We start from the raw sequence: 57,671 nt of genomic DNA on the forward strand, positions 1-57,671 counted from the left end.
TTTGTTTTTCATGGTCCAGAGCAGAAAATGAGCAAACACAGTTGTCACGCGATCGATATGTACCGCGGAGAAGCAGCAACACATGCCTGACTCCATCCTCTATCGGCCACCGGCTCCCACGCCTTGCAAGCCACTTCGTGGTCTGCGTCTATTTCGCGTGTTCTGGGCACGCAACGTTTTAACGTTGATCCCCGGAGAATTCTTCAACAGCCCGATGGAGAGGATATATTTTACCAAGCGCCCCTGTTTCCTTGTCAACGCGCCTGATCTGGTCAACGAGGTTCTGGTTGAGAAACGACTGTCCTTTCCAAAATCCGATGTGATGGTGGATACGCTCAAGCCGGTGATTGGTGAGAGCACTATTCTTGTCAGTGGTCCCAAATGGGAAGAGCAGCGGGAAATGATTGCTCCGGTATTTTCCCATGTCAGCATTCGTGGTGCGTACAAGCATGTTCAAAGTGCCTGCACGCAGTTTCTGACTTTTCTGGATCAAATGTCACAACTCGGTAAGACCATCAGCTTGCGCGATGAAATGAACCGATTGACCGCTGATATCATCTTCCGCACTATCTTTTCGCATCCGGTTGACAATGACCGCGCACGCATGGTGTTTTCGCTGTCTTCACGTTACCAATCCATCACGACCACATGGGCGCGCAAAATGATTTTGCGCGGAACGCCAGACGCCCCCAAAACTCCTATGCCAAAGGAAGCGGAGCTTCTCCGCAATGAGTTGCGCCTCTTGCTGCGTGATCTGGTAGAGGAACATACCGCCAACCGGTTTGGCCAGCACGATGATATGTGCCAGAGGCTGCTTGATGCCCGGCACCCACAAACGGGCCAGCCCCTGAACAAGGAACAGCTGGTAGATCACATTGCAACTTTCTTTCTTGCTGGACATGAGACAACCTCGGCAATCCTCAACTGGGCCTTTTTCATTCTTTCCCAGCGGCCTGATTATTCGGAGCGCATCAGGAGAGAGACCGACAATGTCACCAATGGCGAGAACATCGAATACCGGCATATCTCCAAACTGAAATTCACACGGGATGTCTTCCGCGAAACCATGCGATTGTATCCACCAATCGCTTTCATGACCCGTATGGCAGAAGAGGACAGCACCATAGGCGGTCACAAGATTCCGCGTGGGGCTCTTATGATTATATCGCCATGGATCGTGCATCGGCACAGATCCTACTGGAACAATCCTGACCACTTTGACCCGGACCGGTTTGAACGCGCTGACGACCCCATGACCAGTGCTTTCATACCATTTGGTGTTGGCCCGCGCGTGTGTGCAGGCGCCAGTTTTGCAACTGTGCAGGCAATCGTCTTGCTGGCCCGTCTGACACGCTTTTACAGTTTCAAAGTTATGAAACCTGACGAGGTCTTTCCAGAATCCGGTGTCGCCTTGCGGGCGGGTTCAGAAATCAGGTGCAAACTCATAAAACGCCATCATATGGCACAATAGCAGGTCAAAACCTGCGAATAGCCCGAATCTATCGGGTGGCATCACCGCCAATTATATGCATCATTCCGTAAGGGTAAGAACTGGGAGGTTGGTATGCGCTGGATTGCTGGGTTGGTAATTATCATCGTCGGAGCTGCTGCGGGCTACTATTGGTACTCTCTGCCGCCGACCTATCCCGGCAAATACATCGTCACCGCTGACCGCGTCTTGACCATGGACCCGGACCTGCCACAGGTGCAGGCCGTGCTGGTTGATAACAACGAGATCATGGCCGTTGGAGATGTGCGGGAGTTGGAAGGCCTTGCCGACGTGGAGATCATACGCCTCAAAGGCACATTGATCCCGGGCTTGATTGAACCCCATACCCACCCGATTGCAGCTGCTCTGCTGGGCTCAGCCACGGACATCAGCGCCTATAAATACGACAACCGCATGCAAATCATGCAGGCCCTGCAGGATTCCGCCGATGAATTCAGCGTAACCCCGTGGGTACTGGCCTACGGTTGGGATCCGATTGCGATCAGAGACCTTTCTCCGCCAACACTGGCGGAGCTGGACGCCATTTCTCCTGATAAACCCATGCTCGTTCTGACCCAAATGATGCACGAGGCTTACGCCAATACCGCTGCGCTGAAAGAAGCTGGTGTTGACCCGCGCCGCGGCCCAATGCTGAGAGAGCTGGAAGAGATCAACCGTGTTGTCTCTGCCATTCCCGCCCCTTCGGATGAGGCGGTCGAGTTGCTGGTGCGCAAGACCTACACCGACTATGCCAAGGCCGGTTACACCACCATTGGCGTGACGGGGGCTGTGGGCCGCCATCCCAACCCTGTCGGTTTGTTGCAGCGTGTTGGTCTGGAAGACAATCCACCAGTGCGAACCTACGTTTATCTGACAGAGGATCAGCTTCCCAACTGGCGTTTTGGTGGGGATGACCGGTTCACCATCCTAGGTGCAAAGTTTTGGCTGGATGGGTCTCCGTTTACAGGCGGGGCCGCAACCCACGAACCCTATGAAGATTCTGAGTTGGTGCTCGAACGTCTAGGCCTGTCTACGGGTCACCGGGGTGACCTCAGCATGAGTGATGCTGACCTGTTGGAGAAACTCCGTGACGTACACAAACGCAGCGGTCAAGTGGCATTGCATGCGCAGGGAGAGCGCGCCATTGATCAGGCATTGATGGCGATTGCGGCCATTCAGGCCGAAGACCCGCGCGATGACATAGAGCACCGGCTGGAGCATAATGCGCTTATAACCAACGAGCAGATCCAAAGAGCAGCAGATCTGGGCGTGTCTCTTGGTTTCTTTGTCGATCACATCAGCCATTACGGCGATCAGCTGGAAAGCCTGTTCGGCAAAGAGCGGCTGGATCGCTATATGCCTGTGCGCGATGCAAAGGATGCAGGTGCTGTCATAACCTTCCACGGGGATCACCCTGCAACCCCCATGAACCCGATGGGCACTGTTGAGACTGCTATGTCCCGCACCTCCACCAGTGGCAGCACGGTAGTTGGCGTGGATCAAGCAGTTACGCTTGAAGAAGCGCTGCAGGCCATGACAGTCAACGCCGCGCGCCAGCTGGGGCAGGAGGATACGCTCGGAATGATTGCTGTTGGCATGAAGGCCGACTTTACTCTGCTCAACGGCAACCCTCAGGTTATGATGCCGCAGGGCTTGCGCCTGATCCGCCCCGCCATGACGATCCGCAACGGCCAACCCGTGGATACCCGCTTTGTCAGCTGGTTTGATCCGGAACTGGCCATCAAGGCCATCTGGAAAATGATGATGGGGGATGAAACCAAGCCAACCAGCACATAGGAAGCTCGCCGTTTAGCTATCCTCTGGTATCTGGCCCAGCCGAAACAAGCTGTCCACTCAGAGTTTCTGTCTCAACCAGTCGAGCGCCTTGGCAGCTGTCTCTGGCCACTGGTCCTCAAACTGAATGTAGTGGCAGGCCCCGTTGACTGCGAGGAAGTCCGAGTTTTCGTAGCGCTCAGCCATCAATCGCGCGGTGCTTGGCGTCACAGCCTTGTCCTCGGTTCCTGAAACGAAGAGCAAGGGGCACGAGACCTTGTTCGGGTCAATAAACGTGGTTTGGCGAACGTCATACATCCAGAAAACAAACTCAAAAAGCACCCGCCCGGATTCGGTACCGAGACGCGCATGGATGTCATGTTGTAAATTGAGTGCCAGTGTGTTGAACCCATACTTCGTCAGAAGCTCGAAATCCTGTTCCAGGGCATGCTCCCAAAATGCACCAGCCGAAATGAGCAGTTTGCCAAGTTCGCGCTCCCCGTCCGTCGTCGGCAAAATGCCGTTCACAATGCTGCTGTTGAGAAGAACTCCTGCTTTTACAGCGCCTTCAGCGGCCAGAAGCTGCGCGATAACCCCGCCGATCGAGTGCCCGACAACAACTGGCGCCTCGCCAATCTCTGCTAGCGCTTGTCGGGCATCCTCCACATAATCAGCGATGCTCACCCCGACAAGCTTGGCATCGCGTTCCGGTCCGGGTGGCAGGTCATGATGCCGATAGGTGAGGCTGTGACAGACATACCCGAAAGCCTCGAAGGACATGCGGACATTATCCATCACCCAGGCCGCAGCGTTGGTACCGGTCAAAAGCAGGACTGGAGGTAAAGAGCTATTTGGCATCTGAAGCTCCTAAAGAACGGGGTCCCAGACAGAGCCCCACCCTCATCGTTTTATCAGCTCAGGCTCAACGAAGTGTAAGCCCGGAACTCGCAATTTAACAGCAGCATGCCGCTGCAGAGAGCAACGGCAGCCAGATAATGTCGTCAGGGCTTTTTTGTCGCCCGCAAAACCTTCGCCACAACCTGTTCAGCAAACACTTCGTGGTTTGCGACTGCTGTGCCAATCCTCGCGTCTTTGACAATGACTTCTTTTGTCCGCGCATCAATAACCGTCACCATGCCCGACATGGAGGATGCACCTGTCCCGAAGAGGATGTCATAACCCATGTTTGAAATGAAGAAGCTCTGAATTTTGACGTCAACGTTGACCCGTCTCGGACCATGCAGGTCTTTCAACTTGTTTTTTAAGGCCTTCTTTGTGACCTTAACGATTATGTCTTTATCGTAGTCCACGCCCAGAACATTGTTCAGCCCTTCATATTTCCAATCGCCCGTCACGGTCACCTTTGAGACCTTTACCTGTGCTTCTTCAATGTCTTTCGTCGTAATGGTCGTTTGGCATGCTGCGAGTGTAAGCCCGAGCAGAGCGAGTACGGCTATGTTCCGCAGGTTCTTCAGTTTTTTTGTGAGGCTATATAAGTATTTGTTTTTCATTGAGTTATGACTTCATTACATCGAGGCAGATTTCGTAAGGAGCCATAGTGTCAGGAGAGGCTTGCGCCTGAGTGATTTCAGTCGCCTTTCAAAAGCACGATTTTCTGACAAGCTTTATGTTTTCTTTGGAGGTTCGCGCCTAAGCTTCATCCGTGAGGTGGGCTTTTTCGGGCCGCTCATCATCACGTCTTGTTTGCTGGTTTGAGGAGAGGGTTTTCTCTTTCGCAATCCGGTGCACTCCGGGGGGAATGCAAGAAACCCTGTCGGAAGGACGGTAGATGACACAAGGAATTGGCCTTGTCATGCAAGGCGGTGGAGCTCTTGGAGCCTATGAGGTTGGTGCGCTCACCCGCATTTATCAGGCGGGCTTTGAGCCGGAAATCATCACCGGCACCTCCATTGGTGCGCTAAATGCGGCTGTCATTGCGGCCCCAAAATTTGGCGACCCTATCGAGACCCTCCACGCCCTGTGGGAACACCTGAGCCACGCGCCCGGCTTCATATGGCATTCCAGCCAAAAGCTGCTGCGTGCCAGCATGGGCCACCCTCGCTTTTTCAAACTACATCCGCCGTCGTTCATGAGTGAAAATCGCCCCAGTATCTACGACATCACGCCAGCGCTTGAGACCATGGAAAAATTCATCGACTTTGAGCGCCTCAACAGCGAGGACGCCCCGCGGTTGGTGATCACAGCGACCAACGTTGCAACGGGGCAGATTGAGCGGTTCTCCAACCGGGATCACTACCTCACCTCCAGGCACATCATGGCCAGTGGGTCTTTGCCTCCGGGCTTTCCGCCCATTGAGCTGGACGGGCACTATTATTGGGATGGCGGGCTTTACGACAACACGCCAATCCGTTCACTCCTGCGTATTCTGGATGACTACCAGATCTCTCATATGCCGATCTTTCTGATTGAGCTGTTCTGCCCGGAAGGCATCATTCCCACCACGGTTGAAGAAGCGGTCTACCGCATGACGGAGCTGGTGTTTGAGGACAAGTTCTGGCTCATGCTGGATGGCGACAAGTGCGCCCAGCATTACTCTCATATGCTCTACGATCTGGACAAAATGGTGCCTGAGGATTCGCCCATCAGGGACTGTGAGCACTATCGCTCGCTCATGAAAATGCGTGCGATCTCTCACATCATCACCGTAAAGGCAGAGCACAATGCGCTCACAGGCGTGGTGGATTTTGAGCCCAAGAGCATCAACGAGCGCATCAAGACTGGATATCTGGCCGCGGATCAGGCGCTGATCAATTACGCTGACCGCATTGAAGCCATCATCTCGGCGACGCACGAAGGTCATATGACCGACAACACCCATTCAGAACACAAGCCGCACCCGGAAGGAAAGAGGTGCCAATGAGTGAGATTGACGAAAGCAAATATGACAGCGGCGCCTATGAGAACAAATGGTTCGAGACGTCTGACGGCATCAAGCTCAACTACAGGGTTTACGGCAATGGCACCTCCCAAAAACCCGCAATCATCGCATTGCCGGGTCTGACCCGGTGCGCCCGCGATCTGGACCCCATGGCTGTCCAACTCAGCAAGACCCACACCATCTACGCGTTGAACCTGCGTGGGCGGGATCTGTCGGACTACGACCCGGATTACAGCAATTACAACACCTCTGTTTACATCCGTGATACCTACGAGTTCTGGAAGTCCATTGATGAGCCCCCCGTGGTGTTGCTAGGTTCCTCACTCGGCGCCCTGCTTGCCATGCTGATGGTGGAGGATCACCCGGACATGCTGGCGGGCACCGTGCTTAACGACCTTGGGGCCACTATCGAGTTTGCTGGCATGTCGCGCATCTTCGGCTATGCGGGCCAGTTGCCGGACGAGAGCGAACTGACCGCCGTGGTCAGCACCATCAAGGAACACATAGGCAACCAGTTTGTGAACCTGCCGGAAGAGCAGTGGGAGCGCATGGCGCTGTCCATGTATGGCCGCAAAAATGGCAAATGGCACCACCGTTACGATGATAATCTCGGCGTAGCACTCACTGAAAACAAAGAGGACTTCCGTGACCTTTGGGAGGCGCACCAGCGTGCTGCGGACCTTGAACTTCCCGTCCTGTCCATTCGCGGAGAGCTGTCAGATGTCACATCTGCCGATACCATCCGCACCATGAAGAATATGGCCCCTCACATGCAATCGGTGGACGTCCCCAATCGCGGACATTGCCCTTTGTTGGATGAACCCCAATGCCTGGAGGCATTGGGGAGCTTCATGGCTCAATTCGAAAACCGTGCCTGAACCGTAAACGAGTGGAGACAAGCATGGCCCGCAAACATCTGGTTTTGTTGAACATGATCGGAGCGCTCGCTCTGGTCATGATCGATCAGACTGTACTGGGCATTATTCTGCCGTCTCTTCAGCGCACCTATGCCTTTGGTCCGGTACATCTGCAATGGGCAGTCAATGCCTATCTGATCGCGCTTGCCTCCATGTTGATGTGTGGTGGCTGGTTGGGCGATAAGTTCGGCTACTTCACCTCTCTTCGCATCGGTGTAGCCCTGTTTACAGCCGCCTCGCTCGCCTGTGCCTACGCTCCAACGGGGGACATCTTCATCACATCCCGTGTGTTTCAGGGGCTTGGTGCAGCACTGATGCAGCCCGCGGCAACGGCGCTCGTGTTTTCCGCATATCCGGCAGATGAAAGAGGCAAGGCTCTGGCCCACTATGTTGGTGCAGGCCTCGTCTTTATGGCAGCGGGGCCATTGGTGGGCGGCACGTTGGTACAGTTGTTCTCATGGCGGCTGGTGTTCTTGCTCAATGTGCCCATTGGCTCGGCCGTGTTGATCATGGCGTTTGCCATCGGAAAGGGCAGAACCTCCAGAGACACCGGCAGTTTTGATTTTCTTGGCGCGGCCTTTTTTGTCATGGCGCTTCTGGTTTTCACCGTTGCGGTTCAACGGTTTGGTGATTACCGCCTCACATTGGGAGAAGGGGTTGTTTCACTTGGGTTCGTGATCCTGATTTGTTACCTGTTGTTTGCTCGCAGAGACCGCGTGGCGCATCCGTTCATCCAGTTCTCGTTGTTCGAAAACAAGGTCTATCTGGGGTGCTGCCTGCTGCTCTTCTGCATTCCGTTTGGCTTGTTGGCGCAGGTGGTATTCGGCGCTGTTTTTCTGCAAAACGTCTTGAGCCTGACGCCCTTTCAGGCCGGTCTCTCCATGTTACCGGTGGTGCTGACAATCATCATATGCGCTCAGTTCGGGGGGCGTCTGGTGGGCAAAATCAATTTTCGCAATCTTGCAGTCTGCGGCAGTCTGGCCATGGGGGCTGGCTTCTTCATGCAGGCTCTGGTGATCCACTACAACAATCTCTGGCTGCTCTTTCCCGGCATGATGTTGATGGGGGCCGGACTGGGCTTTCTCATCAGCTCCGTTTCCACTGAAGCGCTTTCTCACGTCTCTCTGCTTGCCCGCGCCCGCGCCACTGCCTTGCTGCAAACCTGCCGGCAAGTTGGCGGTGTGTTTGGCATTGCCTGCGTGGGAGCTCTCATCAACTGGCGAGAAAAGACGATGATTTCTGCCGCCGCTGAGCTGATGGAGCCCAACGACAAAGACCGGGAACTGTTGCAGTTGCTGCTCTACAAGTTCATGGGTGATCAACCTGCTGCAGCCGCCTTGCTGCACGAGCGCTGGCCGCAATCGCTTTACATCCTCAAAGCAATCAGCAGCCGTGCACTTGCAGATGGGTTTTTCTTCAGCGCTTTAGTGTTGGCTGGTGCCGCTGTCATGTCCCTTTGGGCTTTCAAGGACCATACCCCAAGACAAAGACCACCAGCCTCAAAGACACCGGCATCGGAAAAGCCTGCAAACGATTAGTTAAGGTTCAACCGAAGCAATCCGGCGCAAGCACGGGTGCTTTAGCTCTGTGGTATTGCCAATGTCGCATCAATCTCAAACAGCATGCCGTCCAATGCCAAACGGTCAACCGGAATGAGCGTGCTGGCGGGAAGGTGTTTTCCAAAAAGCTTGCTGACCTAATCACTGATGGCATGCAACTTATCTTCACCATGACCAGCAACAAGAACTTGAATCTTGACCACATGCTCTGGTTTTCCTCCAGAGGCCGCAATCGCCTTACGCAGATTAGAGAAGGCAATTTCCGCTTGTTTGCCAACCGTTTTGCCCAAAACGTTCCCGTCTATGTCACCGCTGAATTGACCTGAAATATAAACCGTTTTTGCGTTTGAGGGGGCCACAACAACCTGCGTAAAGCCCCAAGGGCTGGTATCGACAATGGTGGATGGGTTGATGCGCTCCAAACCTTCTGCGTGTGCCATACCAGCAGCGGCAATCATCAAGGTTCCAAGGGATAAACTAGCAATTGTTTTCATGATCAGCTCATTCTGTTCTTTGACCGAAACATGTAAGGTTCCGGTTTCACAACAGGGCTTTTAAGTCCTCAAGTTAAGTTGAGGTCAACAGCTATTTCGGCTTTTCTGATGGGTCCGAGGTTGTATCTTTCGTAGCAAATTACAACCTGACGCATTGGTGCCATTTTGTTTGCTTAGAGGTTTGGCCAAAATTAACCGCCCAGACCAATCTCTCATTCATCTTCTTAGGCGTATGCTCTCAGGGAAACCGGAGCGATGCCCCGGCGATTTGCATAGACACCTTGGCACCACCTGATTTTAAAACGGCTTCTTGATGCATCTACGGATACTAACAGTTTTGGCGGGACTTCTGGCACTCAGCGGCTGCAATGAACCCACGCCCCTGCAGAAAACAGCCCCACAAGCGGATATAATTGCAAAGTTGGATGAACATGCAAAGGGCATCCAGCGCGGCAACCCGGACGCAAGCCTGAGCGTGGCGGTGGTCCGCGAGGGCAAGGTGGAGTTCATCCGTCTCTATGATAAATCAAGCCGAGGCAAAACAGTCATTGGCGCGCAAGAGCCTATTTTTGAAGCCGCGTCTCTCGGCAAACCGGTGTTCGCCTACCTGACGCTGAAACTGGTGGATTTGAATATCCTGTCGTTAGAGCGACCGCTTTATCAATACGCCCCGGATTTGTTTGATGGCTCAGACCCCCGACTGAAACGCATCACCGCCCGTATGCTGCTTTCGCATACTTCAGGCCTTGCCAACTTTGATGAGAAAGACCCGCTCAAGCTGCGCTTTGATCCGGGCACAGAGTTTACCTATTCCGGCTCCGGCTATGCCTTGTTGCAACAGGTGCTGGAACGGCGGACGGGGCTAAACCTTGAAACGCTGGCACGTATCCATGTGTTTGAGCCGCTTGGCATGTCGTCCACCAGCTATCTCTGGCAGCGGGCCTACGATTACCGCATCCGTTTTGGGTATGATGCAGAGGGAGACCGGATTACGGACAAGAGAAAGCCATCCATTGGTAATGCCGCATGGAGCCTGCACACCACGGCTGGAGACTACGCCCGCTTTCTGGTTGCAATGATGGATGAGGCCGCAGAACCTGAGCTGAAAGAGCGCATGCTGCAAACCCACAAGACCGTGACTGGCAAAATCGGCTGGTCTATGGGGTGGGGGCTTCAGGCCACCAAGCCGAACGGGTCCATCTGGCACTGGGGCAGCAATCCGGGTTATCGCTCTTATACGGTTGGCTATCCGCAAGAGGATATGGGGATCGTGGTGCTTTCCAATAATGAAAAGCTCTTTGAGAAGATCGAACCGCTTATTCTCAATACAATAGGAGGGACACTGCCCTCCTATCACTGGTTCTAGTTTACAGGATCACACCGTTTCCCGTGCATTGGCCAGGAACGGTGCAAGACGGTCCAACGCTTCATTAAGCTGCTCATCCGTCTGCGCAAAGCAGAGGCGGAACCAGCCCGGCTCACCAACAAGAAACGCATCCCCCGGGGCAAGACCTACCTTGGCTTCCTCAATCAACATACGGGCATAAGCAACGGAATCCGTCACGCCCTCCACCTTAAAGTAAGCATAAAACGCGCTTTCCGGCACAGGGCAGGTCACCCCTTCATGGGTGAGTAGGCCTGAGCACACCAGATCCCGCGCATGCTTATAGTTTTGCGCCATTTGAGTAACGAACTCTTCGCCTTGCTGAAGCGCGACCACAGCGGCCCGCTGAGAGAACGGTGGGGCGCTGGCAATGGAAAACTCAGCAATCTTCTCAACAACCGGTGTCAGGCTTGGCGGCAAAGTGAGCCAGCCCAGACGCCAGCCAGTCATGGCCCATGATTTGGAGAAGGAGTTGACCACAATCAGGCGATCTTCCGGCTCGGACACCTCAAGAAACGATGGTGCTGCCTTGCCGGAGTAAACGGTCCGAGCGTAAACCTCATCAGAGATCAACCATGTGCCGCGCTCGCGCAGAACCTCCATGATCCGCGCAATCTCAGGTCTGGTCAGCATAAAGCCCGTGGGGTTGGAAGGTGAGTTGAGCAACACCACCTTTGCTCCCTTGGCCGTTTCCAGAAAGGCCTCCACATCCAGCGACCATTTGCCGTCCTTCACCTCAAGTGAATGAGTGACCGTGCGGGCGCCTTGTAGTTTTGGGATGGAAAGCAGGTTTGGGAAAGCGGGGGTCAACGTGACAACCGTATCACCTTCTTCCAACACACACTGAAAGGCCAGATTGAGCGCGTTGCCGCCCGAGACCGTAACCGCAACGCGGCCGACCCCAATCGGCTTATTGTAAAGCTCACTCATATAACCCGAGATCGCTTCGCGCAGGTAAGGCCGCCCAAGCCCTTCAGCGTAAAACGTCTCTCCCGCAGACAAGGACCGTGCCGCCTCATCACAAATGAATTTTGGGGTAGGGATGTTAGGCTCCCCGAACCACAAAGAAATAAGGCCCTCAACGCTCATGGCCGCATTGGCCAGCTCCCGCGTGATAGATGGAGGAACCTGAATTGCGCGGCTTTCCAGCCCGTGTCTTGCTTCACTCGTCAATATGTTGCCCGTCCGCCCGAAAGGTCAAAAACTGCACCGCTGTTGAATGTACAGGCCGTGGAACTGAGCCACATCACAAGCTCAGCAGCTTCTTCCACCAGCCCCAATCTTTTCATCGGCGACTTATCAATCATAATCTGCACAAACTCAGGGGCCATCTGGTCCAGTATGTCTGTTTTGATGGCCGCCGGAGCGATACAGTTTACTCGTATATCAGTTTCTGCAAGTTCTTTTGCTAGAGATTTCGTCAACCCAATCACACCAGCTTTAGAGGCACTGTAGGCAGAGGCGTTCGGTGTGCCCTCTTTGCCCGCCAGCGAGGCCATGTTGATGATGCGCCCAAAACCCCTGTCCTTCATATGGGGCACGACCTGATGGCAAAGTTGGAAGGTTCCAAACAGGTTCACTTCCACCACCCGCGCCCACTCCTCTGGGTCATAGTCTGCCAATGGAACGGTTGAGCCCGCAAATCCCGCATTGTGGGAGAGGAAATCAATCTGCCCGCACTGCTCTAATGTTCTGGCAAAAGCAGCGGCAATCTGGTCCTGCTGGCTGATGTCCACCTGACAGAATACATGCGGAAAAGGCAGGTCCTCTGGAATATTGAGGTCCCAGATGACAACTTGTGCGCCAGCCTTGTGATAGTGCAGGGCAATCTCTGCGCCAATGCCTTTGGCACCACCGGTCACCACGGCAACCTTGCCGGAAAAATCATAGGAAATATTGGTCATATCAGCACTCAGCGGATGAAGTTCTTTACATAGTCGGCACCAAGGCCCACCTCTTCGAAGTGTTTGCGGCACATATCGATTTTGGTAAAAACATCCTCATAGCCAAGGTGATTGCCATAAGGGTCCACGTAGTACATGACACCGTTCACCTGAAAATAGGTGATCATCTCTTCAACATCATCAGGCACCACCAGTGTGTGCGTTTCACCGGGAGGCTCATAAACGTATCCGCCTTCTCGTGCTTCCCAGTCATGCTCCAGATAGTGCCAGCGGCCTTTTAAAACGAACCCATGCACCGCATTGGCATGCCGATGGCGGGAGAGTACGCCGGACTTGGTCACTTTTAGCAGGTTCATCCAGTAGCCCTGCGAGACATTGAGGCAGAGAGGGCGGAAGTAGACATTCTCCGCCTGCTTGACCCACATGCGGTCATCTTCTTGAGCGCGCGCATCGGGCACCACGATCTCAGGCAGGGCATCAGGTGGCATTGGGTGTTGATAGGGGATGCGAGGATTTTCGTCTTTTTCAACCAGCGGCATTGACAGATTCCTTGTTTGTCCATATTATGGACATTCATTCACTATATGAACAAAGCTATACGTATATCTCTTTATGTCAACGCTACAGTCCTGTGGCGGTGGAAAGGACACCTATGAAAGCGCCGGTGCAGGGCACGCAGAGTTTCTCGCGGACGATCCACCTGCTTGATCTGATCTCCCAATCAAAGGCACCGCCTTCTCTTGCCGAGTTGAAGGAAACCAGCGGCTTAACGAGGCCAACGCTCTATCGCTTACTTGCTTCTCTGGAGACAGAGGGACTGATCGAACAGCGCAGCGACCAACGCTATCAGCTGGGAGTGAGATTGGTCTCACTGGCCCGTAAAGCGTTGGCGGAAAACGACATCCGTAGGCTTGCAAAGGAGCAGCTGCTGCGCTTGCGGGATGAGACCGGAGAGACTGTGCACCTGGCAGTGCCCAGTCGGGACGAGCTGATTTACATCGACAAGATCGAGTGTGAGGAAGTGGTGCGCATGGCTTCCACCATTGGCACGCGCGTGCCCATGCATTCCAGCAGTGTGGGCAAAGCCTATCTGGGCGCAATGGTACCAGCCGAGGCCGAAGATCTCATTCGGCAGCTGGACATGGCCCAGATCACCAGCTTCACAAACACAGACCGCACCCTTCTTTCCACGATCACTCAGAAGGTGCGCGAAGATGGATATGTCTTTGATAATCAGGAAAACGAGGAGGGGGTCGTCTGTTACGGCGCCGCCATTTTGGATGACACGGGCAAACCGGCAGCTGCGATCAGCGTTTCCATTCCACTTTATCGGCACACCAAGCCAACAGAGCAGTATGTGACGCCACTGCTGACCTGCATTGCCAATATATCTCAGAGGCTTGGCTACCGGTCTTCTTAACGCTTATGCTGCATGGAAAGAGCCCGTGTAGTACTCGCACAGGGCGGCGGCATAGCACTACACGGGTCTTCTGACACCCGGAATTAGGGCTCCGGGCTCTCGGGAGGAGGCTGGTGAAGCAACAGGAGCGGCCACTGCTTCAACCTCTCACCACACACTGGGATGATGGCATTGACGGCATATCCTCTGAAAACCCATATTCAAGGAACATGCCCGGATCCATCCCAGGCGTATCAGGTCTCTCTCATCGCATGTGCGATCTGGTCCATCATTGGCTTGATCAGATAGGACAGAACAGACCGGTCTTCTGTCTTGATAAACGCCTCAACCGGCATGCCCGGAATAAGCGATTTGCCGTCCAAACGCTCCAGTTCCTCTTCAGGAATGGCCAGCTCTGCCAAATAATAGGTGCTGCCTGTGCGCGGGTCCTGCACCAGATCGGGCGAAATGGTTTTCAGCCGCGCCTTGAGTTCCGGTGTGGTGCGCTTGTCAAACGCAGGCAGGCGGATGGTTGCTTCCTGATTGGGGTTGATCTGATCCACATCCACCGGCTGCACTTTAGCTTCCACGATGAGCTGGTCTTCTTCCGGCACAATCTTCATCACCACTTCGCCGCCCATGATGACGCCGCCGATGGTGTGAATGGCCAGATCAAACACCTTGCCGGTTTGGGGTGCTCGGATTTCCGTCCGGCGAAGCTCATCCTGCGCTGCAATACGCCGCTCTTCGAGCTCAGAAATCTGGGCGCGGGTTTGTTGCAGTTGTTCCAGATTGTTGGACCGTAGTTCCTCATCTGATTGTATGATCATGACCCGGCGTTCGCTGATCGCCTCTCCAGAGCGGGCGATCTGGGCAATGATGCCGCCAAGCTCGCCTTCCAGCGAGCTGCGCTCACGCTGAAACGCCATGACACGGGACTCGGTCACCAGCTTCTTTTTGCGCAAAGACTCCAATCCACCCAGTTCGGTGTTGATCAGGTCTACTTCGTTCTGTTTTGCATCCCGCTGCAGCTCTAGGCCGTCGATCTGCTTTTCAAACTGACCGATCTGGGTTTCCAGCTGCTCTTTCTTACTCAGATGATTTTTCTGCCGCGCTTCCATCATGTTACGCTGGGTTTCTTCAATCATCATCAAATGCGCACGGTGCAAAGGAGATTTCGCCCGTTGCTTGAACGTAATCTCAGTGCGGCCCTGTATCTCAGAGGTCAGCCGGGATTCTTGCGCATAAAGCTCATCTAGCTGATTGGTCAGCACAGCCAGATTGGAGCGGGTGAGAGTATCATCCAACCGCAGGACAAGTTCTCCGGCCTTCACCGGATCGCCGTTCTTGACGAGGATCTGGTTGACGATACCGCCATCACGGTGCTGCACGCTCTTGGTGCTGGTTTCAACAACGATGGTTGCCGGAGCAACAACCGCGCCTGAAATTTCCGTCACAACTGTCCAGGTGCCTGCACCAAAGATGAGGAGTGCTGCCAGAGCGCCGCCCCATTTGAGATGGCGGGTGATGCTTGCGCCGATATCGTAGGAATTGTCGGTATTTCTAGCCATTTAACACCACCTCCTGCGGCTTGCGAAGCGGAGCTATCACCTGCTTCATGATCTTGTCTTTTGCACCAATGGCTTCCGCTTCACCCTCATTCATCACAAGAATCTGATCGACTGCCGACGTTGCTGCTGGACGGTGTGCCACCACAATGACGATGGAACCACGCTCACGCATGTCGTGGATGGCGTTGGTCAATGCTGCTTCGCCTTGCGCATCCAGATTGGAGTTTGGTTCATCCAACACAATCAGGAACGGGTTGCCATAAAGCGCACGCGCCAGTGCAATCCGCTGCCGCTGACCACCAGAAAGGCCGTTGCCAGTTGCACCGATGACGGTGTTGTAGCCTTCCGGCAAACTCACAATCAGATCGTGTACGTTGGCCATGCGGGCGGCTTCAATCAGCTTGTCGCTGTCTTCATCCGGCTTGAAACGCTGGATGTTCTCGGCAATGGTGCCATCAAAGAGCTGAATGTCCTGTGGCAGATAGCCAATGAAGTCACCACGATCCATCGCGCTCCACTGGTCCAGTTCCGCACCGTCAAAACGGATCGAGCCCTTCAGCGGATTGGTGATGCCGACCATCGCTCTCGTCAGCGTTGACTTCCCGGACCCCGAATGTCCAATGATGCCCAGACCATCGCCAGCTTTCAGTTCCAGAGAAACGTTTTTGACGAAGGCGTCTTTGGCCGCGATTGGTCCGCAGAACAAACCTTCGACTTTGAGCGATGCTTGCGGGAACGGAATGGACACCCGCTCTTTTGGCTTTGCTTGAGAGGCGAAGATTTCCTGAAGCCGCGAAATGCCAACTCTGGCGGCAACAAACCCACGCCAATTGACGATTGCCATCTCAACCGGAGCCAGCGCACGGGCCGTCATAATGGACGACGCGATCATAACGCCTGCTGAGACTTCCTGCTGAATGACCAGCCACGCCCCAAGGGCAAGAATACCGGATTGCAGCATAAACCGCAGGGTCTTGATCATGGTGGTGAAGATGTTTGACCGGTCGGATGCAGCCCGCTGACGACCAAGGAAGACATCATTGTTGTCCTCCCAACGATCACGCAAATGGTCGATCATGCCCATGGCCTCAATGCTCTCTGCATTGCGGCGGCACGCTTCAATCAATGTGGTCCGCTTGTTGGCTTCAACAGCTGTGTTTGCAGCCGGACGACGAGAGGACAACTCGTTAAGCGCAATCAAGGCACAGATGAACAATGCCCCAATGAGAGCCGTGGTGCCCAAAAGCGGATGAAACAGAAACACGATGCCCAAGTAGAGCGGCATCCATGGCATGTCGAAGATCGCGGAAGGACCGGAGCCGGAAAGGAACTGCCGGATGGAGTCCAGATCGCTGACAGGCCTGGAGCGTTCGCCCTCAGCGCCCATAACCAGCGGGACACGGGTCGAAGTTTCAAATGCCAGACCGGTGAGCTGCTCATCCACGTGTTGACCAACACGCAGCAACAGCCGGTTCCGCAGACCATCTAGAATTCCGTAGAAGATATAAAGCACAGCCACAAACAGGCTGAGAACAACAAGTGTTGGAACAGAGCTGCTGGACAAGACGCGATCATAGATCTGCAGCATGAACAAAGGGCCAGTCAGCATAAGCAGGTTGATTAACATGCTGATGCCACCAATGCCCCAAAACGCCCGATAAAGTTTACGAAAGGCGTTGGAAATATAGGATGTGTGCTCTTGTAACGACTTACCCAAAATACCCTCCAGCTTGTTGTTTTTATGCTGGGTTGGTTCGGGCGCCACACCCAAGCTCGTAGCGCCCAAACCGTTCTGATTACATCAACATGTCATCAGAACCGTAGTCTGCATTTCCTTCCAGCACTGGTGCATCTGCTGCAGCAACTTCCACAGCTTCAGATGCAGGGTTGAGGGCGTCATAAACGTCCTTAATACCTTCAGCGATGTTGGTGATGACGCTGACAACGGCCGTAACTGGGTTTGATGTGGCAACCCCCACGGCTATGTCCACAACAACGTCAACAATAGTGTCAACCACAGCTTCAAATACGCCTGCGATCTTCTGACCAAGCTCATGCTGACCAAATGCATCGGAGACGGTTTCAATCACTGCGCTAACAGCTTTGGTTACGACGTTTGCGATTGCTTTGAATGGATTCCACCAGCCCATGTCTTTATCCCTTTCAGACAAAAGTTAGATAAGTTTCACCGCTCCCGGAGCGCACTCCGAGGTACAGTGATGTTAAATTGTTGGTGTGATACCGCTGGCAGGAGGTCCTTCAGATGGCTACACGTCACGTGTTGGCTTCAAAGGGTCCCAATCCAAGTCGGATCTCTATTTCGGAGAAGTCCCTGGACGCACCTGAATACTGCTAATGCCGCATTCAGAATGCAAGTCTACACTACGAATATATGTCATAGCCTAGCCTCCCAGCTTCGCTAAATGCTCACAATGAGCATGCCTCATAGCGACAAACGTTTTGAGTAACGTTTAGTGTCACCCAACCAACTTCAGTTACCTGAAGTCCTAATCAAATCCCCTATGCATAACTTGCATTAATCTCATCATACCACTTTGAATACACATTGCGGATACGATGCAATCCGCCAGTTACACATCCCCGTTTTGGGAGGTGACCTGATCTGAGTTCAATATTTGGCCGTAATTGGGGCGGAAATGTGGCGAAGAAATTTATACTCTTAGATCTAGAATAAATGTTATCCAAATGTTTAGTGTAAATACAACTCTAGGTATTATTGAAATATCAGAATTTTTATACTTATGGTATATTAAATTTATCTTACATAAAAATTTATCGATAAAAATCACCTTACGTTTGAGTAAGTTACCCCATGTGACGTAATGCATGTCACACTCATGTGCGTGTCAACACAAAAAATATGAGGGTGACACTCATTTTATAGTGAAAATATATCACCAAGGTGCCGTTTAGGTCATATATTTACCTTAAAAGTGACCACACAACGGCAAATCAGGGCAATCAAAGTGGATAATAGTGTCAGTTGAAGAGGACAAATCCGGAAATTTAGAAATGAGGAATCCAGCGTCTGTGCGCACTTAATGGTTTAATCAAACTAAGCTGATGAACCTCTGATTGCTTACTCTAAGTAAATACCCCGACCTACTTTCGTAGATCGGGGTATCAAGAGATCGGCACTTACGGCAGGTGGTTCAGAGGCGCTAACCTCCGGGCCTGCTGCGAATGTTCTCAGGTAGCCATGTGGCGACCTCAGGGAACGCGATCAGAACGAAGACCATCGCAACCATGATCAGGAACATCGGGAATGCTGCGCGTGCGATGAAGCCCATCTGATAGTTTGTCATGCCTTGCAGCACGAACAGGTTAAACCCGATCGGCGGCGTGATCTGCGCCATCTCAACCACCACTACGATGAAGATACCAAACCAGATCAGGTCAATGCCGGCCTGACGGATCATTGGTTCCACCACAGCCATGGTCAGCACTACAGACGAAATCCCATCCAGGAACATGCCGAGGATCACGTAGAACACCAGCAGCACCATCAGCAGCTCAAAGCGGCTCAGTTCCAGCGTTGCAATCATGTCAGCCAGACCACGCGGCAGACCCGTAAAGCCCATGGAAAGCGACAGGAACGCAGCACCGGCAAGGATCAACGCAATCATGGAGGAGGTGTAGGTCGCCCCCATAAGACTGCTTGTGAAGCTCTTCCATGACAGCGAACCCTGCGAAGCGGCAAGGATCAGGCTTCCGATCACGCCAAAGGCTGCAGCTTCTGTCGCCGTTGCATAGCCAAGGTACATGGATCCAATCACAACAAGGATCAACAGGATCACGGGCAACAGGAAGCGGGTGTTCTTCACCTTCTCAGCAAAGCTCATCTCTGGTTCCGCTTTCGGATCCCACTTAGAGGAGACTTTGGAGGTGATGGCCACATACGCCATGAACATGCCAGCCAGCACGATGCCCGGCATAATGCCCGCAAAGAACAGCTTTGAGATACTCTCATTGATGGTCACACCATAGACGATCAGCGTCAGGGATGGCGGGATCATCAGACCCAGCGTTGCAGCCCCAGCCAACGTGCCAATGATCATCTTCTCCGGATAATCACGTTTACGCAGTTCGGGGATGGACATCTTACCAACGGTGGTCAGTGTCGCGGCAGACGAACCGGAAACTGCCGCGAAGACGGTACAGCCAACAATGTTGGTGTGAACCAGACCACCGGGAAGGCGGGCCATCCAGGGGGCAAGGCCGCGGAACATATCTTCCGACAATCGGGTTCGGTAGAGGATCTCACCCATCCAGATGAACAGCGGCAGCGCTGTCAGTGTCCAGGAGGAGGATGCCGACCAAATGGTCGTCAACATCACGTCGCCAACAGGGCGGGTGGTGAACAGTTCCATGCCAACCCATGCCACACCCATAAGTGCCAGACCGACCCAGACGCCGGTGCCAAGCAAGGTGAACATGACAAACAGGAACAGAATGATAATGCTTATATTTTCCATTGCTCTTATTCTCCGGCAACTGCTTCTTCAAGTTCAGGCGCAATACGGTGCTTGCCAGTGAATATGAGTTGAAGGAGGTGGTCTGTGAGAGCAATCGCAAGGATCAAGGCACCAAGGAACATAAATCCCTGTGGGATCCAAAGCGGTGTGCGGTCCTGTCCCTGACTGATGTCATTGAATTTGTGGGACCAGTAAACAAAACGGTAGGCGTAGTACACGAAGTACCAGATCGTGGCGGAGCCAATGGCAAAACACCAGATTTCCAGAATGCGCTGTGCTGTCTTGCCCAGCATTTGGTGCAGGATGGATACGCGAATATGGATGCCCTTGTTCAAGGCATTGGCAAATGCAAGGAAACTGGCGGCGGCCATGGCATAGCCTGCATATTCTGCGGCGCCCGGAAAGACCTCTCCCGTCCAACGTGCCAGCATCTGCACGACAATCAGTCCGAGGATGGCAATCAGACAAAGCGCGGAAAGAACTCCAGCTGTCTTGTAGATCCCATCCAGCCCTAAGCGCAGTGCGCGTGTCAGCTTCATTGTTCTCCCCCTCGAAAAAAGAAAAGCCGGAGTTCCATGAGGATCTCCGGCTTTTGCGTGCTTATTTCATTGCTTTGAACGCGCTGACAACAGCCTTGCCGTCGTCACCAGCAGCTTCAAGCCATTCTGCGGTCATGGTTGCACCAATTTCCTGCAGGTCAGCTTTCATCTGGTCACTACCCTTTTCAACCTTCATGCCGCCCTCACGCAGGCCATCAAGGGTGAAGTTTGTGTAGTCGATGGAACGCTTGAGGCCAGCTGCTTCTGCCGTTGCCGCACAGCCCTGAATGATGCCTTTGTTCTTTTCAGAAACACCAGACCACACATCAGAGTTTACGAGCATGTAGTTGCGTGGCAGCCATGCATCCACTTCGTAGAAGTAGTTGAGGCTTTCCCAAACTTTACGATCGTAACCAGTTGCACCGGAGGAGACCATGGAGTCAGCAACACCGGTTGCAAACGCCTGAGAGATTTCAGCTGCTTCAATGGAAACTGGCAGCATGCCTGTCAGCTCAGCAAGACGCGCAGTTGCGGTGTTGTAAGAGCGGAACTTGATGCCTTCCATGTCAGCAACAGAGTTGACTTCGTTTTTGAAGTACAGACCCTGTGGAGGCCATGGCACGGAATACAGCAGGGTCAGGTTCTGTTCGCCAAGAACTTTCTCAAGCGCTGGCTTTGCAGCAGTCCAAAGCTTTGCCGCATCATCAAAAGATGTTGCGAGGAATGGAACGGAATCCACACCGAACAGAGCATTTTCGTTCTGGTGACCGGAAAGCAGACGCTCACCGATTGGCACCTGACCGGTCTGAACTGCACGCTTGATGTCGCCGCCTTTAAACAGGGAGCCGCCCGGGTGAGTGGTTACTTCGATTTCACCGCCAGTGCCAGACGTAATACAAGCTGCAAATTCTGCTCCCGTTACAGAATGGAAGTTGGACCCTGAGTACGCCATTGGCAGGTCCCACTTTTCAGCAGAAGCGGCAGTTGCCCCCAACGCCATAGCGGAAACACTCAAGGTGACCAGTAGACTAGACTTCTTCATATGTACTCTCCTCCAAGAATAAATTAGTGATGCCCTCAATTAAATCTTTGCGGATCGTAAGGGCTTATATCGTTATTGGGGCGTTTACCGCTGATCAGATCAGAGACCAGCCGCCCGGTTTTTGGACCGCCCGTCAGGCCGATGTGGTGGTGCCCAAACGCTGCATAAACACCGTTTTTGCCCACTTCACCGATGAGGGGGAGACTGTCCGATGGTGCAGGGCGGAAGCCCAACCATTCCTCTTCGCTTGACGCTTCCAGATTTGGGAAGCTCTCGCGAACCTTTTTCCGTAATAGAGCCAGAGGTGCTTTGGAAGCTCCCGCTTCCAGCCCGCCAAACTCAACAACACCGGCACAACGCAATCCTTGTGCCATTGGTGTTGCCACGAACTTGCCGGAAGCCACCATAATTGGCTGGTTCGGCTGTTCGCTCGGGTTCTTGAATAAAATGTGGTAACCGCGCTCAGCTTCCAGCGGCACGTTGATGCCAAGCTTATTCATCAAAGGCTTGGACCAGACGCCCGTTGCCAGAACCGCACGATCACAGTCAAAACGTCCTTTATCAGTCATAACAGCTGAAATTGAGCCGCCCGACAGATCGAAATCCTTTACCTCAGCCTGCACAAACGTGCCGCCCATTTCCGTGAAGATCTGCACCAGATCCTGAACATACGCACCAGGGTCCTGAATGAACCCATGATCACGCATCAACGCCAGCAACTTGATGTTCTTGGCAAGGATCGGCTCCATCTCGTGAACGGCGTCGCCTTCAATCAGCTCCGGCACAAACCCGGCATTGCGGCGCAGTTCCCAGGTGTACGCGTCTGCGTCAAAAGCGGCTCTGTCGTTGTAGGCAAAGCTGTAGGTGCTTTCCTGAAGCCACTTTGCCGCGCTGGTACCGTCCACCAATGCATGATGCTGGTCCACGCTGTCACCAACAATCGGCGTCAGACCCTGCGCGATACGGCGGGTTTCTTTATCCGTTGCGTGTGACAGATAGCGCGCCAGCCAGCCAGCCAGTTTCGGCAGGTAGCTCCAACGCAAGAACAGCGGGAAGTTTGGATCCAGCAGAAGCTTTGGGCCTTTCATGATCAGGCCCGGCGCTGTAACTGGAGCCACGGAGCAGCTGGCCAGAACACACGCATTGCCAAAAGACGCGCCCATGCCGGGCTCACCTTTGTCGATAAGGGTCACATCATGACCCTCACGCTTCAACCATAAAGCTGCTGATACACCAACGATCCCTGCACCGATGACAACGACATTATTTTTATTCATGCAGCCCCCATAACCGCACTTTTGGAAATCGCGTAGTGTTCAACTTTTTCCAGATCCGGACGGCCTCCCAAGCCTGCCGTTTGCGGAACGATCACATCGCCGCCACTCGTTTCAAATGGCGTTTCCATAAGGTCTTCTACTAGGAAGTATTTTGCCTGATAAAACTCACAAGCTAAAGTGATTTCTGGCGTTGCAGCAATCATATGCGTTCCGGCAAGGTGGGCGAGGCCGGATTCAAACATGTCGCCACCGTAAGCGCTCATACCAGCGGTTGCAGCCATGCGAGCCACGGTTTGGGCTCGAGTCAAGCCTCCGGTCTTCATTATTTTGACTGAAACACCATCAGCTATCCCCATATTAATCGCAGTCAGCATATCCTCTGGCCCAAAGATGCTTTCATCTGCGAGAAGCGGCACATCGATGGAATTTCTGATAGTCGCCATAAGTTCCCGAAGGTTATGCGCAACTGGCTGTTCGATAAAATCTGGTTGAAAACTTGCGATGTCGCGAACGCACGCTAGGGCACTATCGTGGTGCAGACCCTGATTATAATCCACGCGAATGGAAAACTCAGGATAGCTCATGCGTAGGCGCTCCATACGCATCATATCAAACTCATGGCCTTTGAAGCCGGTTTTGAGCTTGATGATGCGCACGCCATCCTCTTTCAAACGCTCCATCAACGCCAGATCACGATCGAAATCAGGATCAGCAATAGAGCAGGAAAGAGGGATCGTATCCCGGCATTTGCCGCCCAGAAGTGCCCAGACAGGCAAATCAGAGATTCGGCCCTGCAGGTCGAGCAGTGCGGTTTCCAGAGCTGCTTTCGCCTCAGTGCAATGAGCGACCGCCTTTTGAGCGTCCTTCATGATGGTCGCCCGCTCACCAATGGTACGACCAACAACAAGCGGACGGATGTAGCGGTCAAGCGCAGCAAAGGTGGCCTCTGCTGATCCGGTAAACACGGACCACGGCGAGGCTTCCCCCCAACCGGTTTCGCCTCCCTCCGCCGTTAAGCGGAGGATGACAATATCAACGGCATGCTCAACAGAGCCGATGCCATGGTCGCGGCGGGCATTCACTGGCAACTGTACGTGCCAGACATCCATGCCGGTGATTTTCTGTTCAGCGTTCATGGCTCTTATCCCATCCACCGGCGTACAGGTGCATTACTTTCTTCAAGAGGCTGCGTCACAACATCAATCAGCGTCGGGCCGTCATGTTCAATCGCCTCTTTGAGCACACGTTCCAGATCATCCGGATTTTCAACGCGCCAGCTCTTCACGCCATAAGCAGCGGCAACAGCGGCTTGGTCGGTGCGGTTGAAGTCTACATTGTAGTAGCGCGCATCTGTGTCCGCATACTGGCTGGCTTTGATCCAGCCGTAGTTGGAGTTGGAGAACACAATGTAAGTGATTGGCGCGCGAGAGCGGCACACGGTTTCCAGCTCACCACAAGTGAAGCCGAAGGACCCATCACCCATCATAGCGACCACTTTGCTGCTTGGGCGGCCATACCATGCACCAAGCGCTGCGGAGAGCGAGTAGCCCAGTGCACCATGCGCACGGTTGGTGATGAAGTGACGACCAGACTGCGGCAACTGATAATACGCAGAGAAGTACGGGCAGGACGTGCCAGGATCAGAGATCACTGTGGCATCAACCGGCAACACCTTCATCATCGCATCAATCACACGCTCAGGACGGATTGGCGCTTCCCCGCTTTGAGCCAGTTTATTGAAGATCTCGAACTTACGTTTCTTGATGTCTGCAACTGCAGCTGCTCCACCAAAGGTGTCAGCACCTTGATAACGCTTGTCAAGAACTGCATTAACCTGCGCAAGAGACAGTTTGAGGTCACCAACAACGCCAACTTCAACTTCGTAATTCGCACCAATCACCATTGGGTCATTGTCGAAGTGAACGACCCGGGTCTTGGCAGATGGCGCTTCCCAGCGGGAGGTGGTGGTGGAGCCGGCACGTGCGCCCATAAAAACCACAAGGTCCGCATTCGCCATGGCTTCCCATGTCTCATCCGTTCCGCCATTGGACCCAACAACGCCCACACAGTTTGGATGGGTTTCCGCCAGTGAGCCCTGACCAGAGATGGAGGTTGCGACCGGAATATCGAGGCGAGTTGCCAGACGATCCAGCTCTTCCATAGCGCCGGCAATCACAACACCGCCACCACACACGATCAGTGGTTTCTTGGCAGAAAGGATTGCATCAACTGCAGCTTCGGCGGCACCTGGAGCAGGGGCCTGAGGGTAAGCCGGATACGATGTCAGTTGCTGATCTGCCCAGATGTCGGAGGCATCCACTGCATCATACTGAATGTCGTAGGGCAAGCCGAGGTGGGCAGCACCGGAGCGACCGGTTGTCATGGCACGGAACGCTTTGCGAACCATCCGCGGGATGTGATCAGCGCGCTTGATCACGGTATTCCACTTGGTCAGCGGACGCATCAGCGCTTCCTGATCCACTTCAGTCAGCGGGTACTTGCCGTAGGACCCAACGGAGATATCCGTCGTAATGCCAAGCACAGCATAAGAGCTCTCAGAGGCTTCAATCAAACCCGGCAAAATGTAAGTTGCGCCGCCACCGGACGGCCCCTCACACACACCCGGACGCCCGGTCACTCGTGAATACGCATCTGCCATATACGTGGCGCAGCGCTCATCACGGGTCAAAACGTGGGTCATCTTGTGATCAAGCTTATACATCGCGTCATAAAACGGCAGTGTTGTATCGCCGCAAAGACCGAAAATGTGCTGGACGCCCTGCGCCTCCAGCATTTTTACCATGGCTTCTGCACCATTCATCTTATTCGTCACAGTGTCACCTATCAGACCCGTCCCACCCGTTAAGCAGGCAATTTACTAAACCCGAAGAATGCAGAATCGATTGCACTCAAAATTGTATACAGCACAATATTCAATATTGAGCGCAGGTCAAATGGAATGTACAGTTCACCTATGACATGGTAAGTGCTGAGCCGATTTTTGGGGCCTGCAACAGCAGGATTGAGAGCGATTTTGGAATGACAAAAGCTGATAGCAACGTGGACCGCATCTACGAAAAACTACGGAAAATGGCCGCCGATTTTGAATTTAAGCCGGATGCCCGTATCAACGAGAGCGCATTATCCACAGAGTTGGGCGCAAGCCGCACACCCCTGCGCGAGGCATTGAATCGTCTCGTGGCAGAAGGCTTCCTCACATTCCAGAGTGGCCGCGGCTTCTTTTGCCGCCCTTTGAGCCCAAAGCTTATTCTCGACCTTTATGAAGCGCGTGTCGCCATTGAGACGGAGATTGTCCGCCTTGTTTGTCGCCGGGCCAGTGAGGAAGACCTTCAGGATCTTTTGGGGTTCCTGAAATCCACGGAGCCGGACTACGACAGCAGCGACGACCCGATGGAACTGTTGAGCATGGATGAGGCGTATCACATGCGCATCGCCGCTCTATCTCAAAGCAACGAGCTGGTTCGCATTCTGGAAAACCTGAATGATCGCGTGCGCTACATTCGTCTTGTCGACTTGAAATACCTGCGCGGCAAAACCCCCGTTTCCACGCAGGAGGAAGCCCAGCTTTCAGCGCACCGTGTAGTGCTGACCGCCCTGATCAACCGGGACGAAGACAAGGCTGTTTCCACCATGCGCCACCATATTGAACGTCGCCGTGATGAAGCAACAGAGGCAGTCCGCATCGCCTATTCGCAGCTCTACGTTCCGGCAGATTAATAGGAACACCAAAAGCAAAGCAGTTCGCAGGTCCCCAACACTTAAACTGCTTTGATCTCCCAATTTTATAGAAGAGGTTTTGAACTATGTCCGTTGAGTATGGAGGCAAGACCGTATTTGGTGCCTCAGTCGGTATTCTCATGCTGGAAACCAAATTCCCGCGTATTTACGGCGACATTGGCAATGCACAGACGTGGCCGTTTCCGGTGCATTACCGCGTGGTGCGCGGCGCAACTCCAAACAAAGTGGTTCGCAATGATCCACGTGAGCTGGTGGACCTGTTTATTGAAGCTGGCCGCGATCTGGTGCGCACTGGCTGCGATGGCATCACCACCAACTGCGGTTTTCTGGCACTCATTCAGGATGAGGTGAAGGAAGCACTTGGCGTGCCCGTTGCGACATCTTCTTTGATGCAGATCCCAAGCGTGCAGCAGCTTTTGCCGAAGAACAAGCGCGTGGGCGTCATCACCATTTCCAAAGAAACATTGACCAAAGAGCACCTGAAAGCGGCAGGCGCGCCGGAAGATACGGTGATTGTGGGCACAGATGGCCTGCGCAGCTTCACCCGTGAAGTGCTGGATGATTACGACGCCATCAATTTTACAGATGCGCGTCTGGACCTGTTGGACGCAGCTGCAGAGCTGGTGACCAAGAACGAAGGGATCGGCGCGATTGTGCTGGAATGCACTAATATGGTGCCCTATGCCAATGACATCCGCAAATTGACCGGATTGCCCGTCTATTCCATCTACACGTTCGTGAACTGGTTCCAATCTGGGCTGGTTCCGCGTAAGTTCCCGCTGGAACTGGATGACCCGCGTTTGAATTTAGCGACCTACGGAAATTAATTGATGTCGAAGCCAAGTCAGATTGAAGAGATAAACACCAACGGCCTCGTTTTGCTTGGCTGCGGAAAAATGGGTTCTGCCATGCTGAAGGGCTGGCTGGATGCAGGTGTTCTGCCTTCCAGCACCACAGTGATTGATCCTTATCCATCTGACTGGCTTAAGTCGCTGGAAGATCATGGCCTAAGCCTGAACAAGAAACTGCCAGCAAACCCAGCTGTTTGCATTCTTGCCGTGAAGCCACAAATGATGGGCGATGCTACGCCGCAGGTTGTCGCATTGGGCGGTGGCAGCACTGTGTTCATTTCCGTTGCAGCGGGTACAAACCTGACCACACTCCTATCTCTGGTGGGTGAGGGCAGTCCGATCATCCGTGCAATGCCAAACACACCGGCAGCCATCGGTCGTGGCATCACCGCACTCATTCCAAACAGCCATTGCGCTGAAGCTAATCTGGCTATGGCGCAGGAATTGCTCGCCGCTGTTGGCCAGACCGTCGTGTTGGAAAACGAGGGCCAGATGGATGCTGTGACTGCAGTTTCCGGCTCAGGTCCAGCCTATGTGTTCCACTTGATTGAGTGCCTCGCCAAAGCAGGTGCTGAGCAAGGGCTACCGGAAGAACTGGCGATGCAACTGGCCAAGGCCACTGTTGGCGGAGCAGGGCAACTGGCAGAAGATGTCAGCGACAGTCCATCCCAGTTGCGCATCAACGTGACGTCCCCAAATGGAACCACTGCTGCAGCGCTGGATGTGCTTATGAACGAAGACAACGGCATGCCGCCGCTTCTTTCCCGCGCCGTTGCTGCCGCCAAAAAGCGGAGTGAGGAGCTGGCGTAAGCTCTTCAGACATAGTGAGATCTGAAGCCCCGCGCTCCCAATGGAACGCGGGGTTTTCCTTTGCTCAAACACCCCAGCATGACTTTGGGCTTGACCGATCTTGATTATTATATAACCATAAGGTTATGCAACAATTGAACCAGTCATCCCAACCTGAAAATCTTGATGCCGTGTTTGCAGCACTGGCAGACCCGACCCGCCGCGCTATTCTCTCTCGCCTTGCCAATGGCGAGGCATCAGTCAATGAGTTGGCGGAACCGTTTTGCATGAGTCAGCCTGCTGTCTCAAAACATCTCAAGGTATTGGAACGGGCAGGATTGGTTGAGCGTGCCATAGACAAGCAACGCCGCCCGGCACGACTGAAAGCTGCGCCCATGCGTGAAGCGGTCCAATGGTTGGAAGAATTTAGCAAGTTCTGGTCATCCAGCTTCGATCAGCTGGATGATCTTCTGGAGGAATTGAAGAAATCCGAGAGTTGAGGAGGGAATTGGAATGAGCGAACTACCGACCTACGTACTGGAACGCACCTTTAACGCCCCACGCGAGCTGGTTTGGCGCACATGGACCGAGCCGGATCTTATCTCGCGCTGGTACGGTCCAAATGTGGAGAGCATCGTTCACCAGCTGGACGTCAAACAAGGTGGCCTTTGGCTTCATGAAATGAAGTGGGGCGACAATTCCAACTTCCAACGCGTTGAATATACAGAGGTCTCAAAACCCTCACGACTGGTTTGGCTGCATGCAACGTCTGACGCTGATTGGAATGTGATTGCCAGCCCAATGATGCAGGACTGGCCTCGCGTTTTGCTAACCACAGTTACGTTCGAACAAGACGGCGACCAAACCCAAATGCGCCTCACCTGGGTGCCACATGAGGCAACAGACGCCGAAATCGCCTGCTTCGAGGCTGCCATCGGCGGCATGAACCAAGGCTGGAACGCCGGCATGGCCCTCCTGGAAGAACTGCTCGCCGAGCTTCAGGCAAGTTTGACGACGTAGGGTGTGGTGGAGACCTCTCCTCAGCCCCGACCTCTCCCTTGGAGGCGGGGTTTTTTTTTGCGCGGATTGTCGCATTTTGCCCCACCGGCAGCAGCTTATGCGCAGAAATGTGCCCTATCGGAAATAATATAAGTATTTGCTCTCATTATATTTTTGCATATTACCGAGCGGAATAGTTCAAAATTTAATTTGTTATTAGTAAGTGCACCATACCCCTAAAACTAACAGTGGTATTCTTAGAAAATACCCGCAGCGGAAAATAAGAATAGTAACGGGGCACTTATGCACTTTTCCGGAATAAACCTGACCACCAAAATAGCTTCAGCCGTTTCATTTGCCATTGTTGTAACAATCGGTGTTCTTGTGCTGGCCGCAGACCTGTTACTCTGGGGGACGCTGAGCGATGAGGTGAACAAGCGTCACAATATCAATCTTCGCATCGCCGCTGCTCAGTTCCAGCAGGAACTCCCATCAGCAACCGTGAAGCTGGGTCACAATTCTAATGTTGCCAAGATCATCACAAATGAGCCTTTGAGTTTTTCGGATAACGACCTTGTTGACCAGATTGGGCATCTGACTGGCGAGACCGCAACTGTTTTTGTGTGGGATGACGCGACCCAGGATTACTGGCGCAAGACCACCAACATCAAAAACAACAGTGGCAAACGCGCTGTCGATACACCGCTCGGCAAGGCTGGCAGTGTTTATCCAATTATCAAGTCTGGCAAGACTTTCCGCGGCGAAGCCGACATCCTTGGTATGGCCTATTACACGCTGTACCAGCCAATCTTTGACAGCAACAATCGCGTGATTGGTATTCTATATGTGGGCGTTGAGAAATCCCACATTGAAGCGCAGGTTGACAACGTCACCTGGAACTTGCTTTACGCAGCCCTTGGACTGGGGCTTGTTCTTGTGCTGATGGCTTATTTCGGCTTCAAGCTCATGCTGAAACCTATCCCTGTAATGACGAAGGCCCTGCGTGATTTGTCCGAGAACAAGATGGACATCACAATTGCGTACTCCACCCGTACCGATGAGATCGGGGAGATGGCGCAAGCTATTGAAGTTCTGCGCCAGAACAACGTAGAGCGTATTCGCCTGCAAGAGCAAAGCGATGAGGAATCCGGTGCTCGTGAAGAGCGCCAGAGCCGCATCGAGAACCTACTGAGCCAGTTTGGCGCGGAAGTCACCCAAGCACTGCAGAGTGTAGATCAGCGTTCTGAGGAGATGGAACACACTGCCACCCGCCTGACCGGCATTGCAGAAGATTCCGCTCTGCGTTCCAACACCGCTCGTGATGCCTCTGAAGAAGCTTCTGCCAACGTGCAGACTGTTGCAACAGCTGCCGAAGAGTTGAGCGCTTCCATTGAAGAGATCAGCCGCCAGCTGGGAGAGACCAACCGCGTGGTCGGTGCCGCAACCAGTGGTGCAGAAGAAAGCAGCCAGAAGGTTCAGGCGCTTGACAGTGCAGCACAAAAGATCGGCGAAGTCGTCAACCTCATCCGCGATATCGCAGAGCAAACCAACCTGCTGGCGCTCAACGCAACCATTGAAGCAGCCCGTGCTGGTGAAATGGGTAAGGGCTTTGCGGTTGTAGCATCCGAGGTGAAGGAACTGGCAACCCAGACCTCCAAAGCCACTGAGGAAATCTCCGCTCAGATCTCCGGCATCCAGAACTCCTCCAAGGAGACCGTGGAAGCCATTGTCGGTATCAGCGACACCATGAGCGAAGTGAACAAACACGCCACCTCCATCGCCAATGCTGTTGAACAGCAGGGATCCGCGACAATGGAAATCAGCGAGAACGTTCAGATGGCAGCACAGGGCACCCGCAGCGCAGCACACAATGTGAGTGAAGTGTCTGTAAAAGTGACTGAGACGCAGGAAGCAGCCTCTCAAGTGCTTGACGCATCTCAAGCTGTTGCATCCAACGCAGCGCTCCTGCGCAAAACCATCAATTGCTTCATGGATGATATTCGCGCCGCTTAAACGCTATATCTCTTAGGAGAGCAAAGACCTCAGAAGGCCCTGTATTTCATTGGTGATACAGGGCCTTTTTTACATTCAAGCGAATTGATCATCGCCCGTTCACTCACCTGTTTCTACAAGTGAGGCACTGATAGACCAGCTGGAGCACACATGAAAAACCTTAGATCAAAAATCCAGTTACTGGCCTGTACCCTGCTTGCGAGCGTGAGCGTGTTGCTGACAACTGGTTCTTTCACTGCGGCTTTAGCGTCTGATCGGGATTTGATCCTCATCGCAGCACCATCCATTGCTGATACCTACGATGAACCCGAGTATGCAGCGCTGTTTCAGGACATCATAGACTTCGACATTGCCTACGCCAATGCTGTTTATGGAAATGATGAAGTGCGGATCGTTGTAGATGCACAGACACGGTCTTACTTCAAAGGCAAAGTGCCAGACGAGATCCTTCTCACCGACTATCTCCCTCACATTTGGGCTCGGGATTACACCGTCATCAATCCAAGCAAACCGGTTCAGTTCCGCTATACCCCTGTCACCTTTGAAGGAGATCAGGCGGTCGCAGATGAAATGCAGAATGGCTTCAACGCCTTTGCCAAAGCGAAGGGGCTGACATTTACTCACACCGGCTACATGTTGGATGGTGGTAATATTGTCGATAACCATGCAGGCCGGGTGATCACCACAACTCGCTTTTTAGAAGACAATGACTTGTCCTATGAAGACGGTAAGGCAGTTTTGGAGGAGCTGCTGAACGCCAAGGAAGTTGCGATCTTACCTCCCGATGAAGAGGTGATGGCCCACAGCGATGGCATGGTGATGTTTGCAGAAGAAAACACCATCATCCTCAATCGCTATGACGCCCCCATGAGGACCGAGATTACCGAGGAACTGGAGGCATCTTTTCCAGGCATCAAGATTGTTGAAGTGGACGCCATGTGGGATGAGGACGATCTGTCGAGCGCATGCGGGGTCAACGTGAATGCGGCTATGACCAGCAAGTACATCTACATGCCGCACTTTGGCGACCGAAACAGCGATGCTGTTTTAAAGACCATCCAAGCCAACACCAGTAAAACGGTTATTCCGGTCCCAGCCAACAAGGTGTGCAAGTTGGGCGGCTCCGTACGCTGTCTGACCCTTCAGCTGAAAGGCAAAGCAGCGCAGGCAATTCTGCGGAACTAAGCTCTAAAGCACTACATCTTATAGGAGGTGGAGTTGACGCTTGATAGCTGTGCCTGCTTGGAAGAGGATTTTCATGAGGCGCAGCGATCATCATGATTGTGCCCATCATCAAAGCTGCCACCAAGGTGCCGGAGCTAACTATGAGGCGATATCCGGTGATGCAACTTAATGGCCAGCTTTCTGAAGCTATTCAGGGCTGCTTTTCCTCACAATCACCAGCTGACCAGCGATTGGATGTCCTTGTTCCAGACGTAGGACCATTTCTGTTTGGTCGAGGAGTTCAAGATGGTTTTGCTTCAACAGGTTCTGAAGGTAGTCCTGCGAGTGGGCATAGCGACAGTACTTGCCCATGAGATAAGGTTTACCGGCGAACGCTTCTTCCGGTTGGGTCTCCGTTGAAAAGAGGAAGATACCGCCGGGTGTGATATTCTGAGCGATGTTCAAAAACATCTCGTCCAACGTCCCATTATACGGAATGACGTCCGTAGAGATCACAAGATCCCAGGGTTCATGCTGGCTTTGTTTCAAAAACCGAGTGATCTCGCCTTCATGCAAAACGTCGTAGATCTCTTTCTCTTTTGCTTTCTCAAGCATCTCCGCAGAAAGATCCAAACCGGTCTTGTGAGTAACCTGTTCTTTCAACACCTCACAGCAAAGGCCTGTTCCGCAACCAAGATCCAGCATGCGCTTGAAGGGTCCAACCTCAAGCGCAGTCATTCTCTCCTTAACTTTTTCAGGGAGGGCGTATTTCAGGCCTTCCAGTAGCCTTTTGTCAAAGGTCTCAGACATTTGGCCGAATAGCATCTGCACATGAGCCTCAGGCATACTGCTGGGTACATTGCCTTTGCCAATAGCTGCCAGATGAAGTGCAGCGCCAATACTATCTTCTGGATCATTGCGCAGAATGTCCTCAAAGGCCTCTGCGGCTTCATCATACTTGCCTGCAGCTTCCAAGTCTAAAGCGTTGTTAAGCTCAAAAAAACTGGAAAGAATATCTGCAACCGGATCAAACTGATTTTCGTCGTCAATACCATTTTTCATGACTACAGCTCTCTGGTTTTATTAGAGCGCAGTGAGCCATAAAACACTTAATTACCTATCCGCACAGTCCTGTTGATCTTTCGAAAACTGTAATCAGTACGCGAATGGCTGCGAAAGTTTCATGCGCTTGATCTCTCAAGGAAACAGGGCGATATCGCAATTTTAAAATGGAATTTAAAGAGGCTCTATGAGCCATGAGGAGGAGGGAATTAAAGGCGTCAGTCCACAGTACCGCGGACTGACGCTATATTTGCTTAGCCGAGGATTTTGCCAAGGCTCATGGCAACCATCTTGTCGCCGCCGATCTTGATCTTACCCATCATCACAGCTGTCATAGGGTTGACGGAACCATCCACCAAGCCTTTGAAGGTCTTCGCAGAGCAAGAGATTGTGCAATCAGCCTCTGCTTCTTCTGCGCGCGCGCCGTTCTCGTCGACAATGATGAAGCCCTCATCCTTGATGTTGAGCGCAATCGACTTTGACATATCGACGCCATCAAGCTTGCCGTTGATTCCGGATACGATCTTCTGGATGAATTCGGACATCTGTTCCTCTGGCTATTTTCTGTTTAGGGAGGGCAGGACCCTCCAAATTATTGCAGCTACCTAACCCTATTGCCCGCAAACTACAAGCGCCTCAATGGTCTAGTATAGGTTAACGCCTAAACCAATTCGTCATAGTGCCAGGCAATATGGTCCTGCATAAAGGACGCAATGCAATAGTAGCTGTGATCGTACCCACCATGCATGCGCAGGGTCAGATCAACGCCTTCATCGCGGCAAACCTTCTCAAAGACCCAAGGTTTCAGCTGCTCTTCCAGGAAGCCATCAGCAGAACCCTGATCGATCAGGATACGGCCTTTCCAGCCGCGGGACTTGACCAGTTCACAGGCATCATAATTTGCCCAGGTGGAACGGTCTTCACCGAGGTAACCAGAGAAGGCCTTCTCACCCCATGGGCAGTTAATTGGGTTCACAATCGGTGCAAACGCGGACACGCTTTTGAACAGGCCCGGATTTTTCAGCGCGAGGGTCAAGGCCCCATGACCACCCATGGAATGACCAGTCAGGCCCAGAGCGCTCAGGTCGATAGGGAAGTGTTCTTCCAAAATCTCCGGCAGCTCATGCGTGATGTATTCTTCCATGCGGTAGTGCTTGGCCCACGGCTCTTGTGTGGCGTTCAGGTAGAAGCCGGCGCTTTTGCCCATGTCCCAGCCATCATCATCCGCCACATCGTCGCCACGCGGAGATGTATCCGGTGCAACGATGATCATGCCCATCTCTGCGGCTGCACGCTGGCTGCCTGCTTTGGAGACCATGTTTTCCCAGGTGCAGGTGAGACCGGAGAGGAACATCAGAGTTGGACATTCTTCGCCATTCAGGGCACGGCGCGGCAGAAACACCGCAAATTCCATCGGGGTGCCAGTGGACTTGCTGTCATGGCGATAAACACGCTGCTCGCCATCAAAACAGCGCCAGCTTTGGATCAGCTCAATCATAATAGCTCTCTTACAGCGCATTCCCGAAAAACGGTTCCGGTTTCCAGATAAGAATACGCATTAAAATGAAGGCCTAAGCAGAACAGAAGTCCGCTTAGACCTTATCAATACGAAAACCCAGAGTATGGCTTAAAACGTCACAACCGAACGGATGGACTTGCCTTCATGCATCAGATCAAACGCAGTGTTGATCTCATCCAGTGGCATGGTGTGGGTGATCATGTGGTCAATGTCGATCTTACCATCCATGTACCAGTCCACGATCTTCGGCACATCCGTACGACCACGCGCGCCGCCGAAGGCAGTGCCTCTCCAGGAACGACCTGTCACCAGCTGGAATGGACGGGTGGAGATTTCCTGACCAGCACCGGCAACACCGATAATGATGCTTTCGCCCCAGCCTTTGTGAGAGCACTCAAGCGCCTGACGCATGGTGGTTGGGTGGCCAATACACTCAAAGGTGTAATCCGCACCGCCGCCTGTCAGGTCAACAAGGTAAGGAACCAGATCGCCTTCAACTTCCTTCGGGTTGACGAAGTCAGTCATGCCATACTGTTCTGCAAGCGCCTTTTTGCCTGGGTTGAGGTCAACACCAACAATCTGGTCAGCACCGATCAAACGAAGGCCCTGCACAACGTTAAGACCAATACCGCCAAGACCAAACACAATCGCCTTACAGCCCGGCTCAGCCTTTGCTGTGTTGATCACGGCGCCAACGCCAGTGGTTACACCACAACCAATGTAGCAAACCTTATCAAACGGCGCGTCCTTGCGGATCTTCGCCAGAGAAATCTCTGGTAGAACAGTGAAATTGGAGAAGGTGCTGGTGCCCATGTAGTGGTGAATCTTCTCACCATTGATGGAGAAGCGGCTGGACCCGTCTGGCATGACGCCTGCACCCTGTGTGGAGCGGATGGACTGACACAGGTTGGTCTTCGGGTTGAGGCAGTACTCACACTCACGGCATTCCGGTGTGTAAAGCGGGATCACGTGATCACCCGGCTTCAACGAGGTAACGCCTTTGCCCACTTCGCGCACAATGCCTGCACCTTCGTGGCCTAAAATGGCTGGGAACAGACCTTCCGGATCATCACCGGACAAGGTGAAGGCGTCTGTATGACAGATACCTGTTGCCATGATTTCAACCAGAACCTCAAAAGGCTTCGGGCCGTCCAGCTGAACTGTCTCGATGGAAAGAGGGGCTCCGGCTTTATAAGCAACAGCGGCGCGTGTATCCATATTGTGAACCTATACGTCTTGTTATAGACCCGCCGGATGTGGCGGGACCTCCCCAAAATTGATTAGAGCGGCGCACACCTCCCGCGTGTCACCCCTAAACTTGCACCAGTAACTTATAACGCGCAGAACCCCGAATTGCATCAGCGAATTCAGGAGTTTTGCGTAGAGACTAAAGTTAGTAACAAACAACATATTTGAGTGCACAGAATGGACGTCATTGCGCAATTCAATCATTGCTTTGTTGTCTTCAGGAGAAAAATATGAGTGGCATGACAAAGAGCAAGATTCTCGAGTTTTTGCAGGCCTATCCGGTTTATCTTTTCGCGCTGACACTCGCAGGCATCACCACCTTTCTCACCTTTTTTCTGCTTGTTCAGTTTCCTCCAATTGGCTTTTGGGTCCTCATTGTCTTTCGAGAGAAGATCCCAACGGAAGCAATTGCACCGATTATAATGGTGCCCAGCATACCAGCAGCCGTTGTGTTTCATCTCTTTCTCAGGAAAACTGCTCTGAGGCTTCCCATAAGCGCGACTATTTTCAGTTACTTTGCCGGAAGCGGAACAGCAATTCTGCTCATGCCCGTCATAGCAACGCCTTACCTGTCTCAACTGGACGGCTTCCTCATCTTCATCGGCCTAGCCTGCACCGTAGGTTACGCATTCGTCTACTGGCAGCGTGTTCCAAAACCCTCTAAAGCAGGTACTTGATCGCCAGAACGATCCCGCCGAGCAGCAGAAGTGTTTCAGCGACAATGACGAACAAGTGCTGATGGCCGAGGCTAACGAGAGTTTTCAGGGTGGTCATGACGCCCAAAGCCGAGATCGCGATGACGAGGCACCAGGTGGAAGCGTCGACGAGGATCAGGCGCGGAGTCTCTGGTATCCAGCCCAGTGAATTTACCACGACCAGTGCTGCGAACCCAAAGGCGAAATAAGGGACAGGGGCTTTGGTCTGCAGAGCCGTCGTTGCGGCGTTGCTTTTGGTATGCAGCCACTTGGCGGACCACACCGAGATGATGAAGATCACCGGCAGCAACATCATCACCCGCATCAGCTTCACCACTGTGCCGATTTCTCCCGCGCTGTCAGATACGGCAAACCCAGCTCCTACTACCTGCGCAACATCGTGAATGGTGGCACCAAAGAAGATGCCGAGCTGCACATCGGTGAGCCCGAACATCTGGCCAATGCTGGGGTAAAGGATCATCGCCAATGTGGAAAGGGCGGTGACGGCAATGACCGTGAACAAGGTGTTCTGTTCGTTTTCCTTGGAGGTTGGCAAGACGGAGGAAATCGCCAGCGCTGCCGACGCTCCGCAAATGCCGACAGCGCCGCCGGTCAACAACCCAAAACTGGCGGAGCGGCCCAGCAGGCGCGCCACCACAAGCCCAACAAACAGCATGGCCAGCACCGAGAGGATTACCAGAGCCAGCGTTTGCCAACCTAGCTCAAGGATTTGTGCAAAGGAGACACGCAGTCCGAGAAGGATCACGCCCAGACGCAACACCTTCTTGGCGGCAAAGCTCAGACCAACCTGACAGTTGCCGTCCTCATAAATGGAATGCACCGCCATGCCGATCAACAGGGCATAGAGCATGACCGGTCCGCCCTGATGTTCGGAGATGTAACGCGCGGCAATGGCGATCACTGTTGCAATGATGAGGCCGGGAATGATCTCCCGACCCTCTTTCATCCACTTGGAGAAGAACGGACCAGGGCTTTCCGGTTGGTCAGGCAAACTGGAGTCAGCTGGCATAAGATCTCACCCTTGCATGTGCCTTTGATCCCCTGCGCTCTCGATGAGAAACACTTCAGACATCATAGGGACACTGCATGGTGAAGTGGTTACGCCAGCCAAAGAAACCGCCACACCCCATGGCAATTCAGGGGGCGTGGCCTGACTGTTTGGCGGGAGCCTATTGTGTTTCGCTAACCTTTGCTTGCTGCACAGAGTCGCCAACAAGGCTGAGTGCCAGTCCCGCACACGCAATGAACGCAGTGAGGGCAAGCACCAGCCATCCTGTATATTCAACGGAAGTAACCAGACCAACAAACAAGCCGGAGAGTGGCAGAGTGAAGTTGTTGAACAGGATGATCACACCAACCGTCTTACCGTAATCTTCCGGCGGAATAATCTTCTGCCGTGCACTGCGGATGTAGACGTTAAACATGCTGTCAAAGCCAAGGATCACGCAGTACCCCAACAGGTAAATCCAGTAGTTGCTCGTGAACCCTGTGATCACACCACCAACAACCAACCCGCTGTATGAGATGATGCCGATGTGGGTCAGCTTCAGGCGGCTCGCACCTGTAACCAGCAAAACCGCAAAGGTGACAATCGCCCCAACGGATTGCAGCAGCGCGTAGAATTCCTCGGACTGCTCATAAAGGCCGGTGACCATACTGGCGGAGGTTGCCAGTGTGACACCGAAGACCAGATTGACCAGAGCTGTGAGCGCCACAATGCGCTTCAGCCCCGGCAGGTAAAACAGATGGTTGAGCGCAATGCGGAATGGCTTGGTCCAATGCCCATCCAGCGGCTTGGCCTCTTTCAACTCCACGTCACTGAGACGGCGCCAGATGGAGATGAGCGCATCGGCACTGACAAACAGTGCACCTGACATGACCACGACAATTTCCCAGCCGAACACGTTGAACAGAGCCGCGGCAATAACCGGCCCCAACACGATGCAAATCTGGTCAACACTTTGCGCGTAGGACTGCACTTTGGTGAAGGTCACGTCTTTGAAGATTTGCGGCAGCATCACTTCGCGAGCCATGAACCCTTGTGTCGTGAGCACGCCTGAAAGGGCCGCAATGGCAACAATCCAGCCCACATGGGGCATAAAATATTGGCCAACAAGGCCAAGGGCACAGACCAGTGAGCGGCCTGCCTGAGAAATGCGGATCAATGTGACGGGAGAAAAACGGTCTGCCAGAATTCCGCAGACGGGAAAGCACAGAATGCGCGGCAGCGTTTCAGCCGCAAAGGCAAGGCCGGAAAGCGACACACTGCCAGTGGTTTGGAAGACAACAAGAGGAACGACGAAAAGCAGCAGTTGGTCTCCTAAACGAGAACCAAACATGGAGCCAAAGAACACAAAAACGGAGCTTTTCACTCTGTATTCCAGTCATAATTGGATGAGGAACGAATAGTAGGGCTCGCGGCACAAGAGCAATCCGCTGAAGATCAGGGGAGGTGGGAGAAGGCCATCAGCCTCGGAGGATCAGCTTGCAGGTTGCGTCGGCGAGTTATTTTTATGGGGCGATCTTGGTTTGAAGATCATCCAGAAAGAGAGAAACAGTCTCCTTGTTTACGCGGAAATACACCCAGTTGCTGTTGCGCGTGAGCGTCACCAGACCGGCATTCACCAGCACCTTCATATGGTTGGTTGCTGCGGGCTGAGAAATGCCGAGTTTTCGAGCGATTGCTCCCAGACAAACCCCATACTCAATCAGGTCGCCATGCTTCTGCGGCGGAAAATGCGCCTCAGGGTCCTGAAGCCACTCCAGAATGGTCAACCTGTTCTCATTGGCGAGAGTTTTAAGGATTTCAATCAAGCTCATGTAAATAACATATAGGCAGCAAGCTATATAGCAACATTACAATATAGCTTATCAACTATATTCAAGGATCCGCGTTGGAGAATGGCAAGCGCGCTCTTCGTATCAAGCCTTCAAAACACCATTGAAACAACCCGGAAAATGCGATGTTATGGCCGTATTGCTCATAGTTCTTTTGCTTTCGGAAAATCCTTCCCATGTCACACCTTCAGCTAAATTTCTCCAGCGTGGTCAGCGCATTGTTCGCTACCCTGCTTTCATCTACAAACGCGTAGGCAAAGCATTTCTATCCACTATCGCTGGAAATTAAAGAAAGGGACATCCCATCATCGTGTTCAATCATGGCAATGGACGTACCGCCTCAGTGTGGAATACTATCGCATAGAGTTTCTGCCCCCAATGGTTTTTGACGCATAGCGGAGTCACGTTACTCAACTTCAGATTGTTTATGGAATTAGAATGATGAGTTCAGAAGTAGGTGCTGGCGTAACAGGTAACATGGTAACCGATACGAAAACTCATGACGGAGTTTTTGAACACAAAGGGATATCAATCTGGTGGCTCTTCTTCGCTGGGTCGGTGGTTTTGTTGGCATGGGTAGGAAACCTATATTTACCTTATCTGGAACTATCTGTTCCTGGGCTTCCAGAGATGCAACTAGTAAGAGAACGAGGGACTTTTGGCGACCAGTTTGGAGCCGTCAATGCTTTATTTTCAGGGTTGGCTCTGACTGGTCTTGTCTATGGAATTTTGCAACAGCAAGTGACATTGAACGTAGCGCGGGATGAACTGAATATCGCTCGTCATGAGGCAACTCGCACCAAGACTATGCTAGATGAGCAGCGAGAGGCATTAGAGGAGCAAAATAGGGTTAATCGAAAACAAGCATTCGAAAGCAATCTGTTTGAGCTCTTGCGAAAAAACACAGAAGTGCTTGAAGTAGCTACTGAAGGTAATCCAAAGAGCAAATTTCACAACAAAGGTGCGATTGCCTTTGAAGTCACCCTTGAAAATTACAATCATCAGGTACAAAGCAAAACAGTTGGCTACGAGTGGACGGGATTTTACACATCACACCAAAGCACTTTCTCCAACTATGCTTGGCATTCATCCCTCGTAATTGAGTTCATTATTGAGGCAAATTATGCGTCTTTCGGATTCGACACTGAAGAAGAAGGACGTCAGTTTTACTTCAACTTGTTCTTTTTGCAGATACCACCTAACGCTATTTGGGGACTTGCTGCTTGTTATCTTCACGAACAGTTCTCAAACGTCCTATCCAGTGCTTTGACGGTAGATATTATCGCATTTGCCAAAAGAGCCGGAATTTTCGGATATAGCCCTTCAATTATTGAAGCCTACAAAGAGTTGTCTTGCTCCGAAGAGATATCTGCGTAATGTGTCAGTAGCGCATTTGCAATTGAATGTCTGATCAGTGTTGAGCAGAGAGCGTACAACTTAGAGGTAGTTCCAGCCTTCATACGGCATACCTCTTCATCAGACGGCCAAAGAGCAAATATAGATTTGCTTAAGGCAACAGCTTCGCCTTTGTATCCAAATAGCGTGGCTATTGTGTTGATAGTGCCATAAACCCCAAACAGGTAAAGTAAGCCAGCAAACAAGGTGAGACTATCAACTTCAGAGCCCCTGAGAAAACACATTTGATCGGCGGCAGCTCACAAGCCACCGCCAATCAGCGCGTTTCATAGTATTTCGCTAGCTCGCAGAAACCAGTGCGAGTGCGCGAATGGGGCTGCCGGTTCCATCGGCGATCTTGAGTGGAGCCGCAATCAGGATGGCGCCTTTGGGTGGTAGCTTGTCCAGATTAGCGAGGCTGGCGAGCCCGTAGCGGTTGGCAGCGTGCAGCAGATTGTGCGCAGGATAGGGTGGTTCCATTCCTCCGGCGCAACCAGCATCCGTGCCGATGCACTCATTGCCCCAACCAAGAATCCCTTTGGACAGGATATACTCAATGCAATCAACGGTTGGCCCCGGTGAGTGCGGTCCATTCTCATCTACATTGAGAAACTTCGCTTCATCCGTGTTGCGGTGATACCAGTCGCTGCGCATGACAACCCATTCACCAGCATTGATCGATCCATGCTCAGCTTCCCATTCTTTCACGCGGTCAGCAGTCAGCAGGAAATCCGGGTTCGCGGCAGTCTCGGCAGAGCAATCAATCACGTTGACAGGCGCCACAAAATTCTGCGGTGAGATGGTATCGGTATATCCATCTGCATAGTCTTTTCCGGTGATCCAATGGTGTGGAGCATCAAAGTGCGTGCCGGAATGTTCGCCCAGTTTCATCCAGTTCCACGCAAAGAACGGGCCGTCCTCATCATACTCGGAGATCTTATGAATCTCCACTTTCGGCGTGTTTTTAGCAAAGTCTGGCGGCAGCTGTAAAATGGGAGTTTCGGGCCCTAATCGACCCGATAGGTCAATCACTTCCACATCTCCAGTAATCAGTTTTGTGCCAAGGTCTTCCAATATGCTTTTGGTCAGCATCCCTCTTTCTCCCTCCCAGAAAGTGGACGTTTTTAAAACGCGAGATCAACCGTCCCGTGAGATCTCACAGAGACCACGCTAAACATATTCATATGTATACGCAAATATTTTCCGCAGAGTAAGATTTACAGATGAAAGGCCGCACGCTGGAGACCGCGGCGTGCTCAAACCATGTTCTACGCCTTGGGAGGAGACGACTACGTTTCGCGAATTGGGATTGTCAGGAAGCAGCGTCAATCAAGGCTTTGGCAGCTTGTTTCGCTTCGCCTGCCGGGTCCGTGCTATTGCCAAAATGCGCGGTGATGATCGCACCTTCCTGCAGCATAACCAGTTGGCGTGCCAACGCTTCCGGGTTTTTCAGAGCAGCTGCTTCAACCAGTGTCAGCACACCCTTGTACATGGCGTTTCGCTGCTCAACAGTTTGCTGGTGAATAGGGTGGTCAGGTTCCGGATACTCCGAGCTTGCTTTGATGAACATGCAGCTCTTGAAAGTGTCTTCTTTGAACCATTCATCCAACACATCAAACAGCGCCAGCAACTGATCTCTGGGTTCGCTCGCCAACTCAGCAACCCGTTGTGCAGACCAGCTGTGAAACTGCTCTTCACGCAGTTTCAGCGCAGCAAGGATCAGCTCATCCTTGCTTTTGAAATGCTTGTACATGGAGGTTTTGGAGATACCAGATTCCGCCACCAGCATATCCATGCCCGTTGCGTGAAATCCGTTTCTGTAGAAGGTTTCCATCGCCTGTTGTACGAGTTCATCTCGTTTATTTTTGCGCATACCAACCTCTGGGTTTACTGATCAGTACATATAACGAAATAAATATGGCCGAACAAGGGAATTCATTTTAGCCGCAAAATCAAAGAGCTTTGCCAGTTTACGTGACGGGCATCACACACCTCGCAATTTGGTGAATTGACCAAATGAACAGATCGGTACACCTTAGCAATCAGCAACTGTACCGATCAGTAAACAATAAGAGGTAACAATATGCTCAATTTATCTATGCGCCCCCTGACTGAAGATGCGGCACTCGCAAAGGTAAGAGCTGCGGAAGATGCGTGGAACTCACGCTGTCCGACAATTGTTATCCGAAACCTGTCCCGTGATTGCCTGTGGCATGACCGGAACCAGACGATCGAAGGTCGGCCACAGATCATGGGTTTCCTGTCCGCCAAATGGAAGACCCAGCTTCACTACCGCCACATCAAAGAGCTCTGGAGTTTCAACCAAAACCGTTTCTCAATTCGCATTGTCAGTGAATGGCGTACCATACACAACAAGTGGTTCCGCTCCTGTGGCAATGAGAACTGGGAGTTTAACGACAGCGGCTTAATGAAAAAACGGATCACCTGCATCACCGATACAGAGATCAACGAAAACGAACGCCTGTTTGCCTGGCCCTTTGGCCGCCGTCCGGATCACCACCCGGGTCTGTCCGAAATGAACTTATAACGAGCTCCACCGGAGGAATGCGTCCATCCGCTTAGAGTGCCAAGCACGGCCCCATCGACTTGGCCTTTTCAGAACACTGCGGACCTATCCCAGTTCCTCCCGCTCCCCCCAGAGCAATGCGACGGCTCCTTCTACCCAAAGGACCGTCGCATTTTCTGTTGTAGCTCCCATATTCAGAGATATTCATCAGATATCTCGGGAGTTTTCATGCCCAAAGCCTTTGCCCAGATTGCCCTTACGCCTGCTGCTCAATCTTTTCAGGACCACTATGGCACCAAAGCAGCCTACGCTACATTGCTGGAAGGGGAGGAGTTGACGGGTCATCAGATTGAACCAGACCACGCCGCATTCATCAGCCGTATGGACGGGTTCTACCTCTCAACACTCTCGCAAACTGGCTGGCCGTATGTGCAGTTTAAAGGCGGGCCAAGAGGTTTTTTGAAGGTGCTGGATGACCAGCATTTTGCGTATGCCGATTATCGCGGCAACCGGCAATATCTCAGTGCAGGAAACATCTCTCACAACGCCCGCGTATCTCTCATACTGGTGGACTATGAAACACAGCAGAGGCTCAAAATTTGGGGTGAGGCGCAGATTACCTCCCTGGAGGAAGACCGGGAGTTTGTCATGGATCTCATGCCTGAAAACTATAAGGCTGATCCTGAGCGCGCGATTACTATTAAAACAAAAGCACTTGAGTGGGATTGCCCAAGACATATTCCCAAGCGTGCTTCTGTAGCACTTTAAAACAGGCTGCCTTATACTTCAAAGTGCCTTGATTATAAGGAGAGCGAGCAGTGCCTCATATTGTTGTTTATTCCCCTCATCTTAGTCGTGAAAAGAAAGTTGCATGTGTTGCAGCCTTAACTGAAGCATTTTGCACCACAACGGGTTTAGCTAAAGACCACCTCGTGATTCATCTCGAGGAACATTCCTATGAGAATATTGCAGTGGCTGGGAAATTACTGGCAGATACCATTCCTGAAATTGCAGTGGGCGAGAAACCACTTCAGGAAGTCAACGAGTAACATGCACAACGGGTGACCGCCCGCAGAATAGAATTCCTATCCAGCGGGCGTCCGCAATGGCGCTTTGCGCCGTCTAACTGTTCTTTGACCCCGTCATCCGGATTGTTGCATCGCTGCGCTCAAAGACCTTTGGTGAGAGCGAGATACCAAGGCCCGGTGCGGTGGGGGCAAGCAGGTAGCCGTTTTCGAAAACGGGAAGCCCTTCCATCAATTCGCTGTACCAGCCGAAGTAGAATGCCCGCACCATCTCCTGAACCAGCGCATTGGGCAGGTTGATAGAAAGGTGCACGGCAGCAGTCAGCAGGCCTGGCCCGGTGCAATCATGTGGCGCGACAGGCAGCTCGTAGGTTTCCGCCATGGTGGCGATCTTCTTGGCTTCCGTCAGGCCGCCGCACCAGCCAATGTCCAGCATGCAAACATCCGTGGCGCGCTTTTCAAACAGCTCACGGAAAGACCAACGGGTGGCAAGGTTCTCGCTGGCGGTGACCCATGTGTCAGCACGGCGGGCGTATTCTGCCAGTGCGTCCACGTTGGTCATCTTGATCGGGTCTTCCAGCCAGAACACGTTGTAAGGCTTCAGCGCACGGGCGATCTTTTCTGCCATTGGCAGGTTCCAGACACTGTGAAGCTCCACATGGATGTCCATAGCATCACCAACCGCCTCACGGATCTGTTTGAAGGGGCGCAAGCAAGCCTCCAGATCTTCCGGCGAGATGTATGTGCCGTTGGTTTTGACAGCGAACTGGTCAAACGGCCAGATTTTCATGCCGCGGAATCCCATATCCAGCAGGCTTTTCGCCAGAGTGCCCGCGTCAGAGAGAAAGGCCTCCAGATCCTCGTAGGGGCCTTGAGCGACAGAATCCGTGCTCCAGTCTTCTGTTGTGTTGACCTGCTTGTCCTTCACGTACTCGTAACCTGCGCAGGTGTTGTAAGCGCGGATCTTGTCGCGGCTTCTGCCACCCAGTAGCTGATGCACCGGCACGCCAAGGGTTTTGCCTGCAAGATCCCATAGGGCAATATCAATGGCAGAGGCGGCTCGCATTTCCGCACCCGTAGAGTTGAAACCGCAGATGGGGTTGAGCAGCAGGCGGGAGATGGCATCAATCTGGGTTGGATCACGGCCAATCAGCTCATTTCCCAGTGTTTCGTGAATGAACCCGCAAACCGCGTCTGAGCCATAAAAGGTCTCGCCCAGACCAAAGCTGCCCGCATCCGTATGCACGCGCACCCAGGTTACATTGCGAAATTCTTTGATATTGATGGTTTCGATGCCAGTGATTTTCATGTCGTGTCTCGGAGAAAGGAGTTGGGGAGAGGGGATGGCAGCTCAGTCAGAGGCAAGGCGGTCACGCTCATTTTGCATCACGACGTTGGCCAATGAGTTCTCGCGGATCTCTTCGTTCAGTTCATCCAGATCAAGATCATAGGCCGCGCGGTCAATGATGCGGACAGACGCTTTTCGAGCCGCCTCCGCATCCCGCAAACGAATGGCTTCCAAAAGGTGGCGGTGGCGTTCCAGACTGTCACTAAGTTCGCTGGCAGCTTCCGTGGTTTTCTTGATCAGGACAAACACCGCTGGCATGGTGCTGCGCCCAATCTGCACCCAAACCAGATTATGAGTTGCCTGATAGATCGCCTCATGAAACTGAATGTCATACTGCTGGAAGTGCTTGCCGCGATAGGTCAGATCATCCTTCTGCATGGCCGCATACATGCCATTCCAAGCCGCTTCTATCTTCATAAGATCCTTTGCCGTGGCCCGGCGGGCGGCTTCCATGGCGATGAACGGTTCAACAGACGTGCGGAACCGGAAGATCTCCCGGGCAAAGATCAGTGTGTTGCCGCCATACTGCGCGATCCACGTGGCCACTTGCGGGGAGAGGATGTTCCATTCCTGATAGTCTTTGACGCGTGTGCCAAAGCCGGAAATGCGCTCAATGATGCCGTGATTGGTGAAGGTTGCCAGAGCGCTGCGCATGGTGGCGCGGCTCACACCAAACTGGTCCGTGAGCTCAAGTTCCTTGGGCAGAAAGTCACCGGGCTTGAGCTCAGCAGAAAACAACTGCCGAGCCAGTTCCTCTGTGATCTGGTCTCGCAGATCCTGAGTGTATGTCGATACCATCGCGCGTCAGCCTCATCAAAAGAGCAGAAAGATAAGACGAGCCTATCCATGTCTGACATACAATTAAATATGACTGACTACTTAGATGTCAACACGCAAATACAACCACTAAACTCATCACGCAATGCTATATTATGTCACGATACGAAGTACACACAAATGCAAATAGAGATTAATCAATGCATAAGCTTGGAGAATTATAAGTATAGATCGCACACCCAACTATTACGGCATCCATATTTTTCTGCTTCAGTCGTGTGGAGCAGGAGAGATATGGATGCCGCAGAACATGTCAGATGAACGGGTGTTACAACGCGTGCCCTTCCAAAACGACACTCTCAGGCGTGCCTTGATCTTTGAGGCGCTCATTCTCCGGGTCCCAAAGTGGTTCATCCGACTGTATGATTGCCTTGTAAGGCTTGCCGTAGATTTTGATGGTCAGCTCCGTTCCCGGTTTTGCCAGATCAGCCCGTACAACACCAAGCGCGATGGAAGCATTGACGCGGTAACCCCACCCGCCAGAAGTAACTTCCCCGACCATCTGATCCCCAAGCCAAATGGTGGACATGTAAGGGGCATCACACTCTTCAGCCTCCACAATCATCGTCACAAAGCGACGCCTCACGCCTTCCGCCTGCTCTTTCAACAATGCGGCCTTACCGGGAAAACCTTGAGGTTTATCAAGCTTTGCGAACCTGCCCAGCCCCGCTTCCAGCACGCTGTAATCGGTCGAGAGATCCCCCTTCCAACTGCGATAGCCTTTCTCCAACCGCAAGGCATTGAGCGCATACATGCCAAACGGTTTGGCGTCGGCTGTCAGGATCGCCTCATAAATCGCAGGCATATCCTCATTGCTCGCATGGATTTCCCAGCCCAGCTCACCTGCAAAAGAGACGCGCACCAACATCACAGCCTTACCAAGAATGGTGGCCTGTTGCAGGCTCAACCAACTGAGAGAAAGGTCCGCTTTGAGCATGGGAGCAAGCAGCTGACGGGCCTTTGGGCCGGTGACGATCAGTGTTGTTGCGTCCGTTGTCTGGTCTTCCAGACCCAATCCCTCTGGCAGGCGGGCTTTCAGCAGCTCAAAGTCATGCCACTGGGCCAACGCGGCGGTGATCAGCGTGAACTCCTCTGCGCCATGACGCAGGATCGACATTTCCGTCAGGACGCGGCCACGATTATCGGGGAAGTAGCCAAGGGTCATGCGGCCAACTTTGGGGAGACCTCCGGCGATCTGCCCTCGCAGCCAGTCAGCGGCGCCTGTACCCGAGAGTTTGAACCGCGAGAAGCCGGGGAGGTCCAGCACGCCAACATAGTCACGCACGGCCTCGCATTCTTCTCGCACCCGCTGTTCCCATGGGCCGGAGCGGGTCCATGTCTGTGTGGCGTCCTCGCTGGTGTCGTCTCCTGTTTTCGCGATCCAGTTGGCCCGCTCCCAGCCGTTGTAGGCCCCCATCTGTCCGCCTAGCTCCAACAGTTTGGTGTGGTTGGGTGAGAGTTTGCGGTCGCGGCCCGCTGGCCATTCGTGATGGGGAAAGTGCATGGCGTACTCGTGGCCGTAGACTTCTTTCGCCTTATCGATGCAGTACTGCTGGTCTGTGTAATCGGTGTAGCGTCTTGGATCGACAGCCCACATATCCCACTCGGTCTGGCCGTGCACAATCCATTCTGCGGCCACCTTGCCAGCGCCACCGCCCTGCGCGATGCCAAAGGTGAAGGAGTGTGCCTCAAACGCATTGGGCACGCCGGGCATGGGGCCAATCATGGGCAGGCCATCAGGTGCGTAGGGAATAGGCCCGTTGATGTTGCGTTTCACCCCTTGCGTTCCGAGCAAGGGCACGCGGGCCATCGCGTCTTCAATGTAAAACTCAAGCCGTTCCAGATCATCGGGGTAGAGCTGGAAACTGAAGTCATCCGGCATCGGGTCATCCGATGAGGTCCAAGCCGTCCGGCAGGCTCGCTCATAGGGGCCAAGGTTGAACCCACCCGTTTCCTGCCGCAGGTAATAGGAGGTATCGGGATCACGCAGCATGGGCAGCTTGCGGCCCTGTGCCTTGGTCCATGCCTCCACCTCTGGAGCAGCCTCTGTCATGAAATACTGATGGCTCATGGTAACGGAGGGCACACTGCGCCCGCCATACGGCTCAAACCATTCGCCCACGCGAGCAGCATAATAGCCCGCTGCATTCACCACATATTCGCAGCGGATTTCACCTGTCTCAGTACAGACAATCCATTCTCTGCCTTCGCGGCGCACGCCTGTGGCTGGTGTAAATCGCAGGATGCGGGCACCCAGCTCCCGCGCACCTTTCGCCAGCGCCTGTGTCACCTGCGCCGGATCAATATCGCCGTCCAGCGGATCCCAAAGGCCGCCCTCCAGATCGTGCGTTTCCATAAAGGGGAAGTGTTTTTGCAGCTGGTCTGGCGTGCACATATCCATGGTCAGGCCCATGTGCTCAGCCATGGCGGCCACATGCTCAAACTCCATCATCCGGTTGTGGCTGTGTGCCAGCCGGATCGCGCCGGTGACATGATAGTTGATGGGGTAGTCCACCTCGTCAGCCAGACCGCGATACAGCTCCAAACCGTAACGCTGCATGTTCATCACCGCATAGCTGGTGGCAAAGTTGGGACAGTTGCCCGCTGCATGCCACGTGGAGCCTGCCGTCAGCTCATTCTTTTCCAGAAGCACACAGTCGCTCCAGCCCAGCTTTGCCAGATGGTATAGCGTAGAAACGCCAACAACGCCGCCGCCGATAATGACAACCCGCGCGATGGTTGGGATAGACATGCGCACCTCCTCCAAAATTTATTCGTTCGTCATGTAGTCCTCTCCCGCTTTTCTCTGTGAGACGGGTATCATTCTTATCTGCAAATATTTCTTTGAGCGGACGCCCTAATAAACCGGCGGTGAGATCACCCAAATCGCAATGGCAGGTTCAGCATATGGGTTGGACCAGCGGTAAGACGCCTCCTTGATGCGGAAACTGTCGCCTGCCTCCACCGTGAACATCTCTTCCCCAATCCACACATCCAGCTTGCCCGAGACCATGTAGGCCACCTCCTGCGTAGGGCGCGTAATCGCCGCGCTGCGGTGAGAGCCAGGTTGAAAGGTGGAGTGGATCATCTCGAAGCTGTCGGTCAGGTCTGGTGACACCAGAGTTTCAAGCAGGCCCTTATCCCGCTCCCCAATCACGCGGCGGTTGCCATCCCGCACTACACGACCTCTCTCATTTTCCGGTGCATCTGCATTGCCGAAAAACAGGGAGAGCTGAACACCAAACACCTCGGCAAACTGCTGCAGGTCCGTATGGCGCGGCGTAGATTTATCCCGCTCCACCTGAGAGAGCCAGCCGACCGAGCGACCCAGTTGTTTTGCCAGATCTTCCAGCGTCAAACCGCGCGCAATGCGAAGCGCCTTCAGATCTTCTCCCAATGTGCTTGTAATGGTCATGCACCGCCATTCCGTGAAATATTTTCCGATATTTTCACCAATCACCGTGAAATTATCAAGGTATATTTCACGAAAGATCAGAAAACATGGTGGCCAGAAACGCTATAAGCACATATTTTCATAGCTGCATCAAGCAGTTAGAAAATAACACTCACCACCTGTATTAGTCGCGGTGAATATATCACTACCCTTTTACTTTTCAGGATGCCGGTTCCGAAGCACCTATAGCTTTTTGCTATAAGTGTCTAAAAAAATGATTGTTGTGGCAACATCGTCGATAAAGTAGCTTCCATCGCGATTGAGGGGGATTTAATCGTGAGCCATAATTCATATCGCATCTGCTTAGGATCAGCGATCCTACCTGCTTTGGTATTTTCGACGGCTATGATTACCCCAGTTTCATTGACGGCATTCTGAAGCTGACGGCCAACGGACAGGATCTAGACGACATCTTCGCCCCCCCCCTCGGACTGCGTGCCCAATACTGGATCGATCTCGGCTCGGCAATCGGTCATTAGGGCGGATGCGGCCTTCGGCCTGAACTGCAATGGCTGTTTCGGATCCAACTTCACCGATTAGGGGCTTAAGGCGAACCTTGCTCTGCAGTTCTGATCGCGTTTCGGCCTTCACCGGGGCAGAGCCTCTGCAATCCCACGCACCGCTAGAAATCGCAAGCTGCGGGCAATTGCGCTTAGACCAAAACAACGCGCCGACCCAATCTGGACACTTAAGACCTGTGGCAACGTCGATAACAATCGCCAAATGACAACCCTACTTGAGAAATACCTGCTCAGGGTTCCCTGATTTGACCGCGTGCTTAGTCAATCAAGGCGCAAGTTTATGGAGCAAGAATGAAAGACAGAGTTGCAAGTTCAACCGCTTACACAGTGTTGCAAGGCTTGTTGTTGATTGCAGAAAAACCAGAGTATCGACATCTTGTCACTGCAAAGGCTCTTAAAGCAGGCAAAACCCTCTTGGGCGGCTCTGACGAAGGCAGAAAACGACTGAAGCAGCTCAACAGTCGTTGGTTTCGTGCACTCGTTCCATTTATGGAAAGGCTGACATTACCCGGTATTTCAACTCATTACGGGTTACGTAAGAAGTATATACGCGACGCTGTCGAAAATGCACTCTCCGAGGGCTACAGCACGGTCGCAATCCTTGGCGCAGGTTTTGATACGCTTGCCTATGAACTGCATTCGCAGTTTCCCAAGGTTACTTTTTTTGAATTGGATCATCCGGCGACCAGTGCTCACAAGCAAATGGCTTTAGATGGCCAAGTGGCCGACAACCTTCATCTGATTGAAGTAGATTTCAAAAAGACCAGCGCTAAGGAAGCGTTACTTTCTCATGAGTCCTATGACGCCGCCAAACCTGCTGTTTTCATCTGTGAAGGCGTGCTCATGTACTTGCCGGTTTCAGATGTGAAAGCACTCTTTTCAGGACTCAGGGAACTGGGCCAAAAGACGCGGATCGTATTCAGCAGTGTTACCCCTTTCTCCGATCCCGAGAACAATTGCGGCCCTTTGTTGCGCCTCTATCTGCGAATGAAAGGTGAACCAGTGAGTTGGACCATTCGGCGCACGGATTTAGCCGGTTTCATCAACGAGCAAGGATATGTTTTGCTGGATGTGGCCGAGGGGCCCAAGCTGAAGGATCGTTATCTCCCCAACACCACGCCAACAATGTTGCATCGTGGGGAATGCTTGGCCCAGGCACAAGTTAACAGCACTCGCGTTGAGATCGAGGCATCATGCCAATCCGGTTGAACATCGCAACAGATCCAGTACAGATCGATAGCATTCTGAAGTTGCGGTATGACGTGTTCTGTTTGCAAGAAAAATTGTTTCAACCAACCACGGACCAGAGGGTTGTTGACAGGTTCGACACGTTATCGACAACGCGAAACATATTGGCGACACGAGACGACAGGATTGTTGGTGCGCTAAGGATTAACGTCGATTCCTCTGCGGGGGTGCCTGCGGATGACTATTACGATTTTCGTCAGCATCTGCCAAAAGAGAACGTCAATATGATGAGTGTGGGCATGTTCTGTGTTCGTGAAGCACAGCGCTCGCTAGGTATTGCACTTCACCTAATTTCGTTATCGGCTTATTTCGCCGTTTCAAACGACATTACGCATGTCATCGCGCCAACGAACCCGGCTATCGGCAAACTTTTAGGTCGCGTCGGTTTCAAACCTGTTGGCGACTTGCGGTATGATCCGCACTTGGGGGGGAATTTTATCCCTATGATGCTGGATATGAGAGACTTGGCAGACAGTTTTCTAACATTTGCGAAACGCACCCAACTTTATAATTTCCTGCAATCCTACGAGTACATGCTGTTCAACGCCGGCGAAACTGTGTTGCAGGCTGGTGTAAAGGGAAACTCGGCTTTTGTGATTATTGAAGGCGAAGCAGAAGTGCGCCATGCTGAATCCGGCGCTGTTCTAGCCGTCTTGGGCGAAGGTCAGGTTCTTGGCGAATTAGCCCTTTTGACGGATGATACTCAGTCTGTAGATGTGATCGCAAGATCTCATCTACAAACGATGGTGCTGCCGAAAGATACCTTCCTAAATCATTTGCGGACTGATCCGGATCACACGCTGCAAATGCTACACAGCTATGCTCACAGGATGAAAACCGTGTTGCTGGGATCGGGCTTTGTTGCAAATCTCTCCTAGAGTGCACTTCGAGCTACTTTAGAACTATCGCTTTAGACTTATTCGCTCAAAAGTTAGTTTCCGAGTATCGTCTTAGCCTCAGACAGGACCCTTGGCCCGGTTCCGAATCCCTGCTCAACATGCTCCGCTTCCCCCAAAATATCTTTCGATAAGTTAAAGGCATTGTTTTACTCGCGACACCGACCCGTAACCAAAATCACTATGCTGCCTATATTAGTCGCGACAAATATATCACTACCCTCTTATTTTTCAGGATGCCGGTTTCACCGAACAGGAGGGTTCGTTAGGGTCTGCGCATAGCCATTCCTTTGAATTCTTCAGCTGCTCAGCGATGTTTGTCGCTGGCCGGTATCTTTTTCTTTGAACTGAGGCATCTATGCAGAATTTAAGCGTTAACGTGATCGGGGCCGGGATTACCGGAGCCATGATTGCGTATAAACTCGTACGTCAAGGTTTCAAAGTCACCCTGTTTGATGCAAACTACTGTGTGGGCGGAGATGTCTCCCGCACCTCCTTTGGCTGGATTGGCCACATCGCCAATGATCCGATTAAGCATCCAGATTTGTTCCCGTTACTGACCGATGGCATGCAGCGTTACAAAGCTTTGAACGCCGAATTTGACGGCACGCTGTTTGATGCGGAAGGCGGCGCCATTGTTTGGCGCGCAACTCCGGAAGAAACGCAAGCCGTGATTGACCGTCAACGGCAGGCAGGCACCCGAACACGCGTGATGAGCAGGCAAGAGTTTCAGGAGCATTTGCCCGCGCTCACAAACCCGCCGGAGTTTGCAGCCCATTCAGAAGAAGATGTCAGCTGGTATCCACCTAAAGTCATCGAAAAGCTGGTTGATGTCTTGATCCGACTGGGCGGCGACGTGGTGCTGAACAGCTCAATGAGTGCATTGGATGTCACCGACCATCATTGCAACGGAATCCGCATGAATGATGAGGTCTTTGCCAGTGATTTCACCGTACTGGCGACCGGTGGCGGCAATGGCAGCCTGATCGCTCCGTATGAGCCGAAACATGGCCTTTACACCTCGCCGTCCACCTACATTGAGCTCAGCGCAGAACTGCCGGACTTCACCCCTGTGCTGCAAACGCCGGATATCGAGATGCGCAGCCTGGGTTTTGGCAACTTCGCTCTGGCTGAAAATCCGCCGGAAACGGATGATCCCGCCGAGCTGGAGCGTATTGGCGCGCGGATAGTGCAAGCCGTCAAAGACACCTTCACCAACACCGGTCAGGTGGAGCTGCTGTCCATTCATGTTGGCCAGCGCCCCGCCAGCCATTCAGCTGAACCTCTGGCCCGTCCCATCAACGGCTTTTCCAACGCCTTCGTCGCAGGCAGCCACCCCGGCGTCATCCTCGCCCCCCTTATCGCCGAACGCATCTGCACCCAGATCACGGAGCAAGCACTGTCCAGAGCAGTGGTTTAGAGGGCTAAAGGACTGTTGGGCTGGCTGAAGACAGCCCAACTGGATGGCAAGCGCTCAAGTTTATGCACGAAGCCATTCATCGTTTGAAGGATGAAGCTGTGTTGCCCCCTCATTTTGCGAGGTATTGAGGGACTCGATAGTCACGCGCCACAGTTTAACGAGCTTGATGAATGTATCCAGCTTCTCTTCAAGCTGCGTCACACCAAGGCTCTTGGCGGAGAACCTTGAGTTCAGCGCTGGCTGGTTGTCGCCTTCCGTCATGGCAAGCACCGCATCTCCAGTACCTTTGCCCAGCAGGTTGGCTTGCAGCAACAACCGATACCCTGCCTCGCGTTTGTCTTTCTGAATGTCAGGCAGCAGGGCGAACAGGATCACCTCATCCTGATTGTTCGCGCCCAAAGTGAGCATAAACTCCTCCTCAACGTCAAAAGAGCAAAGCCCTTCCTCGTCCAGTTGAAGGTTTGGCAGCCCGATTTTCTCGCCAAGCTCGGCAATAAGTGTTTCAGCGTGTTTCATGTTCTATTCTCAATATGGCTTGAGGCTCAGGCTTCGCCCACGGGTTTCCCAGCTGCGTAGCTGTGCTCATCAAAGTAATCCAGCGTCGCATCAAAGGCGTTGTCCTTGGCTCGTGCCAAAGCATCGCCAGTCTCCGTGCCATCGTAGAGGCCGATGAAGTCATTGAGGTCGGAGACATAGCTTGACGAGTCGATCTGTGTTCCATCTGGCTTCGCTTGTGCCAGACCGAGATCCAGCCCCAGCGTACCGTCCAACTCCTGCCCGACCCAAAGTGCCTCGTGGATTGAGTGACCGCCGTCATAGTTCAGGAACATGGTGTTCGCGACCATGTAGTCTTTCGAATCCGGGACCTGGTCCGGGTTAGGGGAGGTGTGCCTCAGATAATGCAGAAAATGCAGGTTCAGGTTGGTCGAACCGGAAACGCCAGAGGCAAACGGCATGCCGCGAGACAGCGCTTCCACCTGAGACTTACTCGGTTCCTGCAGCTTTGGCAGATTCACATCCGCCGGATGCGTGCTGGGGATCTTGTCTGCATCTCCTTCAAACGTAACACTGCCGGGTTGATACCCAAGCGTAATGCCCGCATGAGCACTCTTTGGAGTATCCGTGCGCCCAACTTTGGGTCTGTCTTCTCTCGCCAGACCTGGATCTTCCGGTGCATTCGTGCGGTTGGCTTCCTTGCAGATCCCTTGATAGGCCTTGTTCGCAACCTTGATATAAGCAGGCAAGTCAGCGACCTTCTTGCCGTTGACGACCAGTGGCTGGCGGTCTGCAGGCACTGTCTTGGTCAGCAATGCATGCAAGGCAACAGTGGACTTCACAACCAGCATGGGAACTGCAATGGCGTCATATCCGTTGCGGGTTGGTGCGGACAAAAACTTGTCCAGATTCATCAGCGCATCGTCGCGCGGTCCTTGCACAAACTCCATCAGTTCCGGGCATTCCGGCATCCAGAACCGCTCATTACCCGCCATCATCCGGTGCATGGTCATGGCCGTCTGGTTCTGCACCCGCGGGGTCTGGATGGAAATCACATCGCGAATGCCATCTTTCACCAGTTGGGCAGAGTTCATCACGGACGGCGGTGTGTCGTGGACCATGTCTGCAATAAAGGTACTGTCGAGCACGCGGGAGTAGATCGCATCGTGCAGGCGCGTCAGCGGCGGGTTATCACTCTTGCCCAGCTGGCTAAGCAGCGTCTTTGTCTCATCAGAAATACCCGTCAGACCAATCTCCTCGAGGCGATCCGCAACAGCGGTCAACAACTCGCGGGTTTCCGGCACAGAGATCCGATGGCCCAACACCTGATCCTTCACATACCCATCAACCTCAGCCAGATGGCCAGCAGTTGTCGGGTTCAGACCCGGGGTTTGCGCTTCATTTCTGAGGAGTGCGAGCAGATGAGTTGTCACTTCGCCCGGCACGCGCGCAACGTCTCCGCCCTGCGCTGCATTCTGCGTCCGCACACTTTCTGGATAGACGAGGGTGGAATGAACTGCCTTCAACGCAATCGGCACGGCTTCTTTCAACACCGCGTTGTCTGAACCACCAAGAAAGCTCAGCGACCGGGTGATGCTGGAAATACCATCCGCATCTGCGCTCTTGGCCAGCTCCACAATACGAGTGGTGAGAACCTCTGCTGCCTTTTTCGGGTCATCCGGGATCGCGGCCCCTTCAAAAAACGTTTCCAGCGTCAGTCTGGTGCCATAGGCATGGGCTTCCTCAAAGAGTGCAGTCACTTTTTCCTGCGCTTGCTGAGAAGCCTTGCTTGGCACATGAAGGAGCGTGGCAAGAATGCTCGACTTTGGCAGGTGCGGCTTTGTGGAGAGGAAGTGATCTACCACCTTTTCCGTGACTTCTGTGCTGAAATAAGAATTGAGCTCGCGCTTGATTTCACCCAGAACCGCTTCGTGCTGAGGTGTTTTCTTCGTCACGTAGTTGAGAGAGTTTTCAACGATCCGCTCACTCGGCTTCGGTGGGGCAACATCTGCATATTGAGCAATGTTGGGCTGAGGAGCCGGGGGCTGAGAGTTTGAAACTGAGTAATTTGATCCGGTCATGAAAGCACCATCGCTTTAAAGTGGAACTGCTTACCCTCATGCGGGAAGCTTGTTCCGAGTACACGCTTTAGTCATCACTCATAGAAGCGTTAGCCTGACGATTCTGTGCTGACAGGCACTCTGTTCCTGTCACTTGCAAAAAATTATCGTTCTCTTCCTTCCAGCGAGCAAAACTGATGGCAATATTGCGATGGTTCAGGGAGTTAGGTATTTTGAGGCCACCGATGGGACCGGTACACCGGGAGGGAGGGAGCAATGGGGATGACAAGGAGATATCTGGCACTGGCCTCGTTGTGCATGGCGTTGCCAGTACGAAAATCAACCACAACCCCTACGTGGCTACAACAACGTTCATGGTTAAAAAAGCTTCGGTTGTTTTGAAGGCCATCGCTCCGCAGCATTTCACGACTTTATTGCGGCACAAGATGTCTTTGTGCGTCCTCCTGATCATTAATTTGCACCGCTATTTACAGACTGTTTCCTGAAGCACTTTCACGAGGTGATCCAGCAAATATCACAGTTTCCGTTTGCCGGATAACAAGCTTCGGCGACGGCCCCACTCTGCATTTTCAATCTAACCATCCTGTATTACTTCCTGTTTCCCTTCCCATATAAAAATATTAAATTTATAAAATCAAAATAAATTATATTTTTACTGGATAAAGCAAATAGCCACTCTTTGAATATTACAATCACCCAATTCATTTACTAGATTTAGCACCT

At 52.9% G+C, this 57,671-nt stretch carries 52 protein-coding genes; 22 read left to right on the forward strand and 30 right to left on the reverse strand.

Annotated elements, in window-relative coordinates; translation table 11 throughout:
* Positions 1 to 82: 82 nt before the first annotated feature.
* Together PsAD26_RS12145 and PsAD26_RS12150 are read left to right on the forward strand one after the other, a co-directional pair.
* A complete protein-coding gene (locus PsAD26_RS12145; protein WP_063310629.1) occupies positions 83 to 1,471 on the forward strand; it encodes a cytochrome P450 in 1,389 nt (462 codons plus the stop codon).
* Positions 1,472 to 1,564: 93 nt separating this feature from the next.
* Positions 1,565 to 3,286 (forward strand): amidohydrolase, encoded by a 1,722-nt coding sequence (locus tag PsAD26_RS12150; protein WP_063310630.1) that lies wholly within the window; start codon positions 1,565 to 1,567, stop codon positions 3,284 to 3,286.
* A gap of 57 nt (positions 3,287 to 3,343) precedes the next feature.
* Here PsAD26_RS12150 and PsAD26_RS12155 read toward each other — a convergent pair whose 3' ends face one another.
* Positions 3,344 to 4,120, reverse strand: a complete 777-nt coding sequence (locus PsAD26_RS12155) for an alpha/beta hydrolase (protein WP_063300090.1) — start codon at positions 4,118 to 4,120, stop codon at positions 3,344 to 3,346.
* 143 nt (positions 4,121 to 4,263) lie between these two features.
* Positions 4,264 to 4,773: a hypothetical protein gene (locus PsAD26_RS12160; protein WP_063300089.1), complete on the reverse strand. Its 510-nt coding sequence runs from the start codon at positions 4,771 to 4,773 to the stop codon at positions 4,264 to 4,266.
* Between the two features lie 278 nt (positions 4,774 to 5,051).
* Between PsAD26_RS12160 and PsAD26_RS12165 the strand changes: the two genes are divergently transcribed.
* The 3 genes from PsAD26_RS12165 to PsAD26_RS12175 are packed head-to-tail and all read left to right on the forward strand — an operon-like array spanning position 5,052 to position 8,616.
* Positions 5,052 to 6,143, forward strand: coding sequence for a patatin-like phospholipase family protein (locus PsAD26_RS12165; protein WP_208985653.1), 1,092 nt, complete (start codon positions 5,052 to 5,054; stop codon positions 6,141 to 6,143).
* Complete coding sequence (locus tag PsAD26_RS12170; RefSeq protein ID WP_063310631.1) at positions 6,140 to 7,039, forward strand: alpha/beta hydrolase; 900 nt, start codon at positions 6,140 to 6,142, stop codon at positions 7,037 to 7,039. The genes PsAD26_RS12165 and PsAD26_RS12170 overlap by 4 nt, the downstream gene beginning before the upstream one ends.
* Before the next feature lie 23 nt (positions 7,040 to 7,062).
* On the forward strand, positions 7,063 to 8,616 hold the full coding sequence (locus PsAD26_RS12175; protein ID WP_063310632.1) for an MFS transporter: 1,554 nt from the start codon (positions 7,063 to 7,065) through the stop codon (positions 8,614 to 8,616).
* Between the two features lie 158 nt (positions 8,617 to 8,774).
* Here PsAD26_RS12175 and PsAD26_RS12180 read toward each other — a convergent pair whose 3' ends face one another.
* The gene (locus PsAD26_RS12180; protein WP_208985654.1) at positions 8,775 to 9,131 is read right to left on the reverse strand and encodes a RidA family protein; all 357 of its coding nucleotides are present in this window, start codon (positions 9,129 to 9,131) and stop codon (positions 8,775 to 8,777) included.
* Positions 9,132 to 9,468: 337 nt separating this feature from the next.
* Here PsAD26_RS12180 and PsAD26_RS12185 point away from each other — a divergent pair, with 337 nt between their 5' ends.
* Positions 9,469 to 10,497: a serine hydrolase gene (locus PsAD26_RS12185; RefSeq protein WP_063310633.1), complete on the forward strand. Its 1,029-nt coding sequence runs from the start codon at positions 9,469 to 9,471 to the stop codon at positions 10,495 to 10,497.
* A 9-nt stretch (positions 10,498 to 10,506) separates the two neighbouring features.
* On the opposite strand, the gene PsAD26_RS12190 is transcribed toward PsAD26_RS12185, so the two are convergent.
* From PsAD26_RS12190 to PsAD26_RS12200, 3 genes are read right to left on the reverse strand one after another with little or no spacing between them, the layout of a single operon-like run.
* Positions 10,507 to 11,688 (reverse strand): pyridoxal phosphate-dependent aminotransferase, encoded by a 1,182-nt coding sequence (locus PsAD26_RS12190; RefSeq protein ID WP_063310634.1) that lies wholly within the window; start codon positions 11,686 to 11,688, stop codon positions 10,507 to 10,509.
* Positions 11,685 to 12,419, reverse strand: coding sequence for an SDR family NAD(P)-dependent oxidoreductase (locus PsAD26_RS12195; protein ID WP_063310635.1), 735 nt, complete (start codon positions 12,417 to 12,419; stop codon positions 11,685 to 11,687). The genes PsAD26_RS12190 and PsAD26_RS12195 overlap by 4 nt, the downstream gene beginning before the upstream one ends.
* An 8-nt stretch (positions 12,420 to 12,427) precedes the next feature.
* The gene (locus PsAD26_RS12200) at positions 12,428 to 12,958 is read right to left on the reverse strand and encodes a 2,4'-dihydroxyacetophenone dioxygenase family protein (protein ID WP_063310636.1); all 531 of its coding nucleotides are present in this window, start codon (positions 12,956 to 12,958) and stop codon (positions 12,428 to 12,430) included.
* A 113-nt stretch (positions 12,959 to 13,071) separates the two neighbouring features.
* On the opposite strand from PsAD26_RS12200, the gene PsAD26_RS12205 reads away from it, so the two are divergent.
* Positions 13,072 to 13,839 carry an IclR family transcriptional regulator gene (locus tag PsAD26_RS12205; RefSeq protein ID WP_063310637.1) on the forward strand — a complete coding sequence of 256 codons (768 nt, stop codon included), beginning with the start codon at positions 13,072 to 13,074 and terminating at the stop codon, positions 13,837 to 13,839.
* Between the two features lie 233 nt (positions 13,840 to 14,072).
* On the opposite strand, the gene PsAD26_RS12210 is transcribed toward PsAD26_RS12205, so the two are convergent.
* From PsAD26_RS12210 to PsAD26_RS12250, 9 genes are all read right to left on the reverse strand, one after another.
* Complete coding sequence (locus PsAD26_RS12210) at positions 14,073 to 15,389, reverse strand: HlyD family type I secretion periplasmic adaptor subunit (RefSeq protein WP_063310638.1); 1,317 nt, start codon at positions 15,387 to 15,389, stop codon at positions 14,073 to 14,075.
* Positions 15,382 to 17,106 carry a type I secretion system permease/ATPase gene (locus tag PsAD26_RS12215; protein ID WP_063310705.1) on the reverse strand — a complete coding sequence of 575 codons (1,725 nt, stop codon included), beginning with the start codon at positions 17,104 to 17,106 and terminating at the stop codon, positions 15,382 to 15,384. Before PsAD26_RS12215 ends, PsAD26_RS12210 begins: the two co-directional genes overlap by 8 nt.
* 79 nt (positions 17,107 to 17,185) lie before the next feature.
* Entirely contained in the window at positions 17,186 to 17,539 is a 354-nt protein-coding gene (locus PsAD26_RS12220; protein WP_063310639.1) for a hypothetical protein, read from the reverse strand.
* A gap of 1,032 nt (positions 17,540 to 18,571) precedes the next feature.
* A complete protein-coding gene (locus PsAD26_RS12225) occupies positions 18,572 to 19,885 on the reverse strand; it encodes a TRAP transporter large permease subunit (protein WP_063310640.1) in 1,314 nt (437 codons plus the stop codon).
* A 5-nt stretch (positions 19,886 to 19,890) separates the two neighbouring features.
* Complete coding sequence (locus tag PsAD26_RS12230) at positions 19,891 to 20,424, reverse strand: TRAP transporter small permease (RefSeq protein WP_057461374.1); 534 nt, start codon at positions 20,422 to 20,424, stop codon at positions 19,891 to 19,893.
* A gap of 61 nt (positions 20,425 to 20,485) precedes the next feature.
* Positions 20,486 to 21,466, reverse strand: a complete 981-nt coding sequence (locus PsAD26_RS12235; RefSeq protein WP_063310641.1) for a TRAP transporter substrate-binding protein — start codon at positions 21,464 to 21,466, stop codon at positions 20,486 to 20,488.
* Between the two features lie 35 nt (positions 21,467 to 21,501).
* Positions 21,502 to 22,743: an FAD-binding oxidoreductase gene (locus PsAD26_RS12240; RefSeq protein ID WP_063310642.1), complete on the reverse strand. Its 1,242-nt coding sequence runs from the start codon at positions 22,741 to 22,743 to the stop codon at positions 21,502 to 21,504.
* The gene (locus tag PsAD26_RS12245; RefSeq protein ID WP_063310643.1) at positions 22,740 to 23,879 is read right to left on the reverse strand and encodes an enolase C-terminal domain-like protein; all 1,140 of its coding nucleotides are present in this window, start codon (positions 23,877 to 23,879) and stop codon (positions 22,740 to 22,742) included. The genes PsAD26_RS12240 and PsAD26_RS12245 overlap by 4 nt, the downstream gene beginning before the upstream one ends.
* 5 nt (positions 23,880 to 23,884) lie before the next feature.
* Positions 23,885 to 25,576 (reverse strand): thiamine pyrophosphate-binding protein, encoded by a 1,692-nt coding sequence (locus tag PsAD26_RS12250; protein ID WP_063310644.1) that lies wholly within the window; start codon positions 25,574 to 25,576, stop codon positions 23,885 to 23,887.
* A 206-nt stretch (positions 25,577 to 25,782) separates the two neighbouring features.
* On the opposite strand from PsAD26_RS12250, the gene PsAD26_RS12255 reads away from it, so the two are divergent.
* The 7 genes from PsAD26_RS12255 to PsAD26_RS12285 all read left to right on the forward strand — a co-directional run bounded on the left by PsAD26_RS12255 (position 25,783) and on the right by PsAD26_RS12285 (position 32,339).
* Positions 25,783 to 26,481: a GntR family transcriptional regulator gene (locus tag PsAD26_RS12255; RefSeq protein WP_063310645.1), complete on the forward strand. Its 699-nt coding sequence runs from the start codon at positions 25,783 to 25,785 to the stop codon at positions 26,479 to 26,481.
* Positions 26,482 to 26,567: 86 nt separating this feature from the next.
* Positions 26,568 to 27,329 (forward strand): aspartate/glutamate racemase family protein, encoded by a 762-nt coding sequence (locus tag PsAD26_RS12260; RefSeq protein WP_063310646.1) that lies wholly within the window; start codon positions 26,568 to 26,570, stop codon positions 27,327 to 27,329.
* 3 nt (positions 27,330 to 27,332) lie between these two features.
* Positions 27,333 to 28,163: a pyrroline-5-carboxylate reductase gene (proC, locus tag PsAD26_RS12265; RefSeq protein ID WP_063310647.1), complete on the forward strand. Its 831-nt coding sequence runs from the start codon at positions 27,333 to 27,335 to the stop codon at positions 28,161 to 28,163.
* Between the two features lie 125 nt (positions 28,164 to 28,288).
* A complete protein-coding gene (locus PsAD26_RS12270; RefSeq protein WP_063310648.1) occupies positions 28,289 to 28,642 on the forward strand; it encodes a metalloregulator ArsR/SmtB family transcription factor in 354 nt (117 codons plus the stop codon).
* 13 nt (positions 28,643 to 28,655) lie between these two features.
* Positions 28,656 to 29,162: an SRPBCC domain-containing protein gene (locus tag PsAD26_RS12275; protein WP_063310649.1), complete on the forward strand. Its 507-nt coding sequence runs from the start codon at positions 28,656 to 28,658 to the stop codon at positions 29,160 to 29,162.
* Between the two features lie 282 nt (positions 29,163 to 29,444).
* A complete protein-coding gene (locus PsAD26_RS12280; RefSeq protein WP_063310650.1) occupies positions 29,445 to 31,154 on the forward strand; it encodes a methyl-accepting chemotaxis protein in 1,710 nt (569 codons plus the stop codon).
* 150 nt (positions 31,155 to 31,304) lie between these two features.
* Positions 31,305 to 32,339, forward strand: a complete 1,035-nt coding sequence (locus tag PsAD26_RS12285; protein WP_063310651.1) for an agmatine deiminase family protein — start codon at positions 31,305 to 31,307, stop codon at positions 32,337 to 32,339.
* A 186-nt stretch (positions 32,340 to 32,525) separates the two neighbouring features.
* On the opposite strand, the gene PsAD26_RS12290 is transcribed toward PsAD26_RS12285, so the two are convergent.
* The 4 genes from PsAD26_RS12290 to PsAD26_RS12305 form a co-directional block, all read right to left on the reverse strand.
* Positions 32,526 to 33,380 (reverse strand): methyltransferase domain-containing protein, encoded by an 855-nt coding sequence (locus PsAD26_RS12290; RefSeq protein ID WP_063310652.1) that lies wholly within the window; start codon positions 33,378 to 33,380, stop codon positions 32,526 to 32,528.
* 254 nt (positions 33,381 to 33,634) lie between these two features.
* The gene (locus PsAD26_RS12295; RefSeq protein ID WP_063301284.1) at positions 33,635 to 33,925 is read right to left on the reverse strand and encodes an SCP2 sterol-binding domain-containing protein; all 291 of its coding nucleotides are present in this window, start codon (positions 33,923 to 33,925) and stop codon (positions 33,635 to 33,637) included.
* A gap of 116 nt (positions 33,926 to 34,041) precedes the next feature.
* Entirely contained in the window at positions 34,042 to 34,878 is an 837-nt protein-coding gene (gene fghA, locus PsAD26_RS12300) for an S-formylglutathione hydrolase (RefSeq protein WP_063310653.1), read from the reverse strand.
* Positions 34,879 to 35,007: 129 nt separating this feature from the next.
* Positions 35,008 to 36,117: an S-(hydroxymethyl)glutathione dehydrogenase/class III alcohol dehydrogenase gene (locus PsAD26_RS12305; protein WP_057461388.1), complete on the reverse strand. Its 1,110-nt coding sequence runs from the start codon at positions 36,115 to 36,117 to the stop codon at positions 35,008 to 35,010.
* Between the two features lie 260 nt (positions 36,118 to 36,377).
* Here PsAD26_RS12305 and PsAD26_RS12315 point away from each other — a divergent pair, with 260 nt between their 5' ends.
* Positions 36,378 to 36,824: a hypothetical protein gene (locus PsAD26_RS12315; protein ID WP_063310654.1), complete on the forward strand. Its 447-nt coding sequence runs from the start codon at positions 36,378 to 36,380 to the stop codon at positions 36,822 to 36,824.
* Here the strand turns inward: PsAD26_RS12315 and PsAD26_RS12320 are convergent.
* From PsAD26_RS12320 to PsAD26_RS12330, 3 genes are all read right to left on the reverse strand, one after another.
* Positions 36,808 to 37,872 (reverse strand): putative sulfate exporter family transporter, encoded by a 1,065-nt coding sequence (locus PsAD26_RS12320; RefSeq protein WP_063310655.1) that lies wholly within the window; start codon positions 37,870 to 37,872, stop codon positions 36,808 to 36,810. The two genes, PsAD26_RS12315 and PsAD26_RS12320, sit on opposite strands and share 17 nt — an antisense overlap.
* A 160-nt stretch (positions 37,873 to 38,032) precedes the next feature.
* Positions 38,033 to 39,235, reverse strand: a complete 1,203-nt coding sequence (locus PsAD26_RS12325; protein ID WP_063310656.1) for an MFS transporter — start codon at positions 39,233 to 39,235, stop codon at positions 38,033 to 38,035.
* 139 nt (positions 39,236 to 39,374) lie between these two features.
* Positions 39,375 to 39,683 carry a metalloregulator ArsR/SmtB family transcription factor gene (locus PsAD26_RS12330; protein ID WP_063310657.1) on the reverse strand — a complete coding sequence of 103 codons (309 nt, stop codon included), beginning with the start codon at positions 39,681 to 39,683 and terminating at the stop codon, positions 39,375 to 39,377.
* A 456-nt stretch (positions 39,684 to 40,139) separates the two neighbouring features.
* Here PsAD26_RS12330 and PsAD26_RS12335 point away from each other — a divergent pair, with 456 nt between their 5' ends.
* The gene (locus tag PsAD26_RS12335; RefSeq protein WP_153041491.1) at positions 40,140 to 41,078 is read left to right on the forward strand and encodes a hypothetical protein; all 939 of its coding nucleotides are present in this window, start codon (positions 40,140 to 40,142) and stop codon (positions 41,076 to 41,078) included.
* 318 nt (positions 41,079 to 41,396) lie between these two features.
* On the opposite strand, the gene PsAD26_RS12340 is transcribed toward PsAD26_RS12335, so the two are convergent.
* Complete coding sequence (locus PsAD26_RS12340; protein WP_063310659.1) at positions 41,397 to 42,188, reverse strand: cyclase family protein; 792 nt, start codon at positions 42,186 to 42,188, stop codon at positions 41,397 to 41,399.
* A 220-nt stretch (positions 42,189 to 42,408) separates the two neighbouring features.
* Complete coding sequence (locus PsAD26_RS12345; protein ID WP_063310660.1) at positions 42,409 to 42,969, reverse strand: TetR family transcriptional regulator; 561 nt, start codon at positions 42,967 to 42,969, stop codon at positions 42,409 to 42,411.
* Between the two features lie 210 nt (positions 42,970 to 43,179).
* Here PsAD26_RS12345 and PsAD26_RS12350 point away from each other — a divergent pair, with 210 nt between their 5' ends.
* From PsAD26_RS12350 to PsAD26_RS12360, 3 genes are all read left to right on the forward strand, one after another.
* A complete protein-coding gene (locus PsAD26_RS12350; protein WP_063310661.1) occupies positions 43,180 to 43,644 on the forward strand; it encodes a DUF1348 family protein in 465 nt (154 codons plus the stop codon).
* A 207-nt stretch (positions 43,645 to 43,851) separates the two neighbouring features.
* Positions 43,852 to 44,391 (forward strand): pyridoxamine 5'-phosphate oxidase family protein, encoded by a 540-nt coding sequence (locus tag PsAD26_RS12355; RefSeq protein ID WP_063310662.1) that lies wholly within the window; start codon positions 43,852 to 43,854, stop codon positions 44,389 to 44,391.
* Between the two features lie 50 nt (positions 44,392 to 44,441).
* Positions 44,442 to 44,672 (forward strand): tautomerase family protein, encoded by a 231-nt coding sequence (locus PsAD26_RS12360; protein ID WP_063310663.1) that lies wholly within the window; start codon positions 44,442 to 44,444, stop codon positions 44,670 to 44,672.
* A 73-nt stretch (positions 44,673 to 44,745) separates the two neighbouring features.
* On the opposite strand, the gene PsAD26_RS12365 is transcribed toward PsAD26_RS12360, so the two are convergent.
* The 4 genes from PsAD26_RS12365 to PsAD26_RS12380 form a co-directional block, all read right to left on the reverse strand.
* Positions 44,746 to 45,957, reverse strand: a complete 1,212-nt coding sequence (locus tag PsAD26_RS12365) for a mandelate racemase/muconate lactonizing enzyme family protein (RefSeq protein WP_063310664.1) — start codon at positions 45,955 to 45,957, stop codon at positions 44,746 to 44,748.
* A 42-nt stretch (positions 45,958 to 45,999) separates the two neighbouring features.
* Positions 46,000 to 46,794, reverse strand: coding sequence for a FadR/GntR family transcriptional regulator (locus PsAD26_RS12370; RefSeq protein WP_057461401.1), 795 nt, complete (start codon positions 46,792 to 46,794; stop codon positions 46,000 to 46,002).
* Between the two features lie 307 nt (positions 46,795 to 47,101).
* Positions 47,102 to 49,585, reverse strand: coding sequence for an FAD-dependent oxidoreductase (locus PsAD26_RS12375; protein ID WP_063310665.1), 2,484 nt, complete (start codon positions 49,583 to 49,585; stop codon positions 47,102 to 47,104).
* A gap of 105 nt (positions 49,586 to 49,690) precedes the next feature.
* On the reverse strand, positions 49,691 to 50,248 hold the full coding sequence (locus tag PsAD26_RS12380; RefSeq protein ID WP_063310666.1) for an XRE family transcriptional regulator: 558 nt from the start codon (positions 50,246 to 50,248) through the stop codon (positions 49,691 to 49,693).
* 851 nt (positions 50,249 to 51,099) lie between these two features.
* On the opposite strand from PsAD26_RS12380, the gene PsAD26_RS12385 reads away from it, so the two are divergent.
* From PsAD26_RS12385 to PsAD26_RS12395, 3 genes are all read left to right on the forward strand, one after another.
* The gene (locus tag PsAD26_RS12385) at positions 51,100 to 52,017 is read left to right on the forward strand and encodes a class I SAM-dependent methyltransferase (RefSeq protein ID WP_063310667.1); all 918 of its coding nucleotides are present in this window, start codon (positions 51,100 to 51,102) and stop codon (positions 52,015 to 52,017) included.
* Positions 52,014 to 52,934: a cyclic nucleotide-binding domain-containing protein gene (locus PsAD26_RS12390; protein ID WP_193758283.1), complete on the forward strand. Its 921-nt coding sequence runs from the start codon at positions 52,014 to 52,016 to the stop codon at positions 52,932 to 52,934. Before PsAD26_RS12385 ends, PsAD26_RS12390 begins: the two co-directional genes overlap by 4 nt.
* A gap of 376 nt (positions 52,935 to 53,310) precedes the next feature.
* Positions 53,311 to 54,372: an FAD-binding oxidoreductase gene (locus PsAD26_RS12395; protein WP_063310669.1), complete on the forward strand. Its 1,062-nt coding sequence runs from the start codon at positions 53,311 to 53,313 to the stop codon at positions 54,370 to 54,372.
* A 60-nt stretch (positions 54,373 to 54,432) separates the two neighbouring features.
* On the opposite strand, the gene PsAD26_RS12400 is transcribed toward PsAD26_RS12395, so the two are convergent.
* Both PsAD26_RS12400 and PsAD26_RS12405 read right to left on the reverse strand, forming a co-directional pair.
* Complete coding sequence (locus PsAD26_RS12400) at positions 54,433 to 54,888, reverse strand: CesT family type III secretion system chaperone (protein WP_057461407.1); 456 nt, start codon at positions 54,886 to 54,888, stop codon at positions 54,433 to 54,435.
* A 26-nt stretch (positions 54,889 to 54,914) separates the two neighbouring features.
* Entirely contained in the window at positions 54,915 to 56,948 is a 2,034-nt protein-coding gene (locus PsAD26_RS12405) for a hypothetical protein (RefSeq protein ID WP_063310670.1), read from the reverse strand.
* Positions 56,949 to 57,671 lie beyond the last annotated feature (723 nt).

The organism is Pseudovibrio sp. Ad26 (assembly GCF_001623285.1).
Classification (GTDB): domain Bacteria; phylum Pseudomonadota; class Alphaproteobacteria; order Rhizobiales; family Stappiaceae; genus Pseudovibrio; species Pseudovibrio ascidiaceicola.

Coding starts and splice junctions, on each gene's coding strand:
- PsAD26_RS12145 (WP_063310629.1), top strand. CDS start 83: ATGCCTGACTCCATCCTCTATCGGCCACCGGCTCCCACGCCTTGCAAG.
- PsAD26_RS12150 (WP_063310630.1), top strand. CDS start 1,565: ATGCGCTGGATTGCTGGGTTGGTAATTATCATCGTCGGAGCTGCTGCG.
- PsAD26_RS12155 (WP_063300090.1), bottom strand. CDS start 4,120: ATGCCAAATAGCTCTTTACCTCCAGTCCTGCTTTTGACCGGTACCAAC.
- PsAD26_RS12160 (WP_063300089.1), bottom strand. CDS start 4,773: ATGAAAAACAAATACTTATATAGCCTCACAAAAAAACTGAAGAACCTG.
- PsAD26_RS12165 (WP_208985653.1), top strand. CDS start 5,052: ATGACACAAGGAATTGGCCTTGTCATGCAAGGCGGTGGAGCTCTTGGA.
- PsAD26_RS12170 (WP_063310631.1), top strand. CDS start 6,140: ATGAGTGAGATTGACGAAAGCAAATATGACAGCGGCGCCTATGAGAAC.
- PsAD26_RS12175 (WP_063310632.1), top strand. CDS start 7,063: ATGGCCCGCAAACATCTGGTTTTGTTGAACATGATCGGAGCGCTCGCT.
- PsAD26_RS12180 (WP_208985654.1), bottom strand. CDS start 9,131: ATGAAAACAATTGCTAGTTTATCCCTTGGAACCTTGATGATTGCCGCT.
- PsAD26_RS12195 (WP_063310635.1), bottom strand. CDS start 12,419: ATGACCAATATTTCCTATGATTTTTCCGGCAAGGTTGCCGTGGTGACC.
- PsAD26_RS12200 (WP_063310636.1), bottom strand. CDS start 12,958: ATGCCGCTGGTTGAAAAAGACGAAAATCCTCGCATCCCCTATCAACAC.
- PsAD26_RS12205 (WP_063310637.1), top strand. CDS start 13,072: ATGAAAGCGCCGGTGCAGGGCACGCAGAGTTTCTCGCGGACGATCCAC.
- PsAD26_RS12210 (WP_063310638.1), bottom strand. CDS start 15,389: ATGGCTAGAAATACCGACAATTCCTACGATATCGGCGCAAGCATCACC.
- PsAD26_RS12220 (WP_063310639.1), bottom strand. CDS start 17,539: ATGGGCTGGTGGAATCCATTCAAAGCAATCGCAAACGTCGTAACCAAA.
- PsAD26_RS12225 (WP_063310640.1), bottom strand. CDS start 19,885: ATGGAAAATATAAGCATTATCATTCTGTTCCTGTTTGTCATGTTCACC.
- PsAD26_RS12230 (WP_057461374.1), bottom strand. CDS start 20,424: ATGAAGCTGACACGCGCACTGCGCTTAGGGCTGGATGGGATCTACAAG.
- PsAD26_RS12235 (WP_063310641.1), bottom strand. CDS start 21,466: ATGAAGAAGTCTAGTCTACTGGTCACCTTGAGTGTTTCCGCTATGGCG.
- PsAD26_RS12240 (WP_063310642.1), bottom strand. CDS start 22,743: ATGAATAAAAATAATGTCGTTGTCATCGGTGCAGGGATCGTTGGTGTA.
- PsAD26_RS12245 (WP_063310643.1), bottom strand. CDS start 23,879: ATGAACGCTGAACAGAAAATCACCGGCATGGATGTCTGGCACGTACAG.
- PsAD26_RS12255 (WP_063310645.1), top strand. CDS start 25,783: ATGACAAAAGCTGATAGCAACGTGGACCGCATCTACGAAAAACTACGG.
- PsAD26_RS12260 (WP_063310646.1), top strand. CDS start 26,568: ATGTCCGTTGAGTATGGAGGCAAGACCGTATTTGGTGCCTCAGTCGGT.
- proC (WP_063310647.1), top strand. CDS start 27,333: ATGTCGAAGCCAAGTCAGATTGAAGAGATAAACACCAACGGCCTCGTT.
- PsAD26_RS12270 (WP_063310648.1), top strand. CDS start 28,289: ATGCAACAATTGAACCAGTCATCCCAACCTGAAAATCTTGATGCCGTG.
- PsAD26_RS12275 (WP_063310649.1), top strand. CDS start 28,656: ATGAGCGAACTACCGACCTACGTACTGGAACGCACCTTTAACGCCCCA.
- PsAD26_RS12280 (WP_063310650.1), top strand. CDS start 29,445: ATGCACTTTTCCGGAATAAACCTGACCACCAAAATAGCTTCAGCCGTT.
- PsAD26_RS12285 (WP_063310651.1), top strand. CDS start 31,305: ATGAAAAACCTTAGATCAAAAATCCAGTTACTGGCCTGTACCCTGCTT.
- PsAD26_RS12290 (WP_063310652.1), bottom strand. CDS start 33,380: ATGAAAAATGGTATTGACGACGAAAATCAGTTTGATCCGGTTGCAGAT.
- PsAD26_RS12295 (WP_063301284.1), bottom strand. CDS start 33,925: ATGTCCGAATTCATCCAGAAGATCGTATCCGGAATCAACGGCAAGCTT.
- fghA (WP_063310653.1), bottom strand. CDS start 34,878: ATGATTGAGCTGATCCAAAGCTGGCGCTGTTTTGATGGCGAGCAGCGT.
- PsAD26_RS12305 (WP_057461388.1), bottom strand. CDS start 36,117: ATGGATACACGCGCCGCTGTTGCTTATAAAGCCGGAGCCCCTCTTTCC.
- PsAD26_RS12315 (WP_063310654.1), top strand. CDS start 36,378: ATGAGTGGCATGACAAAGAGCAAGATTCTCGAGTTTTTGCAGGCCTAT.
- PsAD26_RS12320 (WP_063310655.1), bottom strand. CDS start 37,872: ATGCCAGCTGACTCCAGTTTGCCTGACCAACCGGAAAGCCCTGGTCCG.
- PsAD26_RS12330 (WP_063310657.1), bottom strand. CDS start 39,683: ATGAGCTTGATTGAAATCCTTAAAACTCTCGCCAATGAGAACAGGTTG.
- PsAD26_RS12335 (WP_153041491.1), top strand. CDS start 40,140: ATGATGAGTTCAGAAGTAGGTGCTGGCGTAACAGGTAACATGGTAACC.
- PsAD26_RS12340 (WP_063310659.1), bottom strand. CDS start 42,188: ATGCTGACCAAAAGCATATTGGAAGACCTTGGCACAAAACTGATTACT.
- PsAD26_RS12345 (WP_063310660.1), bottom strand. CDS start 42,969: ATGCGCAAAAATAAACGAGATGAACTCGTACAACAGGCGATGGAAACC.
- PsAD26_RS12350 (WP_063310661.1), top strand. CDS start 43,180: ATGCTCAATTTATCTATGCGCCCCCTGACTGAAGATGCGGCACTCGCA.
- PsAD26_RS12355 (WP_063310662.1), top strand. CDS start 43,852: ATGCCCAAAGCCTTTGCCCAGATTGCCCTTACGCCTGCTGCTCAATCT.
- PsAD26_RS12365 (WP_063310664.1), bottom strand. CDS start 45,957: ATGAAAATCACTGGCATCGAAACCATCAATATCAAAGAATTTCGCAAT.
- PsAD26_RS12370 (WP_057461401.1), bottom strand. CDS start 46,794: ATGGTATCGACATACACTCAGGATCTGCGAGACCAGATCACAGAGGAA.
- PsAD26_RS12375 (WP_063310665.1), bottom strand. CDS start 49,585: ATGTCTATCCCAACCATCGCGCGGGTTGTCATTATCGGCGGCGGCGTT.
- PsAD26_RS12380 (WP_063310666.1), bottom strand. CDS start 50,248: ATGACCATTACAAGCACATTGGGAGAAGATCTGAAGGCGCTTCGCATT.
- PsAD26_RS12385 (WP_063310667.1), top strand. CDS start 51,100: ATGAAAGACAGAGTTGCAAGTTCAACCGCTTACACAGTGTTGCAAGGC.
- PsAD26_RS12395 (WP_063310669.1), top strand. CDS start 53,311: ATGCAGAATTTAAGCGTTAACGTGATCGGGGCCGGGATTACCGGAGCC.
- PsAD26_RS12400 (WP_057461407.1), bottom strand. CDS start 54,888: ATGAAACACGCTGAAACACTTATTGCCGAGCTTGGCGAGAAAATCGGG.
- PsAD26_RS12405 (WP_063310670.1), bottom strand. CDS start 56,948: ATGACCGGATCAAATTACTCAGTTTCAAACTCTCAGCCCCCGGCTCCT.